General features: G+C 70.0%; 50 protein-coding genes and 1 pseudogene (1 of these 51 cut by a window edge). 30 read left to right on the forward strand and 21 right to left on the reverse strand.

The features are described 5' to 3' along the window. Window positions 1–130: 130 nt before the first annotated feature. Entirely contained in the window at window positions 131–658 is a 528-nt protein-coding gene (locus ACFVWD_RS02010; protein ID WP_389593364.1) for a hypothetical protein, read from the reverse strand. Window positions 659–718: 60 nt separating this feature from the next. After that, the gene (locus tag ACFVWD_RS02015) at window positions 719–2476 is read right to left on the reverse strand and encodes a S8 family peptidase (RefSeq protein ID WP_389593365.1); all 1758 of its coding nucleotides are present in this window, start codon (window positions 2474–2476) and stop codon (window positions 719–721) included. Window positions 2477–2761: 285 nt separating this feature from the next. Here ACFVWD_RS02015 and ACFVWD_RS02020 point away from each other — a divergent pair, with 285 nt between their 5' ends. Next, window positions 2762–3736: an SMP-30/gluconolactonase/LRE family protein gene (locus ACFVWD_RS02020; protein ID WP_389593366.1), complete on the forward strand. Its 975-nt coding sequence runs from the start codon at window positions 2762–2764 to the stop codon at window positions 3734–3736. A 139-nt stretch (window positions 3737–3875) separates the two neighbouring features. Here the strand turns inward: ACFVWD_RS02020 and ACFVWD_RS02025 are convergent, their stop codons facing one another. The 8 genes from ACFVWD_RS02025 to ACFVWD_RS02060 all read right to left on the reverse strand — a co-directional run bounded on the left by ACFVWD_RS02025 (window position 3876) and on the right by ACFVWD_RS02060 (window position 12322). After that, the gene (locus tag ACFVWD_RS02025) at window positions 3876–4868 is read right to left on the reverse strand and encodes a PAC2 family protein (RefSeq protein ID WP_384906303.1); all 993 of its coding nucleotides are present in this window, start codon (window positions 4866–4868) and stop codon (window positions 3876–3878) included. Window positions 4869–5038: 170 nt separating this feature from the next. Then, window positions 5039–5710, reverse strand: a complete 672-nt coding sequence (locus ACFVWD_RS02030) for a FadR/GntR family transcriptional regulator (protein ID WP_389593368.1) — start codon at window positions 5708–5710, stop codon at window positions 5039–5041. 100 nt (window positions 5711–5810) lie between these two features. After that, window positions 5811–7112, reverse strand: a complete 1302-nt coding sequence (locus ACFVWD_RS02035; RefSeq protein ID WP_389593542.1) for an amidohydrolase — start codon at window positions 7110–7112, stop codon at window positions 5811–5813. After that, window positions 7109–7867 (reverse strand): nucleoside phosphorylase, encoded by a 759-nt coding sequence (locus tag ACFVWD_RS02040; protein WP_389593369.1) that lies wholly within the window; start codon window positions 7865–7867, stop codon window positions 7109–7111. Before ACFVWD_RS02040 ends, ACFVWD_RS02035 begins: the two co-directional genes overlap by 4 nt. Next, window positions 7864–8730, reverse strand: coding sequence for an ABC transporter permease (locus ACFVWD_RS02045; RefSeq protein WP_389593371.1), 867 nt, complete (start codon window positions 8728–8730; stop codon window positions 7864–7866). Before ACFVWD_RS02045 ends, ACFVWD_RS02040 begins: the two co-directional genes overlap by 4 nt. Then, window positions 8730–9764, reverse strand: a complete 1035-nt coding sequence (locus ACFVWD_RS02050; RefSeq protein ID WP_389593373.1) for an ABC transporter permease — start codon at window positions 9762–9764, stop codon at window positions 8730–8732. The genes ACFVWD_RS02045 and ACFVWD_RS02050 overlap by 1 nt, the downstream gene beginning before the upstream one ends. A 1-nt stretch (window position 9765) precedes the next feature. Continuing rightward, the gene (locus ACFVWD_RS02055; RefSeq protein ID WP_389593375.1) at window positions 9766–11292 is read right to left on the reverse strand and encodes an ABC transporter ATP-binding protein; all 1527 of its coding nucleotides are present in this window, start codon (window positions 11290–11292) and stop codon (window positions 9766–9768) included. Continuing rightward, on the reverse strand, window positions 11273–12322 hold the full coding sequence (locus ACFVWD_RS02060; RefSeq protein WP_389593543.1) for a BMP family ABC transporter substrate-binding protein: 1050 nt from the start codon (window positions 12320–12322) through the stop codon (window positions 11273–11275). The genes ACFVWD_RS02055 and ACFVWD_RS02060 overlap by 20 nt, the downstream gene beginning before the upstream one ends. Before the next feature lie 328 nt (window positions 12323–12650). Here ACFVWD_RS02060 and mtnA point away from each other — a divergent pair, with 328 nt between their 5' ends. Further along, entirely contained in the window at window positions 12651–13682 is a 1032-nt protein-coding gene (mtnA, locus tag ACFVWD_RS02065) for an S-methyl-5-thioribose-1-phosphate isomerase (RefSeq protein WP_389593377.1), read from the forward strand. Window positions 13683–13766: 84 nt separating this feature from the next. Here the strand turns inward: mtnA and mtnB are convergent, their stop codons facing one another. From mtnB to ACFVWD_RS02080, 3 genes are read right to left on the reverse strand one after another with little or no spacing between them, the layout of a single operon-like run. After that, the gene (gene mtnB / locus ACFVWD_RS02070) at window positions 13767–14375 is read right to left on the reverse strand and encodes a methylthioribulose 1-phosphate dehydratase (RefSeq protein WP_075027707.1); all 609 of its coding nucleotides are present in this window, start codon (window positions 14373–14375) and stop codon (window positions 13767–13769) included. Further along, window positions 14372–15091, reverse strand: a complete 720-nt coding sequence (gene mtnC / locus ACFVWD_RS02075) for an acireductone synthase (RefSeq protein ID WP_389593379.1) — start codon at window positions 15089–15091, stop codon at window positions 14372–14374. The genes mtnB and mtnC overlap by 4 nt, the downstream gene beginning before the upstream one ends. Beyond that, complete coding sequence (locus ACFVWD_RS02080; protein WP_099923546.1) at window positions 15088–15687, reverse strand: cupin domain-containing protein; 600 nt, start codon at window positions 15685–15687, stop codon at window positions 15088–15090. Before ACFVWD_RS02080 ends, mtnC begins: the two co-directional genes overlap by 4 nt. Before the next feature lie 555 nt (window positions 15688–16242). Here ACFVWD_RS02080 and ACFVWD_RS02085 point away from each other — a divergent pair. Genes ACFVWD_RS02085 through mtnK form a run of 4 tightly spaced genes read left to right on the forward strand, consistent with a single transcriptional unit; the run spans window position 16243 to window position 21110 of the window. Beyond that, window positions 16243–17349 (forward strand): substrate-binding domain-containing protein, encoded by a 1107-nt coding sequence (locus ACFVWD_RS02085; RefSeq protein WP_389593381.1) that lies wholly within the window; start codon window positions 16243–16245, stop codon window positions 17347–17349. Then, window positions 17336–18868, forward strand: coding sequence for a sugar ABC transporter ATP-binding protein (locus tag ACFVWD_RS02090; protein WP_389593382.1), 1533 nt, complete (start codon window positions 17336–17338; stop codon window positions 18866–18868). The genes ACFVWD_RS02085 and ACFVWD_RS02090 overlap by 14 nt, the downstream gene beginning before the upstream one ends. A 25-nt stretch (window positions 18869–18893) precedes the next feature. Then, a complete protein-coding gene (locus tag ACFVWD_RS02095) occupies window positions 18894–19934 on the forward strand; it encodes an ABC transporter permease (protein ID WP_389593384.1) in 1041 nt (346 codons plus the stop codon). A 15-nt stretch (window positions 19935–19949) separates the two neighbouring features. Continuing rightward, on the forward strand, window positions 19950–21110 hold the full coding sequence (gene mtnK, locus ACFVWD_RS02100; protein WP_389593386.1) for an S-methyl-5-thioribose kinase: 1161 nt from the start codon (window positions 19950–19952) through the stop codon (window positions 21108–21110). Between the two features lie 92 nt (window positions 21111–21202). On the opposite strand, the gene ACFVWD_RS02105 is transcribed toward mtnK, so the two are convergent. The 4 genes from ACFVWD_RS02105 to ACFVWD_RS02120 form a co-directional block, all read right to left on the reverse strand. Continuing rightward, window positions 21203–22819 carry an FAD-dependent oxidoreductase gene (locus ACFVWD_RS02105; RefSeq protein WP_389593387.1) on the reverse strand — a complete coding sequence of 539 codons (1617 nt, stop codon included), beginning with the start codon at window positions 22817–22819 and terminating at the stop codon, window positions 21203–21205. 19 nt (window positions 22820–22838) lie between these two features. Beyond that, on the reverse strand, window positions 22839–24377 hold the full coding sequence (gene glpK, locus ACFVWD_RS02110) for a glycerol kinase GlpK (protein WP_389593389.1): 1539 nt from the start codon (window positions 24375–24377) through the stop codon (window positions 22839–22841). 132 nt (window positions 24378–24509) lie between these two features. After that, window positions 24510–25304 (reverse strand): MIP/aquaporin family protein, encoded by a 795-nt coding sequence (locus ACFVWD_RS02115; protein WP_389593391.1) that lies wholly within the window; start codon window positions 25302–25304, stop codon window positions 24510–24512. Window positions 25305–25643: 339 nt separating this feature from the next. Continuing rightward, window positions 25644–26408, reverse strand: coding sequence for an IclR family transcriptional regulator (locus tag ACFVWD_RS02120; RefSeq protein ID WP_067365314.1), 765 nt, complete (start codon window positions 26406–26408; stop codon window positions 25644–25646). Window positions 26409–26677: 269 nt separating this feature from the next. Here ACFVWD_RS02120 and metH point away from each other — a divergent pair, with 269 nt between their 5' ends. From metH to ACFVWD_RS02140, 4 genes are all read left to right on the forward strand, one after another. Continuing rightward, window positions 26678–30223, forward strand: a complete 3546-nt coding sequence (gene metH, locus ACFVWD_RS02125; RefSeq protein WP_389593393.1) for a methionine synthase — start codon at window positions 26678–26680, stop codon at window positions 30221–30223. A 137-nt stretch (window positions 30224–30360) separates the two neighbouring features. Continuing rightward, window positions 30361–31062, forward strand: a complete 702-nt coding sequence (locus tag ACFVWD_RS02130; RefSeq protein ID WP_067365320.1) for an HAD family phosphatase — start codon at window positions 30361–30363, stop codon at window positions 31060–31062. Between the two features lie 445 nt (window positions 31063–31507). Continuing rightward, window positions 31508–33115 carry an ABC transporter substrate-binding protein gene (locus ACFVWD_RS02135; protein ID WP_389593394.1) on the forward strand — a complete coding sequence of 536 codons (1608 nt, stop codon included), beginning with the start codon at window positions 31508–31510 and terminating at the stop codon, window positions 33113–33115. 107 nt (window positions 33116–33222) lie between these two features. Beyond that, window positions 33223–34806, forward strand: a complete 1584-nt coding sequence (locus ACFVWD_RS02140) for an ABC transporter substrate-binding protein (protein WP_389593395.1) — start codon at window positions 33223–33225, stop codon at window positions 34804–34806. Window positions 34807–34922: 116 nt separating this feature from the next. Here ACFVWD_RS02140 and ACFVWD_RS02145 read toward each other — a convergent pair whose 3' ends face one another. Then, window positions 34923–35597: a response regulator transcription factor gene (locus ACFVWD_RS02145; protein WP_075027695.1), complete on the reverse strand. Its 675-nt coding sequence runs from the start codon at window positions 35595–35597 to the stop codon at window positions 34923–34925. A gap of 63 nt (window positions 35598–35660) precedes the next feature. Then, window positions 35661–36668 (reverse strand): RecB family exonuclease, encoded by a 1008-nt coding sequence (locus ACFVWD_RS02150; protein WP_389593397.1) that lies wholly within the window; start codon window positions 36666–36668, stop codon window positions 35661–35663. A gap of 187 nt (window positions 36669–36855) precedes the next feature. Here ACFVWD_RS02150 and ACFVWD_RS02155 point away from each other — a divergent pair, with 187 nt between their 5' ends. The 3 genes from ACFVWD_RS02155 to ACFVWD_RS02165 all read left to right on the forward strand — a co-directional run bounded on the left by ACFVWD_RS02155 (window position 36856) and on the right by ACFVWD_RS02165 (window position 40269). Further along, window positions 36856–38460, forward strand: a complete 1605-nt coding sequence (locus ACFVWD_RS02155) for a site-2 protease family protein (protein WP_389593398.1) — start codon at window positions 36856–36858, stop codon at window positions 38458–38460. A 61-nt stretch (window positions 38461–38521) separates the two neighbouring features. Continuing rightward, the gene (locus ACFVWD_RS02160) at window positions 38522–39424 is read left to right on the forward strand and encodes a tRNA (adenine-N1)-methyltransferase (protein ID WP_101406100.1); all 903 of its coding nucleotides are present in this window, start codon (window positions 38522–38524) and stop codon (window positions 39422–39424) included. Between the two features lie 266 nt (window positions 39425–39690). Next, window positions 39691–40269, forward strand: coding sequence for a hypothetical protein (locus tag ACFVWD_RS02165; protein ID WP_389593400.1), 579 nt, complete (start codon window positions 39691–39693; stop codon window positions 40267–40269). A 48-nt stretch (window positions 40270–40317) separates the two neighbouring features. Here ACFVWD_RS02165 and ACFVWD_RS02170 read toward each other — a convergent pair whose 3' ends face one another. Then, complete coding sequence (locus ACFVWD_RS02170) at window positions 40318–40623, reverse strand: ferredoxin (protein WP_389593402.1); 306 nt, start codon at window positions 40621–40623, stop codon at window positions 40318–40320. A 253-nt stretch (window positions 40624–40876) separates the two neighbouring features. On the opposite strand from ACFVWD_RS02170, the gene arc reads away from it, so the two are divergent. From arc to prcA, 6 genes and pseudogenes are all read left to right on the forward strand, one after another. Then, window positions 40877–42643 carry a proteasome ATPase gene (arc, locus tag ACFVWD_RS02175; protein ID WP_099923559.1) on the forward strand — a complete coding sequence of 589 codons (1767 nt, stop codon included), beginning with the start codon at window positions 40877–40879 and terminating at the stop codon, window positions 42641–42643. 234 nt (window positions 42644–42877) lie between these two features. Continuing rightward, window positions 42878–44389 (forward strand): depupylase/deamidase Dop, encoded by a 1512-nt coding sequence (gene dop / locus ACFVWD_RS02180; RefSeq protein WP_343323942.1) that lies wholly within the window; start codon window positions 42878–42880, stop codon window positions 44387–44389. 166 nt (window positions 44390–44555) lie between these two features. Then, the gene (locus ACFVWD_RS02185; RefSeq protein WP_060902297.1) at window positions 44556–44774 is read left to right on the forward strand and encodes a ubiquitin-like protein Pup; all 219 of its coding nucleotides are present in this window, start codon (window positions 44556–44558) and stop codon (window positions 44772–44774) included. Window positions 44775–44989: 215 nt separating this feature from the next. Next, window positions 44990–45217, forward strand: a pseudogene (locus ACFVWD_RS02190) (endonuclease domain-containing protein); the annotation flags it as partial. Beyond that, window positions 45169–46014 carry a proteasome subunit beta gene (prcB, locus tag ACFVWD_RS02195; protein ID WP_389593404.1) on the forward strand — a complete coding sequence of 282 codons (846 nt, stop codon included), beginning with the start codon at window positions 45169–45171 and terminating at the stop codon, window positions 46012–46014. The pseudogene ACFVWD_RS02190 and the gene prcB, both read left to right, overlap by 49 nt. 58 nt (window positions 46015–46072) lie before the next feature. Further along, window positions 46073–46819: a proteasome subunit alpha gene (prcA, locus tag ACFVWD_RS02200; protein WP_168507546.1), complete on the forward strand. Its 747-nt coding sequence runs from the start codon at window positions 46073–46075 to the stop codon at window positions 46817–46819. A gap of 196 nt (window positions 46820–47015) precedes the next feature. Here the strand turns inward: prcA and ACFVWD_RS02205 are convergent, their stop codons facing one another. After that, on the reverse strand, window positions 47016–48032 hold the full coding sequence (locus ACFVWD_RS02205) for a LacI family DNA-binding transcriptional regulator (RefSeq protein ID WP_389593405.1): 1017 nt from the start codon (window positions 48030–48032) through the stop codon (window positions 47016–47018). A gap of 124 nt (window positions 48033–48156) precedes the next feature. Here ACFVWD_RS02205 and ACFVWD_RS02210 point away from each other — a divergent pair, with 124 nt between their 5' ends. From ACFVWD_RS02210 to ACFVWD_RS02260, 11 genes are all read left to right on the forward strand, one after another. Next, the gene (locus ACFVWD_RS02210; RefSeq protein WP_389593406.1) at window positions 48157–49416 is read left to right on the forward strand and encodes an MFS transporter; all 1260 of its coding nucleotides are present in this window, start codon (window positions 48157–48159) and stop codon (window positions 49414–49416) included. A gap of 9 nt (window positions 49417–49425) precedes the next feature. Beyond that, entirely contained in the window at window positions 49426–50787 is a 1362-nt protein-coding gene (gene pafA, locus ACFVWD_RS02215; RefSeq protein ID WP_168490171.1) for a Pup--protein ligase, read from the forward strand. A 129-nt stretch (window positions 50788–50916) separates the two neighbouring features. Next, on the forward strand, window positions 50917–51921 hold the full coding sequence (locus ACFVWD_RS02220; protein ID WP_385372394.1) for an FKBP-type peptidyl-prolyl cis-trans isomerase: 1005 nt from the start codon (window positions 50917–50919) through the stop codon (window positions 51919–51921). Between the two features lie 69 nt (window positions 51922–51990). After that, window positions 51991–52362 carry an FKBP-type peptidyl-prolyl cis-trans isomerase gene (locus ACFVWD_RS02225; protein ID WP_168490170.1) on the forward strand — a complete coding sequence of 124 codons (372 nt, stop codon included), beginning with the start codon at window positions 51991–51993 and terminating at the stop codon, window positions 52360–52362. Between the two features lie 196 nt (window positions 52363–52558). Continuing rightward, the gene (locus ACFVWD_RS02230; protein WP_168490169.1) at window positions 52559–53512 is read left to right on the forward strand and encodes a YafY family protein; all 954 of its coding nucleotides are present in this window, start codon (window positions 52559–52561) and stop codon (window positions 53510–53512) included. A 17-nt stretch (window positions 53513–53529) separates the two neighbouring features. Beyond that, complete coding sequence (locus tag ACFVWD_RS02235) at window positions 53530–54546, forward strand: helix-turn-helix transcriptional regulator (RefSeq protein WP_389593408.1); 1017 nt, start codon at window positions 53530–53532, stop codon at window positions 54544–54546. A gap of 113 nt (window positions 54547–54659) precedes the next feature. Continuing rightward, on the forward strand, window positions 54660–54920 hold the full coding sequence (locus tag ACFVWD_RS02240) for a hypothetical protein (RefSeq protein WP_067366398.1): 261 nt from the start codon (window positions 54660–54662) through the stop codon (window positions 54918–54920). A 10-nt stretch (window positions 54921–54930) separates the two neighbouring features. Further along, window positions 54931–55125, forward strand: coding sequence for a hypothetical protein (locus tag ACFVWD_RS02245; protein WP_101406110.1), 195 nt, complete (start codon window positions 54931–54933; stop codon window positions 55123–55125). Window positions 55126–55384: 259 nt separating this feature from the next. Further along, window positions 55385–55669 carry a Sec-independent protein translocase subunit TatA gene (gene tatA, locus ACFVWD_RS02250; protein WP_054231175.1) on the forward strand — a complete coding sequence of 95 codons (285 nt, stop codon included), beginning with the start codon at window positions 55385–55387 and terminating at the stop codon, window positions 55667–55669. Window positions 55670–55716: 47 nt separating this feature from the next. Continuing rightward, on the forward strand, window positions 55717–56667 hold the full coding sequence (gene tatC, locus ACFVWD_RS02255) for a twin-arginine translocase subunit TatC (protein ID WP_389593409.1): 951 nt from the start codon (window positions 55717–55719) through the stop codon (window positions 56665–56667). Between the two features lie 31 nt (window positions 56668–56698). After that, a protein-coding gene (locus ACFVWD_RS02260) for a diacylglycerol kinase (protein ID WP_389593411.1) crosses the window boundary here: on the forward strand, window positions 56699–57497 show its 5' portion. The gene runs 92 nt beyond the window's last position; 799 of the gene's 891 nt are visible here — the first part of the coding sequence; it begins with the start codon at window positions 56699–56701; its stop codon lies off the right edge, out of view.

Consider the following 57497-nt stretch of genomic DNA (forward strand, 5'->3'; position numbering starts at 1 on the left):
GGGGCCCCCCCGGCGTGGCCCGGGGCGGCGTGGACCCCCTCGGGGGCGTGCCCTTTTTTTCCCTCCTTTCGGTGGGGGGCGGGGGGGGGGCGACCCCCCCGGCGCCCCTTCGTTCTTCGTTCTCAGAGCGTCACTTGTTCACGATGACGGCCTGCACGGCGTTGCTGTTGGCGTCGTAGACGCCGATGACCTGCTGCCCGTAGGCGAAGGCCTGCTGGACCTCGTCGTGGGTGACCTGGTTGGGGTTCACCAGCGGGCGCCAGGCGTTGTCGATGAACAGGTAGAGGATCGACGGCTGGCCGGGGAGCGGGGTGACCACGTCCCAGAAGTGCTGGGCGATCCCGCTCGTCAGGACCTGCGCCTGCTGCTGTTGCTGCTGCCCGCCGAGCTGCTGGAGCAGCTGCTGGAACGGCTGCTGCTGCCCCATCTGCTGGAGCTGCTGCTGGAGGTGCTGCGGAATCTGCTGCAGCGGGATGTGCTGCTGCGGGTTGTGCAGCTGTCCGAACGGCTGCTGCATCTGCGGTCCGAACGCCATGGGCTGCTGCTGTCCGAACTGCTGGGGCGGCGCCGTGCTCGGTCCCTGCTGCCCCAGCTGGATGCCTTGCTGGATGCCCTGCTGGTGCCCTTGCTGCTGACTCGTCTGCGGGGTGGTGCTCATATGGGTGCCACCTTCCGTGAATCATCGAATCGTTGACTTGCGGCTACGCCCTCGGATACGTCAGCCCGTGACCACCAGGCCGACGATCTCGTCCTCCGAGAACCAGACGCGTACGTCGGGCCGTCCGCCCGCGAAGGCGGAGTGCACCGCCTGACGGATCTCGGGGGAGGGGTTGTTGAGGTTGCGCCAGTCACCGGCCACGAACAGCCGGAGCCTGGGCGGGAGTTCGCGCGGGTACGGCAGCAGCTCGTCCCAGTACCGTTCGGCCTGGCCCGAGCCGACCGCTTCCGGCAGCAGACGGGTGACCGCCGCCTTGATGTCCGGCCGGTTGCCGATCCGCTGGGAGGCGGGTCGGCCCGGCGCGTCCTGCTGCGGGGAGCCGGTGGCCCGCAGCACCGCGCGGGCACGCTCCGGGGACATCGGTTCCTGGGCCGCCGCCTTGAGCATGCCCTGCAGCGCGGCCAGGGCGCCGACCACCACCGGGGAGGCGGAGGAGGTCCCGGAGAACGTGTCCGTGTACCAGCCGGTCTCCTCGGCACCGCCCTGCAGATCGCCGGGCCGGTCCCAGAAGCCGCCGGTGGTCGTGACCTCGCGCCCCCAGCCCTGTGTGTCCACCCGCGCCCCGTAGTTGGAGAAGGCGAGGCGGGAGCGGTCCGGGCCGTGGTCGCGGCCGTGCGTGCCGGGCGGCGGTGCGCCCGCGCCGACCAGCACCGCGCCGGAGGACGGGTTGGCGGGGTTGAAGGGGTTGCGCCACCACGCGGGGAACTCGGCGGGGCGCCGCTCGTACACCGCGTCGTCGAGCGACTCGGCGCCGTTGCCCGCGGCCGCCACGACGAGCACCCCCTTGGCGGTCGCGTACCGGATGGCCGCGAAGTTGTCGGGCCACCACTCGATCGCGATGTACCCCTGCTGGTCGTCGCGCTCCTCGAAGTCGAACCGCGGCCCTGGGGCGTGCAGTTCGACCAGGATGATGTCACCGGGGCTCAGCCGTTCGGCCGCCGCGTGGATCGCGGCCGCCGTGCCCATGCCCTGGAAGGACGCGGCCGCGGTCACCGCGTCCGGCGCGATGCCGGTGATCCCGCGCTCGTCGCGGTCGCCGCCGATCACCCCGATGACGGCGGTGCCGTGGTTGCGCCAGGCGAGGTCCGTCAGCGGGGTGCCGACGACCACGCCCGCGAGCTTCGCGGCCAGGTCCTCGTGGCCCAGCTGCCACGCCCCCTCCACATCGATCACCGTCACGCCCTGGCCCGTACCGCCCGGCCGCTGCCAGGCCCAGTGGGCGTCGATGCCCTCGGGCGCCGGCCGCAGATAGCCCTGGCGGCTGGTGAAGTCCGGGGTGACCGGCGCCCCTTCCTTCGTCCGGCGGCCGTCGTCCGGGCCCGCCGAGTCCTGTGCGGTCCGCCCGGCCGACCCCACCGCGGCGGGGACGGCGCCGGGCTTCACGTACGCCGTGTCGATCTCCGGCAGCGCGGCGATCCGTGAACGCAGCTCCTGGGCGCGGCTCTCGACGCCGCGCACCCGGTAGAAGAGCGCGAGGTCGTTTCCGCCCCCGCCGTCCGCCGCCTCGGACTGCCGCAGTCGTTCCTCGCCGCCGAACAGCGGCTCCAGGGCGAGCTGTTCGTCACTGAGGAACATGTTGAGGGCCGACACGTCCGAGCCCGCCGCCGAGCGGACGCCCTCGGCGCCGGCGCGCAGCCGGGCCTCGGGGCGTGCGACGACGATCAGCTCCTGCTCGGCTCCCCGGTAGGTGAACCCCGCTCCGTCGGGTCCCGGCCCGGCCGTTCCCGGGCCCTGCGTCGGCTGTACCTGGTCGGTCATCGCGTACCGCTCCTCTCGGTTCGGTCCTGCGGGTGCTGCCATGTCCCGTCCCCGGGCCGTGCCTTCGAGGCACAACCTGGCACGCCCACGGCGACTCGTCCACCCCGGCTTCGCCAACTCGGTTTGAAATCAAGTTGAATGGGGAAACCTGTGCAATCCGTCCTGAAACAGATGTCACGCAGCAAACAGGCCAAAGGCTGCGGAGTCAGGTGTCATGTGGTGGGGTGGCAGGGACAGTTGATCGCTGGACCGGTCAACTCCCGGTCCCGCCCGGAAGGACGCACCGTGACATCCACGCACCGTTCGTTCGAAGACCGCCTCAGTCGCCGAAGACTGCTCACCGCCGGTGCCGCGACCGCCGGCGCCGCGCTCGCCGGGTCCTCGGCCGGCCCGGCCTGGGCAGCAGGGAAGTCGTTACCCACCGTCATACATCTGCCGAACGGCATCCGCCCGGAGGGCATCACCATAGGCGGCGGTCCGTACGCCTACCTCGGATCCATAGCCGACGGTTCGGTCTACCGCGCCGATCTGCGCACCGGACAGGGCCGGACCATCGCCCCGGGGCCGGGTACGGCGGCGGCCGGGCTCAAACTCGACGGCAGGGGGCGGCTGTTCATCGCCACGGTCGGTACGGGCGCCCGCGTGGTGGACGTCCGTACCGGCGCCGAACTCGCGTCGTACGTCCTCGCCACGGAGCCCGAGACCTTCGTCAACGACGTGGTCCTGACCCCCCGCGCGGTCTGGTTCACGGACTCCTACCAGCCCACGCTGTACGCGCTGCCGCTCGGCCCGGGCGGCGCCCTGCCGGACGCGGCCGACGTCGTACGGCTCCCCCTGGGCGGCGACTGGAGCCAGGTGCCCGGCGCCACGATCAACGCCAACGGGATCACGTGGACCCCGGACGGTGCCGCCCTGCTCGTCGTGCAGACCGGGGTCGGCGCCCTGCACCGGGTCGACCCGAGGACCGGAGTCACCCGGCTCGTCGACCTCGGCGACGCGGCGCCCCTCGTCAACGGCGACGGGCTGCTGCTCACCGGCCGGACGCTGTACGTGGTGCAGAACATGCAGAACGCGATCGACGTCTTCCGGCTCTCGCCCGACGGGCGCAGCGGCGTCTTCCAACACCGCCTCACCGACCCGGACCTCGACGTGCCGACCACCGTGGCTGCGTACGGGGACCGCCTGTACCTGCCCAACGCCCGGTTCACGACCACCCCGACGCCGGACACCCCGTACGACGTGATCGCCGTCGAACGCTGACGCGAGAAGGCCGCGGGGTACTGAACGCGGAGGGGCGGTGCGCCAGGTGCGCACCGCCCCTTCCGTCAGTCCGGCTTCCGTCTGCCCGGCCCGATCCATCCGATCTGGCCGATCTGTCCGATCTGTCCGATCGGGCGGATCAGTCCTCCGGGGAGTCCTCGTCCTCGGTGCCGGTCTCCGGCCGTGGGGACTTCGGAGGCTTCGGACGACCGCCGGGGTTGTCCCGCAGATACGAGGAGCTGTCGCTGCCGTCGGCCGTGGCGTGTCCGCCGGGGGCCGGGCCTGCCGGACCGCCGTCCCGCCGCCGCAGATAGCGCTCGAACTCGCGTGCGATCGCCTCGCCCGACGCCTCCGGCAGCTCCGCGGTGTCCCGGGCCTCCTCCAGCGTCTGCACGTACTCGGCGACCTCGCTGTCCTCGGCGGCCAGCTGGTCCACGCCCAGCTGCCAGGCCCGCGCGTCCTCGGGCAGCTCGCCCAGCGGGATCCGCAGGTCGATCAGGTCCTCCAGACGGTTGAGGAGGGCCAGCGTCGCCTTCGGGTTCGGCGGCTGCGACACATAGTGCGGTACGGCCGCCCACAGTGACACCGCCGGTACGCCCGCGTGCGTGCACGCCTCCTGGAGGATGCCGACAATGCCCGTGGGGCCCTCGTACTTGGTCTCCTCCAGGTCCATCGTGCGGGCCAGGTCCGGGTCGGAGGTGACCCCGCTGACCGGCACCGGACGTGTGTGCGGGGTGTCACCGAGCAGTGCGCCCAGGATCACCACCAGCTCCACACCCAGCTCGTGCGCGAAGCCGAGCAGCTCATTGCAGAACGAGCGCCACCGCATCGACGGCTCGATCCCGCGGACCAGCACGAGGTCGCGCGGCTTCTCGCCGCCGACCCGGACCACCGACAGGCGCGTGGTCGGCCAGGTGATCTTGCGGACCCCGCCGTCCAGCCACACCGTGGGGCGGTTCACCTGGAAGTCGTAGTAGTCCTCGGCGTCCAGCGCCGCGAACACCTCGCCCTTCCACTCCCTGTCGAGATGCGCGACCGCGGTGGAGGCGGCGTCGCCGGCGTCGTTCCAGCCCTCGAACGCGGCCACCATGACCGGGTCGATCAGCTCGGGAACCCCCTCGAGCTCGATCACCCAGCGCCTCCTTCCGACGTGCCCCTTACGTACGCCCCAACCTTACGGCGTGCCAAGGGGACCTCCGCAGCCCCCTTGCACGGGGGAGTGAACGGATCACTGCCCCACCGAGGGGCCGGAAACACTCGTGATCGCCGCCATGAACCGGCCCCGAGTCATCCGAGCTGTTTCTACAGGGTGCTGCGCAGCCACTGCTCCACGCTCGCGATGTGCACCGTCGCCCACGAGCGGGCCGCCTCCGCGTCGCGGTCCCGCAGGGCGGACAGGATCGCCCGGTGCTCGTGCAGGGTGCGGCTGACCGCGTCCTCCTGGGTGAGGCCGCGCCAGATCCGGGCCCGGGTGGTGGGTCCCGAGAGGCCGTCCAGCAGCGAGCACAGGACCGAGTTCCCGGAACTCTGCACGATGCCCCGGTGGAACTCCAGGTCGCAGGCGACGAGTTCCTCCACCGAGGGGGCGGCGCCCAGCGCGTCCAGCTGGGAGGTCAGGGCGTGCAGTTGCTGCTCGCTGATCCTCGTGGCTGCCATCGCCGTCGCGGCGGGCTCCAGGATCCGGCGCACGGCGAGGAACTCGAGCACCGTGTCGTCCCGGTGGAAGTCGACGACGAAGCTCAGCGCCTCCAGGAGGAGCTGGGGGTCCAGGCTGGTGACGTACGTGCCGTCGCCCTGCCGTACGTCCAGGATGCGGATCAGCGAGAGCGCGCGCACCGCCTCCCGCAGGGAGTTCCGGGACAGGCCGAGGTCGGCGGCGAGCTCGCTCTCCTTGGGAAGCCGGTCGCCGGGGCGCAGCGTGCCGGAGACGATCATGCCCTTGATCTTCTCGATCGCCTCATCGGTGACTGCCATGGCCGACCTCCCTGTCACTCCGGATGGCGCTGAGTCATCCGATGTCTTGGGCCATTATGTGGGGTCACCAGGCCGAACGGACACACAATCCACGGGCGGATCAGGCGAGAGCCTCCAGATCGGCGAGGGCGGCGGCCTCGTCGAGCGTCGTGAGCACACGGTCCCGCATCAGGATCCTGCCGTCGACGACGGTGTCCCGCACGTCCGCCGAGTGCGCGGCGTAGGCGAGCGTGGACCACGGGTTGTGCACCGGCCGCACATGGGGAGCGTTCAGGTCGAGCACGATCAGGTCGGCGCGCTTGCCCGGCTCCAGGGAGCCCAGGTGGTCGCCGAGGCCCAGCGCGCGGGCACCCTCGAGGGTCGCCATCCGGACCGCCTGTTCGGCGCCCACCGCCGTGGGATCGCCGGCCGCCTTGTGGACCAGGGCCGCCTGCCGCACCGCCCCCAGCATGTCCAGCGTGTTCGAGCTGACCGCTCCGTCCGTGCCGAGCCCGACCGTCACACCCGCGCTCAGCAGGCGTGGCACCGGAGCGATGCCGCAGCCGAGTTTCAGATTGGAGACCGGACAGTGCGCGACGGAGGTGCCGGTGCGGGCCAGGGCCGCGATCTCGGGACCCGTCAGATCCACGGCGTGCGCGATCAGCAGATCGGGTCCGAGCAGGCCGAGTGAGTCGAGCAGTTCCACGGGCCGACTGCCGTGGCGGACCTCGACGGTGGCGACCTCGGTCGCGTTCTCCGCCGCGTGGATGTGCAGCAGCGCGCCGAACTCCCGTGCCAGCGCGGCGATGCCGGTGAGCTGATCGGGCGAGAGCGCGTAGGTCGAGTGCGCGAAGAGGACGGGTCGGGTGCCGGGCCGAGCCGTCGTGCGATCGGCCAGGTCACGGCGGGCCCACGCCATCCGGTCCTCGTACGCGATGCCGTCCGCCGGGTCCGGTACGTCCATGAAGGTCGGCCCGGTGTGCAGCCGCCAGCCCGCCTCCCGGGCGACCCGCTCGGCCACCTCGTGGAACCAGTACATGTCGAGTGCCGAAGTGACCCCCGCCCGTACGCTCTCGGCGATCGCGGCCCGCACCCCAGCGGCGACGTTCTTCGGCGACAGCAACTCCGCTTCCCAGCGCAGCACCCGCTCCAGGAAGCCCTGGAGCGTGACGTCGTCGGCGCGGCCGCGCAGCAGCGTCATCGCCAGGTGCGTGTGGGTGTTGACGAGGCCGGGCAGGACGAGACAGCCCGTCGCGTCGAGGGTCTCGGCGGCCTCGTACCGCGTGCGCAGCTCCTCGGCGGCGCCGACTTCACGGATCTCGCCGTCGCGGACCGCGACCGCGCCGGAGCGTACGAAGGTGCCCGCCTCGTCGACGGTGAGGACGTCCCCGCCGTGGACCAGCAGATCGGCGTGCTCGCTCATGCGGCGCACGCCCGCTCTTCCGCCAGCAGACGCAGTGCTTCCAGCGCGACCACCGCACCGCGCTCCACGCCCGTCGCGACGACGTCGCGGTGCGGGTTGTAGCCGCCGGTGTTCTCCTCGTCGACCAGCTCGTCCGCGTTCGCGCCGTCGATCACGAGCACGCCGCCCGCGACGAGACCGCGCAGCGACGCGGTGACCAGCAGCGCGGACAGCTCCATCTCGATCGCCGCGAGGCCCGCGTTGTCGTAGGCGGTCAGCGGGATCAAGCCCGGCTGGAAGGCCGCCCGGGTCCACACGAGACCCCGGTGGTGCGGGGTGTCCGCGGCGCGGGCCGCGCGCTGGAGCGCGAACACCGCCTCGGGGGACGAGACCGCCGGGTACTCCGGCGGCAGAAGCTGCTGGGTCACCCCGTCGTCCCGTACGGCCGCCTCCGCGATGACGAGATCGCCGTCCCCGATGCCCGGGCGCATCGCCCCGGCCGTGCCGAACCGCAGGAAGGTCGTGACGCCCGCGTCGGCCAGCTCCTGGAAGAGCAGGATCGCGCCCGGCGCGCCGACTCCGTGTGAGGCGACGGTGACCGGCAGACCCTTCCAACTCCCGCTGAACACACGGTACTCACGGTGGTAGGAGACCTCCTCGACGCCGTCGAGCAGGGCGGCGACGGCCGCGGCGCGCGCCGGGTCGCCGACGACTACGGCGGACGGCGCCAGACCGGTGCGGGGTATCCGGGTGATGGGCAGCAGGTCCTGGGTCATGAGACGGCTCCAGCGGGGGTGGTACGGCGACGGCGGCGGGCCGTCGTGAGGAAGAGGGCGCCGAGCGTGACGACGTACGGCGCGGCATCGGTCGCCTGCTGGGGCAGGCCGAGGCCCTGCAGACGGAAGCCGGCGGCCTCGGCGAGGCCGAAGAGCAGCGCGGCGAGCAGGACGCCGAGAGGCAGGGCGCGGCCGAGCATGACCGCGACGACGGCGATCCACCCGCGCCCCGCCGTCATGTTCTCGGAGAACAACGTGACATTGCCGAGGGCGAGTTGGGCCCCCGCGAGCCCGCACAGGACACCCGAGACGAGTACGGCGGCGTACTGGTACTTGGCAGGACTGACACCGAGGGTCGCCGCGGCCTGGGGTGCCTCGCCGACCCCGCGCAGGCGCAGTCCCCACACGTGCCGCGAGAGCATCAGCGTGGCCACCGCGACCGCGGCCCAGGCCAGATAGGCGAGTGGCGAGAAGCCACCGACCAACGGCAGCCCGGCCAGTGACGGATCGTCAAAGGTGCCCTGCACACCGAAGACCGTACGCAGCAGGAAGCTGGTCAGGCCGACGGAGAGGAGGTTCATGGCGATGCCCACAACCACCGCGTCCCCGCGCAGGGTCACCGCGCCGACGGCGAGGATCAGGGAGTACGCGGCGGCGGCGAGCGCGGCCGCGAGGACGCCGAGCCAGGGGCTGCCGGTGAACCAGCTCGTGGTCACGGCCGTGAAGCAGCCCATCAGCATCATGCCTTCGAGGCCGATGTTGAAGACGCCCGCCCGTTCGCAGAGCGCGCCGCCGAGCGCGGCCAGCAGGATGGGGGTGAGCGCGCGCAACGCCGACATGAGGAGATCGGAGTCGAAGAACATCAGACAGCAGCCTTCTTCCGGAGCCGGCCGCGCGGGAAGCGCAGCCGGGCCGCCAGGAACACGATGACGATGGCCTGCAGCACCTGCGTCAGTTCACGCGGCACCTCGGTCGTGCGCTCCATCGAGAGCCCGCCGACCTGGAGCACGGCGAAGAAGAACGACGCCACCGCCGTGCCCAGCGGGGCCGCGCCCGCCAGCAGCGCGGCGGTCAGGCCCGTCCAGGTGTAGCCGGGGGCGGTGAGAGCCCCGTCGAGGAAGCGGTACGGGAAGCTCAGTACCCCGATCGCGCCGACCAGCCCGGCCAGCGCGCCCGAGGTGGCCATCAGCCGCAGCGTCAGCCCCCTGCGCTCGACGCCCGCGTACGCGGCGAAACGGGAGTTGAGCCCGGTCATCCGGATCTCGTAGCCGATCGCCGTGCGCCGGTCGGTGAACCAGTAGGCGGCCGCCGCCAGCGCGACCAGCAGCAGCCCGACCGTCACGGTCGACGAGCCGAAGGCCGGCAGCGCGACCCCGTCCGGCAGTTGCCGCGTCTGCGGGAGGCTGGAGCCGGGCTCCTTGAGCGGATAGCGGGCCAGGTAGGAGGCGAGCGACGATGCCGGATAGCTGAGCAGCAGGCTGCTCACCAGGAGCGGAACCCCGAAGTGGTTCTCGCACAGGGCGGCCAGGGCGGCGTACCCGCTGCCCGCCGCCATGCCCGCCAGGAGCGCGAGGACGACGGTGAGCGGTGCGGGCAGTGGCGCGTACAGCCCGGTGACGGCCGCGGCCATCCCGCCGAGCACCAGTTGGCCGTCCCCGCCGAGGTTGATGAGCCCGGCGCGCAGCGGGATCGCCAGCGCCAGGGCCAGGCCGAGGACGCTGGTGACGGTGGTCAGGGTCGATCCGATGCCGTCGGCGCCGAGAGAGCCGCTCAGGACGGCACCGTACGCGGTGAAGGGATCGGCGCCGGTGCCCACGAGGAAGAGGGCGCCGATGATCACGCCGGCGAGGACGGAGAAGGTGACGGGGGAGCGGAGTGCTCCCGTTATTCGGTTCATGTCAGTCTCCGACCTCCACCGGAGCCGCGCCGCCGGCCATCGCCAGCCCCAGCGTCCGTTCGTCCGCCTCGTCCTTCGGGTACGTCGCCGTCACGCGGCCCTCGTACATCACCAGCACCCGGTCCGCGAGCCCGCGGATCTCGCTGAGCTCGGCCGAGACCAGCAGGACGGCGTGGCCCGCGTCGCGGTAGGCGATCAGCTCGTCGTGGATGTTCTGGATGGCGCCGATGTCGACCCCGCGAGTCGGCTGCTCCACCAGCAACAGCGGTGCCTCGTGGGCGAGTTCGCGGCCGATCAGCAGCTTCTGGAGGTTGCCGCCGGACAGCGCGGAGGCGGGCACCTCGGGCGTGGCCGCCTTGATGCCGAAGCGCTCGACGAGCCGCCGCGCGTGGGCGCGTACGGCCGCGGGCGGCAACAGCCCGCGGGACGAGAGGGACGTACGGTGGTGGCCCATCGCGAGGTTGTCCGCGACGGACGCGGCGGGCGCCGTACCCACCGCGTGCCGGTCCTCGGGTGCGTAGGCGAGGCCTCGCGCCCGCCGTTCGGTCGCGGAGGCGTGCGTGATGTCCCGGCCCCGCAGGGTGACCCGGCCTGCTGTGACCCGCCGCAGTCCGGCCAGCGCCTCGATCAGCTCGCTCTGGCCGTTGCCCGCGACGCCCGCGATGCCGACGATCTCGCCCGCGCGGACGGTGAGCTTGACCTCGCGCACCGCGTCCGTGGTGACATCCTCCACGTCCAGCACCACGTCGCCCGGGGTGCCCGGGGCGTGCACGCGGTCCAGCTCGACCGCGCGGCCCGTCATCGCGGCGGCGATCTCGTCGGCGGTCGTCTCGGCGGTGCGCAGCCGGGCGACGACGCGTCCGTCGCGCAGCACCGTGACGTTGTCGCTGCCTTCGAGGACCTCACGCAGCTTGTGCGTGACAAGGATCACCGTGCGGCCCTGCGCGGTCAGCGACTTGAGCACCGCGAACAGGGCGTCGGCCTCCGCGGGGGTGAGCACCGCGGTCGGCTCGTCGAGGATGAGCGTACGGGCGCCGCGGTGCAACAGCTTCAGGATCTCCACGCGCTGGCGCAGCCCGACCGGCAGGTCGCCGACCCGGGCGTCCGGATCGACGGCGAGGCCGTGCTCCGCGGCGAGTTCGCGCACCCGGCGCCTGGCCGCCGCCCGGTCGACCAGACCGAAGCGGCGCGGCTCGGCCGCGAAGACGACGTTCTCGGCGACCGTCAGCGAGTCGAACAGCTTGAAGCTCTGGTGGACCATGCCGAGCCCGGCGGCCATGGCGGCACCGGGGTCCGCGAAGGTCACCGTACGACCGTCGATCCGTATCTCACCGGCATCCGGCCGCTCCATGCCGTACAGGACCGACATGAGCGTGGACTTGCCCGCGCCGTTCTCGCCCATCAGCGCGTGGATCTCACCGCGCCGGACGGTCAGGTCGACGGCGTCGTTGGCGAGCGTGCCGGGGAACCGCTTGGTGATTCCCCGGAGTTCGACGGCTGCCTCGACGTCAGCTCGCTGCGGGGTCATCGACCTTCAGCTCCCCGGCGACGATCTGGTCGCGCAGTGCCTTGACCTTCGTCAGGACGTCCTTGTGCTGGGCGATGACGCACTTGGAGGAGTCGACGCCGGCCTCAAGACCGGTCAGGCTGATGCCGCCCTCCTTCAGGCCGTACGACACGGTCGTGCCCGCCTTGCCGCCGAGGACCTGGTCGATGCCCTTCTCCACGGCGACGTCCGTGCGCTTGATCACGTTGTCGACGACCGTGCCGGGCGAGGAGACGCACTGGTTGACGTCGACGCCGTACGCGAACGCGCCCTTGGCCTTCGCGGCCTCGAAGACGCCGTAGTTGCCGGCCGCGGCTGCCGCCATGATCTGGTCGGTGCCCTTGGACAGGAGCGAGTTCGCCTGCTCCTTCGCGCGCGCCGAGTCGTCGAACGGGGACTGGCCGCCGACGAAGCGCGTCGAGGTGGACGTCTTGGCGGCCACCTTCTTGGCACCGGCCGCGAACGGGTCGCTGTAGCGCCGGAACTGGGGCGTGTCGAGGACGTCCACCGCGCCGACCTTGCCGCTCTTGCTGAGCAGTCCGGCCTCCGCGCCCGCGAGGTACACGCCCTCGTGCTCGCGGAAGACCGCGCAACCGACGTTCTTGAACGTCTTCGTCGTGCACGCGTCGATCATCAGGAACTGCTGGTCGGCGTGGGCCTTGGCCTGCTGCGCGACCAGGTCGGCGAACTCGAAGCCGACCAGCACGATGACGTCGGGCCTGGCTTCCACCGCGGCCTGCACGTTCTGTTGCTGCGAGGCGGTGTCGGAGGACTCGTAGACCTTCTGCGTCCCGTCGTGTGCCTTGGCCGCGGCCTTCACCCCGTCGACCGCGAGCTTCAGGAACTCGTTCTGCCCGACGGCGTCGGGAGTGACCAGGGTGAAGGACTTGCCGCCGCTCTTGGCGCCTTCGGAGGAACTGTCCTTGGCGGCGGCGTTGCAGGCGGTGGCGAGGAGCGCGGTGCCCGCCGCGAGGGCGGCGAACTGGAGGGGGCGGCGACTTCTGCGGGACACGGGGGACATGGGGATGACCTTCCAGTGGGTGCGGCGGGGCACGCGGGGGCGGCAGCGCGAAGAGGGTGGAGCGGTGAGGGGGGTGGAGCTCGGGGTGAACGGCGGGAGCTGAACTGCGGTCAGCTACGACAGCCGTCGGCGGCGCACCGGCCGAAGTCGAGGAAGCGGCGCATCGTGAGCAGCACACGTCCTCCTTCACGTCGGCCTGGGGGCTGCGGGTGCTGGAGAGTAACACCGGTTTCAGGACACGTGTCCGACTGTCTCGAACTGTGGTTCGCCATGGTCATGTACGGTGTCGCGCATCTTCGGAACATCAGGAGTGCCCGTTATGCCCCAGGAACTTCGCGCCGTCGAATGGACCGGAAACAGCCTCGCGCTCATCGACCAGACGGTGCTGCCGCACCGCACCGAGACCCGCGAGATCCGTGACGTGGACGGGCTGGTGGACGCGATCCAGCGGCTCGTCGTGCGCGGCGCGCCGGCGATCGGGGCGGCGGGGGCGTACGGGGTGGCGCTCGCGCTGTTGCAGGGCGAGCGCGAGGGCTGGTCGGCCGAGGAGACACGGGCGGCCGTGGCCCGCGTCCGTGCGGCGCGCCCGACCGCGGTCAACCTCATGGTGTGCGTCGACCGGGTGATGGCCCGCTTCGACGAGGGACTGGACGCGGTGCTCGCGGAGGCCGCGGCGGTCCAGCGCGAGGACGTCGAGGCGAACCGGGCGATGGGGGCGTACGGCGCGGACTGGCTGCTCAAGAAGGCCGGGGCGGACCGGCCGCTGCGGGTGCTCACGCACTGCAACACCGGTGCGCTCGCCACCGCCGGCTGGGGCACGGCGCTCGGCGTCATCCGTGAACTGCACGCGCGCGGCCTGGTCGAGGTCGTGTACGCCGACGAGACGCGTCCCCTCCTCCAGGGCTCCCGCCTCACCGCCTGGGAACTCGTCCAGGAGGGCATCCCGCACTACGTCCAGGCCGACGGTGCCGCCGCGGGAACGATTCTGAGGGGCGAGGTCGACGCGGCGATCGTCGGCGCCGACCGCATCGCCGCCAACGGCGACACGGCCAACAAGGTGGGCACCGTCGGGGTCGCCCTCGCCTGCGCGGACGCCGGAATCCCGTTCCTGGTGGCCGCCCCCACCACGACGGTCGACCTGTTCACGGCCACGGGTGCCGACATCCACATCGAACTCCGCGGCGAGGACGAGGTACTGGAGTGGTCGGGCATACGCACGGCGCCCATCGGGTCCCGAGGCCACAACCCGGCCTTCGATGTCACCCCGGGCCGCCTGGTGACGGGCCTGGTGACGGAGCGCGGGGTGCTGGAGATATCGGCAGGCGAACTCCCGGCCCACCACCTGCGCTAGCCGCAGGGGGTGGACTCACGCGGTGCTTTCGTCCCGGGTGGGTCCACCTCTTTCGTCCCGGGTGAGTCCACCCGAGGCGGTGGCTCAGCGGCCCGTCAGTTCCAACTCCAGCAGCCACTCCACCACTTCGGTGTGATGGCGGGCCCGGCGTGGGTCCGTGCCCCAGACGTACAGGCCGTGGCCCGCGACGACGACCGCCGGCATACGGGGGTCGCGAGCCGCTTCCAGGCGGTCGCCAAGGACCTTCATGTCCTGGCTGTTGGCGATGACGGGGAGGGTGACCTCGACGTCGTGGGCGGGCAGGCCGACGCCCTTGAGCATCTCCAGGTCCCGGAACACGATGCCCCCGGGCTCCCGGCGCCCCATGGCCACGGACGCGACCGTGTGGACGTGGACGACAGCCCCCGCACCCGTGAGCGCGGCCACGCGCGCGTGCAGCTCGGCCTCCGCCGACGGCTTCCCGCCGGCGACCGCCGCACCCGAACCGTCCACCAGCACCACGTCGTCGGGCGTGAGTTCACCCTTGTCGTGCCCGCTCGCGGTGACGGCGAGCCGCAGCGGGTCCCGGCTCAGGACGACGGACAGGTTGCCGGACGTGCCGCGCATCCAGCCGAAGGAGGCGAAGCGGGCCGACTCGGCGGCCAGGACCGCGCCCGCCTCCTTGAGGTCGAGGGCCGGCGTCTCGGCGGTCATGTGGTGCTCCTCGTGATGGTGATCTCGTCGAACGTCCCCGCCTGCGGGTGATCGCCGACGCCCTGCTCGTAGTACGGCTCCCCGGGGCGGCGTACCCCCACGGTCCGCCACCCGGCCGCCCGCGCCGCGTCCAGCTCGCCGGGCCGGTCGGAGAGGAAGAGCAGCCGGTCGGGCGCGCTGCCCAGCGCCGCCGCGATCGTCGCGTACGACGCCGGCTCCTGTTTGGGCCCCGCGTTCTCCGTGTCGTACAACCCCTCGACGAGCGGCAGCAGATCGCCCTCGGGACTGGACCGGAACCACGCCCGCTGCGCCGCCACGGACCCCGACGAGTACACGTGCAGCCGTACGCCCGCCGCGTGCCACGCGCGCAGCGCCGGGACGACGTCCTCGTAGAAGTGCGAGACGAGGTCGCCGCGTGCGAAGCCCTCGGACCAGATGATGCCCTGGAGGGTCTTGAGCGGGGTGGCCTTGCGATCCTCGTCGAGCCAGCCGTTCAGGGCCTTCTCGACGCGGGCGGCGTCCGCGTCGGGCTCCGCGATCAGCTCCCGCACCTGCGCGGTCGCCCGCGCCACCGCCGGATCACCGCTCCGCTCCGAGAGCAGTGCTCCGAATCGAGAGCGGGAGTACGGGTACAGCACGTCCACGACGAAACCCGTGGCGCTCGTGGTGCCCTCGATGTCGAGCACCACCGCGTCCACGTCGAACCGGAGCGTCACGCCGTGGCCCGGTCCCGCTGGTACCCCGCGTCGATCGTGTCGAAGTCCGGGAAGCGGTCCGCGATCCGGTCACCGGTGAAGTTCCCGACCCAGCCGTCCTCCTCGTGGAAGAACCGGATCGCGGTGAACGACGGCGACGTCCCCATGTCGAACCAGTGCGTCGTACCGCGCGGCACGCCCAGCAGGTCGCCCTTCTCGCACAGCACGGCGTGCACCTCGCCGCCGACGTGGAGGTAGAAGATCCCGGACCCCGAGACGAAGAAGCGCACCTCGTCATCGTCGTCGTGCGTGTGCTCCTGGAGGAACTTCGCGCGCGCCCCCTTCGCCTTGGCGGGGTACTCGGGGTCGTCGCTGGGGTGCAGCCCGAGGACGTCGACCGTCGTGAAGCCCTCCTCCGCGTTCAGCTTCTCGATCTCGGCACCGTACGCGGCGAACACCGTGTCGCTGTCCGCGTCCGCGGGCACGTCCTCGCGGACCGGCCACTGCTCGTAGCGCACACCGATCGGCGCGAGCGCGGCGGCGATCTCGGCCGGGTCGGAGGTGCGGCGCACCAGCGTCTCGGGTCCGGACTCGGGCCAGGTCGTCAGCAGGGTCATGAGAGAAACTCCAAGGGATGGATGGGATGTCCGGATACCGAGACTGGCATCGGTGCCCGGCCCAGAGACGAGGAAGGCGGCGTGCAGGAGGCGGGAGAGCCGGTGGTCAGCCGCGACACGCCGCGCCGGTGCAGCGGTGCATCGCTGTCGCGCATGGTGTCGTCATCGGAAGCCTCACTGTCCAACGTCGTCCGGCGATGGTAACTCCCGCCCGGTGATCGGCCGAGTGTGGCGAAGCGGGTGTTTCACATACTGAGAATCGAAGTCCAATACTTTGACGGCCGGCTGGAAACGTTCACATGATCTGCCTATGAAGACGCTGCTGCTCGTGCGGCGGCTGTACGTGGACTTGCTCCGGTCGACCACAGCCCGCTGTCGCTGACCTCCCCCCCGGAGCGCTCAACCACGCCCCGCCCTCGGCGCGTTCCCCGTGAACCCGAGGCGCCCGCCCGTGTACGAGACGTATGTCGCCCTGGCATGTTTCCTCCCCGGCGCTCCGGACCGGCACTCCCTCTTCGCCTCGCTCATTCTGCTTGCCCCAGCCCTGGAGCCCTCATGTCCCGTACCGCCCGCACCCGCGTCCCCCTCGCCGCGCTGTCGCTCGCTTCCGTCTCCGCGCTCTTCCTCGCGGGCTGCTCCCAGTCCTCCAACGCCTCGCAGAGCACCGGCGACCGGGCCGCCTCGGCCTCCGCCGCGACCGGCAAGAAGCCCGCCCCGTTCAGCAAGGGCGACGTGAAGGTGGCCCTGGTCCGGCAGAGCGGCGCCGGCGACTACTTCGAGCAGTGGGGCAACGGCGCCAAGGCACAGGCCAAGGCGCTCGGCATCGACCTGACCGTGTACGACGCCCAGGCCGACAACGCCAAGCAGGCCACCGACCTTTCCTCGGCCATCAACTCCGGCGCGCAGGCCATCATCGTCGACCACGGCTTCCCGGCCACGATCCAGCCCGAGATCGACCAGGCGGTGAAGAAGGGCATCAAGGTCGTCGTCTACGACGTCGAGACCACCAACAAGAGCGTCGTCAGCACCAAGCAGGACGACGCGAGCATGGCGCAGGCCGTGCTCGACGTCATGGCGAAGGACCTCGGCAAGAACGCCAAGGTCGGTTACGTCAACGTCGCCGGGTACGCCGCCCTCGACAAGCGCGACAGCGTCTGGAAGAAGACCGCCGACGCCCATGGCTGGAAGCAGGCGTTCAAGGTCGGCAAGGTCACCGACTCCACCGCCACCGACAACGTTCCCCTGGTGTCCGCCGCGCTCACCCAGAACTCCGACGTGACCGGTGTCTTCGCCCCCTACGACGAGCTCGCCAAGGGCACCGTACTCGCCGTCCAGAACAAGAAGCTCCGGGGCAAGGTGAAGGTCTTCGGCGCGGACGTCTCCAACGCCGACATCCAGAACATGACCGCCAAGGACAGCCCGTGGGTCGCCACGGCGGGCACCGACCCGTCCGCGGTCGGCGCCGCCGTCGTCCGTACGGCCGCCCTGGAACTGGCCGGTCAGCTGAACACCACCTCGGTCGAGTTCCCGGCCGTCGCCATCACCCAGGACTTCCTGAAGCAGAACAAGATCGAGAACATGGACCAGCTGCGCACGGCGCTGCCCGCGCTGAACCTCTCCAAGGTCAGCACCGCGGACTGGATCCCCAATGTCGCCCACTGACGCACCGGTGGAGAGCGCGGCGGTCGCCCTCCACGACGTCAGCATGGCCTTCGGGGGCAAGACGGTGCTCGTCTCCGTCTCCCTCGACATCGCGCCGGGCAGCGTCGTCGCGCTGCTCGGCGCGAACGGCGCCGGCAAGTCCACGCTCATCAAGATCCTGTCCGGCGTGCACACGGAGCACGGCGGACAGGTGAGCGTGAACGGCGTGGCCGCCGCGCTCCACTCCCCGCTCGCCGCCCGCCGGCTGGGCATCCAGACGGTGCACCAGCGCATCGGTGAGGGCATCGTGCCCGGCCTCTCGGTCGCGGAGAACCTGGTCTTCGAGGAGCTGGCCCAGACGCGCGGCAACCCGTTCCTGAACGGACGCCGGCTGCTGGCCCGCGCCCGCGAGATCCAGTCGGCCCTCGACCTCGGCTGGAGCGACGCCGTGCTCAGGCGGGACGTCACCGAACTCGGCGTCTCCGACCGCCAGTTGCTGATCCTGGCCCGGGCCCTGGCGACCCGGCCCCGCCTCCTCGTCCTCGACGAGCCGACCTCCGCGCTCTCCGCCGCCGAGGCGCGGCGCCTGTTCGCGCTCGTCGAACGGATGAGGTCGGAGGGCATCGCGGTGCTCTACGTCTCCCACCGCCTCGGCGAGATCGACGCGCTCGCCGACCGCCTGGTCGTCCTGCGGGACGGCCGTCTCAGCGAGGACCAGGTCAAGCCCTTCGACTGGGACAGCGCCCTGCGCGCCATGCTCGCCCAGGCTCAGGAGACGACCACCGCCCGGCCGCAGCACACGGGCGAACACGGGGAGGTCGTCCTCTCCCTGCGTGGCGTCCCGCTCCTGGCGGGCCACCCGCCCCAGGACCTCGACCTGCGCGCCGGCGAAGTCACCGGTGTCGTCGGGCTGCTGGGCGCGGGCAAGACCGAACTGGCCCGGGGCCTCTTCGGCGCCGAACCCTTCACCGGGGGGACCATCGAGCTGGACGGCAAGCCCTACGAGCCGCGCCGCCCGGCCGACGCCATCCGCGGCGGCATCCACCTGGTCCCGGAGGACCGGCACGCGGACGCGCTGGTCCCCGGCTGGTCGGTGGCCCAGAACATCTCCCTGCCGTTCCTCAGGTCGCTCTCCACGGGGGGACTCGTGAGCCGCGCCAAGGAGGACGCGCTCGGCCGCGCCACCATCGAGCAGCTCGGCGTCGTCGCCCGGGACGAACACAGCACCGTCGAGGAGCTGTCCGGCGGCAACCAGCAGAAGGTCGTCGTCGGCCGCTGGCTCGCCGAGAACCCCCGTGTCCTCATCCTGGACGAACCGTTCCGAGGCGTGGACATCGGCGCCCGCCGCGACATCGGCCGCCGCGCCCGTGCCCTGGCCGCCGAAGGAGCCGCCGTCCTCGTCCTGTCCGCCGACGTCGACGAGATCCTCGAGATCGCCGACCGGGTCGTCGTCCTGGCCGCGGGCGAGATCCGCCTCGACGCCTACGGGGAAGACGCGGAGCGCGACCGCGTGATCCAGACCATCTCGGCGTCCGTCTGATGCCCGGCACACCAGGAAGTACGCCATGACCACCACCCAGAGCACCCCCGCGCGGGCGGCGACCCCGTCCGCGCCCGCCGTCGGCCACCGGATCCAGAACGCCGTCATCACATACGGCTTCATCTTCGTCACCGTCACGCTCTTCGCGTACTTCGCGATCAGCGAGCCGTCCTTCCGCGACTCGGCGACGCTCCTCGACACCCTCCGGTACGTCTCCGTCGCCGCCATCCTCGGCCTCGGCGTCACGCTCACCATGGCCGTCGGCGGAATGGACATGTCCGTCGGCGCCGTCGCCGGGCTCGGCGTCACGGTCGCCGCGAAGACGATGGTCACCTACAACCAGGTCGGCACGGTCGCGATCCTCGCGGTCGTCGCGGCGGGCGCACTGGCCGGGTTGCTGAACGCCCTGCTGATCGTCGTCCTCAAGATCCCCGACATGCTGGCCACGCTCGGCACCATGTTCGTGATCCAGGGCACCAAACTCATCCTGGTCGACGGCCAGTCCATCACCCCCGGCATGACCCAGTCCGACGGCACCACCGCGCCCGGCAGGTTCACCGAGGGCTTCCTGCGCATCGACCGCGGCACCTTCCTCGGCGTACCCGTCTCGGTGCTGATCTTCGGCGCGCTGACCGTCGTCGCCTGGGTGTTCCTGGCCCGCACCCGCTGGGGGCGTGTGCTGTACGCGATCGGCGCCAACCCCGAGGCCTCGCGGCTGGCCGGCATCCGCGTCGGCGCGTACCGGGCACTCGCCTACGTCCTGTCCGGCGTCCTCGCCTCCGTCGGCGGCCTGATCCTGGCCTCCCGCATCGGCCAGGGCGATGTCTCCGCCGGCACCTCCCAGCTGCTCGAAGCCGTCGCCGTCGCCCTCGTCGGCACCTCCGTCCTCGGTCGGGGCCGCCCCAACGTCTGGGGCACGGCCCTGGGCGCCGTCCTGATCGGGATCATCACCACGGGTCTGACCATCAAGGGACTGCCGTACTACACGCAGGACGTCGTCGAGGGCGCGGTCCTCATCCTCGCCCTGGTCTTCAGCTTCACCCTGTCCAAGCGCCGCACCGCATAAGGGAGTTACGAGTCGATGGGCTACCGCATCCTGGAGACCGAGGACGTCGCCGGCTACCTGCGCGAGCGCGGCCACTGGGGCACCGACGAGCCGGAGGTCCGCGAGGTCTCCGACGGCAACATGAACCGCGTCTTCCTCGCCACCGCCACCGACGGCACCCGGAGCCTCGCCGTCAAGCAGGCCCTGCCCTGGGTGCGGGTCGCGGGCCCCTCCTGGCCGATGAGCCCCGAGCGCGCCGACGCCGAGGCCCGCGCCTACGAGCAGGTCGCCGAGGTCGCCCCGGACAAGATCCCGGCGATCCACGGCTACGACTCCGACAACTACGCCCTCGTCATGGAGGACATGTCCGACCTGGAGGTGCTGCGCACGATCCTCAACGAGGGCGGCACCTACGGCCCGGACACCTCCCGCCGCATCGGCGAGTTCGTCGCCCAGCTCTCCTTCGCCACCAGCGACTTCGGCATGCCCTCCGCCGAACGCAAGGCGCTGATCGCGGCCTCCGTCAGCCCCGAGCTGTGCAAGATCACCGAGGATGTCGTGCTCAGTGAGCCGTACCTCGAGCACGAGCACAACCACTGGCACCCCGGCCTCGACGATCTCGCCGCCGCCTTCCGCTCCGACCCGCGACTGCGCACCGAGGTCGCCGAACTGCGCCACCTCTTCATGACCGGCGCGCAGGCCCTGCTCCACGGCGACCTGCACACCGGCAGCGTCATGGTCGGCACGCGCGAGGGCGCCCCGGTGGTACGGGTCTTCGACCCCGAGTTCTCCTTCGTCGGGCCGATCGGCTTCGACCTCGGCCTGTACTGGGCGAACACGCTCGTCTCCGCGGCCCGCGCCGACGCGCTCGGCGTCGAGGGCGACCACGGCGACCAACTCCGGCTCTCCTGGGACGCGTTCAGGGGGGAGTTCCGCCGCCTGTGGCCGACCCGCGTCGACACCTTCTTCGACGACGCCTTCCTCGACCGCTTCCTGGACCGCGTCTGGACCGAATCCCTGGGTTTCGCCGGCGCGGAGATCGTCCGCCGCGTCATCGGCTTCGCCCACCTCACCGACCTCACCACCCTCCCGGACCCGGTACCCGCCTCCCGGCGCGCGCTCCTCCTCGGGCGCGAACTGATCGTCCGCCGCGCGGAGTTGACGTCACCTGAGGACGTCGAGGCACTCCTGCGCTGACGGGCGCCCGGCTGTGGCGGCGCACGCGGAGAGGCGGCTCCCCCCGTGGGAGCCGCCCCTCGAACCGATCGGATCACCCGCTCAGGGTGTGGTCACTTCTTGTCGAGCAGGTCCTGCACCTTGCCGCGGACCTCGTCCGTGGCGAGCCCGCGGATCGTCAGCGTCGTACGGCGGCGCAGCACGTCGTCCGTCGTCTCGGCCCACTCGTGGTCGCGGGCCCACACGACCTGCGCCCAGATCTCCGGGGCGTCCGGGTGGACGCGCTCGCCGAGCTCCGGGTTCTCGTTCGCCAGGCGCGCGATGTCGAAGGCCAGCGAACCGTAGTGCGTCGCCAGGTGCTTGGCGGTGTCGGCGCCCATACGGGGGCCGGGCGCCGGGCCGTCGACGAGCAGCCGGTGGGCGACCGCGCGCGGGTTGGCGACACCCGGCAGCGGCATCTTCTTCGGCAGCTCGGAGATCGGCTCGAAGTCCTCGCCCAGCGGGTGGCCCGGCAGCGACTCCAGCTTCTTCATGACCGTACGGCCGATGTGCCGGAAGGTGGTCCACTTGCCGCCCGCGACGGACAGCATCCCGCCACGGCCCTCCGTGACGACCGTCTCGCGCTTGGCCTTCGAGGTGTCGCCGGGGCCGCCGGGCAGCACCCGCAGACCGGCGAAGGAGTACGTGATCAGATCACGGGAGAGCTGCTGGTCGCGGATGGAGAACGCGGCCTCGTCCAGGATCTGGGATATGTCCTTCTCGGTGACCGAGACGTCCGCCGGGTCGCCCTCGTACTCCTCGTCGGTCGTGCCGAGCAGCAGCATGTCCTCCCAGGGGAGGGCGAAGGTGATGCGGTACTTGTCGATCGGGGTCGCGAGCGCGGCCTTCCAGGGAGAGGTGCGCTTGAGTACCAGGTGCGCGCCCTTGGACAGACGGATGGACGGCGCCGCGTTCGGGTCCTCCATCCTGCGCAGGTGGTCGACCCAGGGGCCGGTGGCGTTGAGGACGAGGTGCGCGTTGACCCCGAACTCCGCGCCGTTCGTACCGTCCTTGAGGTCCGCGCCCGTGACCCGGCCCTTGGTGAAGCGCAGGCCGGTCACCTCCGCGTGGTTGAGGACGACCGCGCCCGCCTCGACGGCCGCGCGGACCGTCATCAGCGCCATGCGCGCGTCGTTCATCTGGTCGTCGCCGTACACGGCCACGGCCTTGAGGTTCTCGGTGCGCAGCTCCGGCACGTCCTGCTGCGCCTTGGCCGGCGAGAGCAGGTGGCCGACGCCGTCGCCGAACGCCGACAGTGCGGAGTAGGCGAAGACGCCCGCCCCGAGCTTCGCCGCGCCGTGCGGCCCGCCCTTGTACACGGGGAGGTAGAACGTGAGCGGGTTCGCCAGGTGGGGGGCCACCTGACGGGAGACCGCACGGCGCTCGAAGTGGTTCTCCGCCACCAGCTTCACCGCGCCGGTCTGCAGGTAGCGCAGACCGCCGTGGAGAAGCTTGGAGGAGGCGGAGGAGGTGGCGCCGGCGAAGTCGCCGGCGTCGACCAGAGCCACCCGCAGACCGGACTGCGCGGCGTGCCAGGCGGTGGAGATGCCCAGGATGCCGCCGCCGATCACGAGAAGGTCGTACGTCGCCTTGGAGAGCTGCTCCCGGGTCTCGGCGCGGCTCGGGTTGGAGCCGGAGGCCGGGTGCGTACCGAGGGCAGGCACGGACTGCAGGGTGGACTGACTGGTCATTGCGGGTTGTTACTCCTTGTCAGTTCTCGTCTTCGATCCAGCCCATGGTCCGCTCCACGGCCTTGAGCCAGCTCTTGTACTCACGGTCGCGGATCTCCGCGTCCATGTTGGGGGTCCATTCCGCGGCCCGGCGCCAGTTGGCGCGCAGGTCCTCGGTGTTGGTCCAGAAGCCGACGGCGAGACCGGCGGCGTAGGCGGCGCCGAGGCAGGTGGTCTCGGCGACCATCGGGCGCACCACGGGGGCGTCCAGGACGTCGGCCAGGGTCTGCATCAGCAGGTTGTTGGAGGTCATGCCGCCGTCGACCTTGAGGGCCGTGAGTTCGACGCCGGAGTCCTTCGTCATGGCGTCGGTGATCTCACGGGTCTGCCAGGCGGTGGCCTCCAGGACGGCGCGCGCGATGTGCGCCTTGGTGACGTACCGGGTCAGACCGGCGATCACACCGCGGGCGTCGGAGCGCCAGTACGGGGCGAACAGACCGGAGAAGGCCGGCACGAAGTAGGCACCGCCGTTGTCCTCGACCGAGGACGCGAGGGTCTCGATCTCGGCGGCGGACTTGATCAGGCCCATCTGGTCGCGCATCCACTGCACCAGCGAACCGGTGACGGCGATCGAGCCCTCGAGGGCGTAGACCGGAGCCTGGTCGCCGATGCGGTAGCCGACCGTGGTGAGCAGGCCCGAGTACGAGTTGATGATCTTGTCACCGGTGTTCATCAGCATGAACGTGCCGGTGCCGTACGTGGACTTGGCCTCGCCCTCGGAGAAGCAGGTCTGGCCGAACAGGGCCGCCTGCTGGTCGCCGAGCGCGGAGGCGACCGGGATGCCGCCGAGCAGCTCGCCGAGCCGGCCGCCGGTCACCTCGCCGTACACCTCGGCGGAGGAGCGGATCTCCGGCAGCATGGCCAGCGGGACGCCGATGGACTCGGCGATCTTGTCGTCCCATGCCAGGGTGTGCAGGTTCATCAGCATGGTGCGGGAGGCGTTGGTGACGTCGGTGACATGGTGGCCACCGTTCGCACCGCCCGTCAGGTTCCAGATGACCCAGGTGTCCATGGTGCCGAAGAGAATGTCCCCGGCCTCGGCGCGCTCGAGCAGGCCGTCGACGTTGTCGAGCAGCCAGCGGGCCTTGGGGCCGGCGAAGTAGGACGCGAGCGGCAGGCCGGTCTCGCGGCGGAAGCGGTCCTGGCCCACGTTGCGGCCGAGCTCCTTGCAGAGCGCGTCGGTGCGGGTGTCCTGCCAGACGATGGCGTTGTGGACGGGCTCACCGGTGTTCTTGTCCCACAGCACGGTGGTCTCGCGCTGGTTGGTGATGCCGATGGCCTTGATGTCGTCGCGGGTGATGCCGGCCTTCTCGATGGCCCCGGCCACGACTTCCTGGACGTTGGTCCAGATCTCGGTGGCGTTGTGCTCGACCCAGCCCGGCTTCGGGAAGATCTGCTCGTGCTCCTTCTGGTCGACGGAGACGATGCGTCCGTCGCGGTCGAAGACGATGCAGCGGCTGGACGTGGTGCCCTGGTCGATCGCGGCGATGAAGGGGCCGGCGGTGTGTGCGTCGGTCACGGTGTGCTCCTGAAGGTTCCGTATGAAAGGGGCTGGCTCACGGCGTATTGCTCACAGCCTGACGGCGTATTGCTTGCGGCTCGGAAAACCTTGCGGTTCAAAGAGGGCCCGAGGCCCGAAGGCCTCGGGGCTTTAAGCAAAGGCGACGTTGTAGAGGCCTGCGGCGATCGCGCCGCCGATCAGCGGACCGACGACCGGAACCCAGGCGTAGCTCCAGTCGGAGCCGCCCTTGTTCGGCAGGGGGAGCAGCGCGTGCACGATGCGCGGGCCGAGGTCACGGGCCGGGTTGATCGCGTAACCGGTGGGTCCACCGAGGGAGAGGCCGATGGAGACAACCACCAGCGCGGTGATCAGTGCGCCCAGCGGGCCGAGGCCGTTGCCCTTGTCGTTGAGACCCTGCGTGAGAACCGCGAGCACCAGCACGACGGTGGCGATGATCTCCGTGACGAGGTTCTGCACCGCGTTGCGGATCTCGGGGCCGGTGGAGAAGATGCCGAGCACGGGGCCCGCGCCCTTCTCCTCCGCCTCGACGGCCTTGGCACCAGCGGCCTGCGCGTCCGCGGCCCCGACGATGTCGGGGTCGGTCAGGTGCGCGTGGAACTGTCCGTAGTACACGACCCAGACCAGCGTGGCGCCGATCATCGCGCCGAGCAGCTGGCCGCCCCAGTACACCGGCAGGTTGTTCCAGCCGCCGTCCTTGATGGTCAGCGCCAGCGTCACGGCCGGGTTCAGGTGTGCGCCGGACAGCGGCGCGGAGGTGTAGACCGCCGTGAGGACCGCGAAGCCCCACCCGAAGGCGATGGCGAGCCAGCCGGCGTTTCTGGCCTTGGAGGCCTTCAGCGTGACGGCGGCACAGACGCCACCGCCGAGCAGGATGAGTATGGCGGTACCTATGGTCTCGCCGATGAAGATGTCGGAGCTGGACACCCGCGACTCCTTTGTCCTTCGTCCAGGGGAAGGCGAACCCCGGGTCCCACCGGTGGTTCGCGCCCTCGGGGGTGAGGGCGATGCCGGCCCATGGCACTGTCACACTCTAACGCGTATTGCCGGTAGGTGTTCGACAATGCCGACCGATGGACGGGAGTCTTGCCCTGGGGTTACCAGCTCGTCAAGAGTTCCGTTATCGAAAACACGATCGTTATTGATCGCTGTGAGTTATCGATCTTGAGAGGCCTCGGCGGCTCGCGCGTACATGCCAAAAGGGGCCGGTACGTAGGACACGTACCGGCCTGTTGTCGTACGGGGTTCAGCTCGTCGTTCGGGGTGTCAGAACCGTCCGGCTCCCAGGTCCCGGGAGACCGCGCGGGCGCAGTCCCGCACCGCCGCGATCAGCTCGGGGCGCAGCTCGCCGTCCCGGCAGATCCGCTCCACGGCTCCCGTGATGCCCACCGCGCCCACCGGCATGCGCCGCCGGTTGTGGATGGGTGCCGCGACCGAGGCGACGCCCGTCCATGTCTCCTCGACGTCGTCGGCGTACCCGCGTGCGCGGGTCAGGTCGAGGACTCCCTCGAACTGCTCCGGTTCGACCGTCGTGCGGGCCGTGAACGTCTTCCGCTCGGCCTCCAGGACCTCGCTGTGCGCCACCGGATCGTAGGCCGACAGGACCTTGCCCAGGGCTGTGGAGTGCAGCGGCTGCATGGCCCCGACCTCCAGCACCTGACGGCTGTCGTCGGGCCGGAACACGTGGTGCACGATCAGCACGCCGTGTTGGTGCAGCACACCCAGGTAGACGCTCTCGCCGCTGGAGCGGGCCAGGTCGTCGGTCCACACCAGCGCCCGCGCGCGCAGCTCGTGCACGTCGAGATAGGTGGTACCGAGCCGCAGCAGCTCGGCGCCCAGCTGGTAACGCCCCGAGACGCTGTCCTGTTCGACGAAGCCCTCCTGCTGGAGGGTGCGCAGTATGCCGTGGGCCGTCCCCTTGGCCAGGCCCAGCGAGGAGGCGATGTCGGACAGACCGAGCTGCCGCTCGCCGCCCGCCAGGAGCCGCAGCATCGCCGCCGCCCGTTCGAGCGACTGGATGTTCCGTGCCATCGCCGTGCTGCCTCCGTCCCCTTTGACCGACAGCGTGCGCCTCCGCTACCGCCGTTCGGCAATGTCGAACACTACCGTTCGTTGCCGAGCTCCCGCTAATGGGTCGTCGCAACATGTTCGGTCTGTCTTAACACCCCGGACGCACACGCCGCGCCCGTCCGCCCCGTGGACGCCCCTGACCCCGTGACGGTGCTCGGGCTACCCTGACGGCGTGCGTCTTCCATGGGAAGCGCAAAGCCGACAGCCGTCGCACTTCAGGGAGCACCTTCATGGCTTCGTTGCCGAACCCGTCCCTTTCGTCCGAGCTTGCCGAGAACCGGACCCGCATCGCCGCGCTCCGCGAGGCGCTCGCCGAGCGTGTCGTGGTGGCCGACGGCGCGATGGGCACGATGCTGCAGGCGCAGGACCCGACGCTCGAGGACTTCGAGAACCTCGAGGGCTGCAACGAGATTCTGAACCTCACCCGCCCCGACATCGTCCGTTCCGTCCACGAGGCCTACTTCGAGGTGGGCGTGGACTGTGTGGAGACGAACACCTTCGGCGCCAACCACTCGGCCATGGCCGAGTACGAGATCTCCGACCGCGTGTACGAGCTGTCCGAGGCGGGCGCCCGCATCGCCCGCGAGGTGGCCGACGAGTTCGGTGGCCGCGACGGCCGCCAGCGGTGGGTGCTGGGCTCCATCGGCCCCGGTACGAAGCTGCCGACCCTCGGCCACATCGGCTTCCACGCACTGCGCGACGGCTTCCAGGCGAACGCCGAGGGCCTGATCGCCGGCGGCGCGGACGCCCTGATCGTCGAGACCACCCAGGACCTCCTCCAGACCAAGTCGTCCATCCTCGGCGCCCGCCGGGCCCTGGACGCGCTCGGGGTCGACCTGCCGCTGCTGGTCTCCCTCGCCTTCGAGACGACCGGCACGATGCTGCTGGGCTCGGAGATCGGCGCCGCGCTGACCGCGCTGGAGCCGCTGGGCATCGACATGATCGGCCTGAACTGCTCCACCGGCCCCGCCGAGATGAGCGAGCACCTGCGCTACCTCGCCCGCCACTCCCGCATCCCGCTGCTGTGCATGCCGAACGCCGGGCTGCCCATCCTCACCAAGGACGGGGCGTACTTCCCGCTGACCCCGCCCGAGATGGCGGACGCGCAGGAGACCTTCGTCCAGCAGTACGGCCTGTCCCTGGTCGGAGGCTGCTGCGGCAGCACCCCCGAGCACCTGCGCCAGGTCGTCGAGCGCGTGCGCGGGATGGCACCGACGCAGCGGCGCCCCCAGCCGGAGCCCGGCGCCGCTTCCCTCTACCAGACCGTCCCGTTCCGCCAGGACACCGCGTACATGGCGATCGGCGAGCGCACCAACGCCAACGGCTCGAAGAAGTTCCGCGAGGCCATGCTGGAGGGCCGCTGGGACGACTGTGTGGAGATGGCCCGCGACCAGATCCGCGAGGGCGCCCACATGCTCGACCTGTGCGTCGACTACGTCGGCCGGGACGGCGTCGCGGACATGCAGGAGCTCGCCGGACGCTTCGCCACCGCCTCCACGCTGCCCATCGTCCTGGACTCCACCGAGGTCGAGGTCCTGCGCGCCGGCCTGGAGAAGCTCGGCGGCCGGGCCGTCATCAACTCCGTCAACTACGAGGACGGCGACGGCCCCGAGTCCCGCTTCGCGAAGGTCACCCGGCTGGCGCAGGAGCACGGCGCGGCGCTGATCGCGCTGACCATCGACGAGGAGGGCCAGGCCCGTACCGTCGAGACCAAGGTCGCCATCGCCGAACGGCTCATCGAGGACCTGACGACGAACTGGGGCATCCACGAGTCGGACATCCTCATCGACGCCCTGACCTTCACCATCTGCACCGGCCAGGAGGAGTCCCGGAAGGACGGCATCGCCACCATCGAGGCGATCCGCGAGCTCAAGCGCCGCCGCCCCGACGTACAGACCACGCTGGGCCTGTCGAACATCTCCTTCGGTCTCAACCCGGCTGCCCGCATCCTGCTCAACTCGGTCTTCCTCGACGAGTGCGTCAAGGCGGGCCTGGACTCGGCGATCGTGCACGCGTCGAAGATCCTCCCCATCGCGCGCTTCGACGAGGAGCAGGTCACCACCGCCCTCGACCTGATCTACGACCGGCGCATCGCCCAGCAGGGCGACGAACCGGCCTACGACCCCCTCCAGAAGCTGATGGCGCTGTTCGAGGGCGCCACCACCAAGTCGCTGAGGGCGGGCAAGGCCGAGGAACTGGCCGCGCTGCCCCTGGACGAGCGACTCAAGCGGCGCATCATCGACGGCGAGAAGAACGGCCTCGAGGCCGACCTCGCCGAAGCCCTCCAGACCCGCCCCGCCCTCGACATCGTCAACGAGACGCTGCTCGACGGCATGAAGGTGGTCGGCGAGCTGTTCGGCTCCGGCCAGATGCAGCTGCCGTTCGTGCTCCAGTCCGCCGAGGTCATGAAGACCGCGGTCGCCTACCTCGAACCGCACATGGAGAAGTCGGACGCCGAGGGCAAGGGCACCATCGTGCTGGCGACCGTGCGCGGCGACGTGCACGACATCGGCAAGAACCTCGTCGACATCATCCTGTCCAACAACGGCTACAACGTCGTCAACCTCGGCATCAAGCAGCCGGTCTCCGCGATCCTGGACGCCGCAGAGGAACACCGGGCCGACGTCATCGGCATGTCGGGCCTGCTGGTCAAGTCCACGGTGATCATGAAGGAGAACCTGGAGGAGCTCAACCAGCGCGGTCTGTCCGCCGAGTACCCGGTCATCCTCGGCGGCGCCGCCCTGACGAGGGCGTACGTCGAGCAGGACCTGCACGAGATCTACGAGGGCGAAGTCCGCTACGCCCGGGACGCGTTCGAGGGCCTGCGCCTGATGGACGCGCTCATCGGGGTCAAGCGGGGCGTGCCGGGGGCCGTGCTGCCGGAGCTCAAGCAGCGCCGGGTGCGGGCCACCGCACCGACGGTCGTCGAGGAGCGCCCGGAGGAGGGCCACGTCCGCTCGGACGTCGCCGTCGACAACCCGGTGCCCACCCCGCCCTTCTGGGGCACCCGTGTCATCAAGGGCATCCAGCTCAAGGAGTACGCCTCCTGGCTGGACGAGGGCGCCCTGTTCAAGGGCCAGTGGGGCCTGAAGCAGGCCCGTGCGGGCGACGGACCGACGTACGAGGAACTCGTCGAGACCGAGGGCCGGCCCCGGCTGCGCGGACTGCTGGACAAGCTCCAGACCGACAACCTGCTCGAAGCGGCCGTCGTCTACGGCTACTTCCCCTGTGTGTCCAAGGACGACGACCTGATCCTCCTGGACGAACAGGGCAACGAGCGCACCCGCTTCACCTTCCCGCGCCAGCGCCGCGGACGGCGGCTGTGCCTGGCCGACTTCTTCCGGCCCGAGGAGTCCGGTGAGCGGGACGTCGTCGGCCTCCAGGTCGTCACGGTCGGCTCCCGCATCGGCGAGGAGACGGCCAAGCTCTTCGAGTCGAACTCCTACCGCGACTACCTCGAACTGCACGGCCTGTCCGTGCAGCTGGCCGAGGCCCTCGCCGAGTACTGGCACGCCCGAGTCCGCTCCGAGCTCGGCTTCGCCGGTGAGGACCCCTCGGCCATCGAGGACATGTTCGACCTCAAGTACCGCGGTGCCCGCTTCTCCCTCGGCTACGGCGCCTGCCCCGACCTGGAGGACCGCGCCAAGATCGCCGAACTCCTGGAGCCCGAGCGCATCGGCGTCCATCTCTCGGAGGAGTTCCAGCTGCACCCCGAGCAGTCCACGGACGCGATCGTGATCCACCACCCGGAGGCGAAGTACTTCAACGCCAGGTGACTCGGCGCGAGGCGAGTCAGTGGGCCGCGACAACCAACAGGCGCTTCACCTGACGCCGTCGTACACTGGACGGTCCACAGCAGGCCGGTTCCCCCTGAGGGAACCGGCCTTCTCGTCCCTCAAGGAGGTGCGCCAGGATGACCACTACGGTTCCCGCGCTCGGTACCCGTACGGCCGAAGGCTCAGCGCTGCAGGCCGTGCTCCTGGACATGGACGGCACCCTGGTGGACACCGAGGGGTTCTGGTGGGACGTCGAGGTCGAGATCTTCCGGACGCTCGGACACACGCTCGACGACTCCTGGCGCCATGTGGTGGTCGGCGGCCCCATGACCCGCAGCGCGGGCTTCCTGATCGAGGCCACCGGGGCCGACATCACGCTCGGCGAGCTCACGGTGCTGCTCAACGACGGTTTCGAGGACCGTATCGACCGGGCGCTGCCGCTGATGCCGGGGGCGGCCAGACTCCTCGCGGAGCTCGCCGCGCACGAGATCCCCACCGCCCTCGTCTCCGCCTCGCACCGGCGCATCATCGACCGTGTTCTGGCCTCCCTGGGCCCCCAGTACTTCGCGCTGACCGTCGCGGGTGACGAGGTGGAGCGGACCAAGCCCTTCCCCGACCCCTATCTGCTGGCGGCGTCCGGACTCGGCGCCGAACCGGCCCGGTGTGCCGTCATCGAGGACACCGCCACGGGCGTCGCCGCCGCGGAGGCCGCGGGCTGCCACGTGGTCGCCGTCCCCTCCGTCGCCCCGATCGCCCCCGCCGTCCGGCGCACGGTCGTGACCTCCCTCGAAGAGGTCGACCTGCCTTTTCTCCGTGGCCTGATGACGGAAATGCGCTAGGCGTTCACCCAGCGTGCAGAACCGAATGTGCCGCTATCCCCTGCGTATCCGCCGGTAAGGGCCCCGGACCTGCCACAGGAAATTCAATCCAGGGCCGGATGGCTGAATTCCGGTACTCTCTCACCGAGTTGGCAGTGTGAGGTTCATCACCTGACAGGGGGTCGACATTCGGCCTGCCGTGTGCAGTCACCCCCCCTTCGGGGGTGCCCGACGTGCCCTTGTGTCCCGATTGGTGGAACGCTGCACTAATCCTTCCGCTGTCGGGTTATCGGTGCGTCCACGCCCGGTTTCGCAGCGTGATGGGAACTCAACTCCGGTCTCTGCGGGCCGTCCTGGTGGTGCGGACTAATGTCGTCGCGAGAACCTCGCCATAACCCCGGTGACTCGCCCGCACCACCCCTGCATGGCGGGTACACGGACACGACAGCTCTGGAGAAACTCGAGCATGAACCGCAAGACTTTGGTGCTGCCGGCCGTTGTCGGCTTGCTCGCCCCGGTGCTCGCCGCGTGTGGCGGTTCCAACAGCGGGGGGAGCGGCGGCGGCACGATCGTCGTGGGCACCACGGACCGGTTCACCGCATCGAAGGATGCCCCGGCTCCTCTCGACCCGGCGTACGCGTACGACGTCGGCACCTGGAACATCCTGCGCCAGACCGTGCAGACGCTGATGGTCCAGCCCCGCGGTGACGGCGACCCCCAGCCCGAGGCTGCCGAGAGCTGCGGTTTCACCGACTCCGGCAACGAGCGCTACGCCTGCACGCTGCGCGACGGACTGAAGTTCGCGAGCGGTGACCCGATCACTGCCAAGGACGTGAAGTTCTCGATCGACCGCGCGATGTCGCTCAAGGCCGACAGCGGTGTGTTCGCGCTGCTGTCCACCGTCGACACCGTGGAGACGCAGGGCGACCGTCAGGTGATCTTCCACCTGAAGACCGCGGACGCCACCTTCCCGTTCAAGCTGTCGACCCCGGTGGCCGGCATCGTGAACCCGAAGGACTACGAGAAGGGCAAGCTGCGCGACGGCTTCTCCGTCGACGGCTCCGGCCCGTACACCCTCCAGGCCGACGTCAAGAACGACGAGGCCGACAAGATCACCTTCACCAAGAACCCGAACTACGAGGGTCTGTTGAAGCCGAAGAACGACAAGGTCGAGATGCGCTCCTTCGAGAGCGCCGACGCCATGGGCGCCGCGCTCAACAAGGGCGACATCGACCTCATGACCCGCGCGATGACGCCGGCGCAGATCACCAAGCTCGGTGCCGCCGGTGCGACCGGCAAGATCGACCTGGTCGAGATGCCCGGCCTCGAGATCCGCTACCTCGGCTTCAACACCGACGACCCGACGGTGAAGAGCAAGGCCGTCCGCCAGGCCATGGCCGAGGTGATCAACCGCGGCGAGCTCGTCTCCAAGGTGTACGGCTCCCAGGCCGAGCCGCTGTTCTCGATGGTCCCGGCCACCATCACGGGTCACTCCAACTCGTTCTTCAACAAGTACGGCGACCCGAGCGTCTCCAGGGCCACCACGACGCTGAACAAGGCCGGCATCACCACCCCGGTGAAGCTCACCCTGCACTACACGACCGACCACTACGGCTCGGCCACCGCGCAGGAGTTCGAGGTGCTGAAGAAGCAGCTCAACGCCAGCGGCCTGTTCAGTGTCGAGATCAAGGGCGAGCCCTGGACGACGTTCCGTCCGGCCGAGAAGAAGAACGAGTACCAGGTCTACGGCATGGGCTGGTTCCCTGACTTCCCGGACGCCGACAACTACCTGGCGCCGTTCCTCGACAAGGACAACACCCTCGGCTCGCCGTACGTGAACTCCACGATCCGCGGCACGCTGATCCCGGAGTCCCGCCGCGAGGCCGACCGCCTCACCGCGTCGAAGAGCCTCACCGAAATCCAGGACAAGGTGGCCGACGACGTACCGCTCCTGCCGCTGTGGCAGGGCAAGCAGTACATCGCCGCGCGGGACGACATCACCGGCACCGAGTGGGCGCTCAACTCGTCCTCCACGCTCCAGTTGTGGGAGCTCGGCCGCGGTGTGAGCGGCTGAACCGGCCCTTCACAGGGCGCCGTGTCCCGTGGACCCGGCGCCCGACCGCACGACCCGGCGCCCGCTCCACGTGGCGTTCCAGAGAAACAATGACAAGGCACCTCCTCGTGAACATGCGCAACCAGTGGCCAGTCCTGTCCGTCGCGACGGGGCTGGCCGCCGGCCTGCTCGCCGGATGCGGCTCGCAGACGAGCGACCCCGGCAGCACCGGCTCCTCCCTGGTGATGGGGATGTCCGACGACGTCCTGGCCACCGACCCGGCATCCGGCTACGACCCGGGGTCCTGGCTGCTGTTCAACAACGTCTTCCAGTCGTTGCTGAGCTTCCCCGACGGCGGTACGGAGCCGGTTCCCGAGGCGGCCAAGGAGTGCGCGTTCTCGGACGCCACGACCAAGGTCTACAAGTGCACGCTCCAGGACGGCCTGAAGTTCAGCAACGGTGACGCCCTCACCTCCGAGGACGTCAAATTCTCCTTCGACCGCATGCTGAAGATCGACGACGCCTCCGGTCCGGCCGTCATGTTCCCCATGCTCGACACGGTCCAGACCCCGGACGCGAAGACCGTCGTCTTCAGGCTGAAGTACGCCGACGCCACCTTCCCCAGCAAGATCGCCTCCGGCGCCGGCTCGATCGTGGACCACCGGCAGTACGCGGACAACGGGCTGCGCAAGGACGACCAGGCGGTCGGCTCGGGCCCGTACAAGCTGGACTCCTTCGGCAAGGACCAGGCCGTCTTCTCGGTCAACGACAGCTACAAGGGCACCGCCAAGGTGAAGAACTCCGGCATCACGCTGAAGTTCTTCCACGGCGACCAGACCGCCCTGAAGAAGGCGCTGCTGAACCACCAGGTCGACATCGCCTACCGAGGTCTCGCCGCCGACGACATCGCGGACATCAGCAACGACACCTCCACCGGCAGGGGCGTCAACGTCGTCGAGGGCACCAGCGCCGAAGTCCAGCACATGGTCTTCAACATGGACGACCCGGTCGCCGGCAAGCTCGGCGTGCGCAAGGCCATCGCCTATCTGCTCGACCGCGAGGCCCTGCTCAACAAGGTCTACGAGGACACCGCGACGCCGCTGTACTCGATCGTCCCGGCCGGTGTCACCGGCCACAACACGGCCTTCTTCGACCGCTACGGCGCCCGCCCCTCGAAGACGAAGGCCGCCGCCGCGCTCCGGGCCGAGGGCATCACCGGCAAGGTCAAGCTCACGCTCTGGTCGACCCCCTCGCGCTACGGCCCCGCCACCGACCAGGAGTTCAGGGCGATCGCCCAGCAGCTCAACGCCAGCGGGCTGTTCGACGCGACCGTGAAGTCCGTCGCGTACGACCAGTACGAGAAGGACATCGCCAAGGGCAAGTACGGCGTGTACGTGAAGGGCTGGGTGCCCGACTACCCGGACCCCGACAACTTCACGGCCCCCTTCTTCGGCAAGGGCAACGTGCTGAGCAACCACTACACGAACAGCACGATCACCGGTCGGCTCATCCCGAAGACGGCCGCCCAGAGCGACCGCTCCTCGACCGACACCGAGTACGGCAAGATCCAGGACATCGTGGCCGAGGAGCTCCCGGTCATCCCGATCTGGCAGGCCAAGCAGTACGCGATCGTGCGGGACAACGTCTACGGCCTGGAGTACTGCCTCGACGCCTCGACGGTGTTCCGCTTCTGGGACATCAGCAAGGACTGACTCCAGCACCGCCGGTACGAACGCCGAGGGCGCCCTCTTCGTGGAAGGGGGCGCCCTCGGTCGTGCTCCTGGGACCCTCGGTCGAGCACCTGGGGGAGTGGACGGCGTATCGGGGGTTACTGCTGTGCGCCCGGGCGCACCAACCCGCTCTCGTACGCGTACACCGCGGCCTGCACCCGGTCGCGCAGCCCCAACTTGGTGAGCACATGGCCCACATGCGTCTTGACGGTGGTCTCGCTGACGAACAGGTCGGCGGCGATCTCCGCGTTCGACAGGCCGCGCGCCACCAGCTTCAGCACCTCGACCTCCCGCTCGGTCAGGGTGTGCAGCGTGTCGGGCACCGGCTCGTCGCCGGACGGCAGATGACCCGCGTACTTGTCGAGAAGCCGACGGGTGATGCTCGGCGCGAGCATCGCCTCGCCCGCGGCGACCACCCGGATCGCCTGCACCAGCTCATTGGCCGGCGCGTCCTTGAGGAGGAAGCCGCTGGCCCCGGCGCGCAGCGCCTCCACCACGTACTCGTCGAGGTCGAAGGTCGTCAGGACGAGCACCTTGGCCGGTCCGTCCCGCCCCGGCCCGGTGATCTGCCGGGTCGCCTCCACCCCGTCCATCCTCGGCATACGGATGTCCATCAGAACCACATCGGGCTGCAGCGCACGTACCTGATCGAGTGCCTGGAGACCGTCACCGGCCTCGCCGACGACCGCGATGTCCTGCTCCGCCTCCAGAATCATCCGGAAGCCGGTACGCAGCAGCGGCTGGTCGTCGACCAGTAGGACGCGGATGGCCACGTAAGTCTCCTTGAGGTCTGTCCGGCGGACCAGGCCGGAGCTGAGCAACGCGCCGGACAGGCCCTAATCCCGCCCCATTCTGCCCTGCTCGCTGACGCCTGACTCCGGCGCCCTGACCGGCAGCGGGTAGGGCGGTGGAGTACCGCCGAATTCCGGACATACCGCTTGATGGTCGCACCAGCCGCAGAGCTTGGTGGGCCTCGGTCGCCAGTCGCCCGTCTCGGTGGCCTGCCGGATCGCCTCCCACAGGGCGAGCAGCTTGCGCTCGACCCGCTCCAGGTCCTCGATCATCGGGTCGTACGTCACCACGTCGCCGCTGCCGAGGTAGACGAGCTGGAGCCGGCGCGGGACCACCTGCTTCAGCCGCCACACCACCAGGGCGTAGAACTTCATCTGGAACAGCGCACCCTCGGCGTATTCCGGCCGCGGCGCCTTGCCCGTCTTGTAGTCGACGATCCGGACCTCGCCCGTCGGGGCCACGTCGACGCGGTCGATGATGCCGCGCAGCTTCAGCCCGGAGTCGAGCCGGGCCTCGACGGCCAGCTCCCGCTCGGCGGGCTCCAGCCGCGTCGGGTCCTCAAGACTGAACCAGCGCTCCACCAGCTGCTCGGCCTCGCCCAGCCAGCGCGTCAACCGCTCGCCCTCGGGATCGTCGGCGAACAGCTCCACGACCTCCGGCCGCGTCTCGCGCAGCCGGTCCCACTGTCCCGGAATGAGCGACTTGGCGCGCGGAGCCGTCCGCTCCGCCGCCGGGGCGTCGAAGAGGCGCTCCAGCACCGCGTGGACCAGCGTGCCGCGGGTGGCCGCCTCGCTCGGCTTCTCGGGGAGTCTGTCGATCACCCGGAACCGGTAGAGCAACGGGCACTGCATGAAGTCGCCGGCCCGTGAGGGCGACAGCGAGCTCGGAGGCAGGGCCGGTCGAGCCGCGGGAACCGCCGACACGTCCGTCGCCTCGGCCGTGACGGCTTCGGCCACGGCAGCCTCGGCCACGGCAGCCTCGGCCGTGACGGCTTCGGCCGCGTCGGCTTCGGTCGGCTCGGGCGGCACGGCGCCCCCGTTGCTGGTTTCCATGTCCACAGACCTTACGGCCCGCCACTGACAGTGAGTGCGCAGTAGGGGCTTGTGCGCGCTTGTGCGACGGAGCGGAAAACAGAGGGGGTGCCGGGGCGGAACGCGTCGCGACGGACGCATACCATCGACCCAGACCCTCCTGCTTCGCATGATCGGGAGCGGGAGACGCTTCGAACGAGGGGACATCGTGGACGAGAGCGGCGGGAGCGGGCAGCCGCGGTCCGGCACCGACGAAGCGACCGAGCGCCACGGGGAGCAGCGGGACCCCTCGGCCCCGGCCGCGGATGCCACGCGTCCCGGACCGGAGCGCTCCGAGCACCCCACCCGGCCGACACCACCCACGACCCCGGGCACCCCCGAGGCAGCCCCGTCCCCCCACGACTCCGCCCGCGAGGCCGCGACGCACGGCGACTCCTCGAGCGGGGCCGAGGACGGGGCCGAGGTGCCCGGCGATTCCTCGGACCGGGCCGAGGCACCCGCCGGTTCCGGTTCCCCTTCCGATTCCTCGGACGAGGCCGACGCGCGCCACGGCTCCTCCGCCGGAAGCCACCCGCACCCCGAGCCCGAACACCCCCGAACCCTGGCCCACTCCGCGACCGGCACCGGTACCGGCAAGGCGCAGCCCCCGCGACGCGGCCGGGAACCCGGTGGCGGGCTGCTGATGGGGCGGCCGTTCGGTGTGCCCGTGTACGTGGCGCCCAGCTGGTTCCTCGTGGCCGCGCTGATCACCTGGGTGTTCGGCGGCCAGCTCGACCGCGTGCTCCCCGAACTCGGCGCCCTGCGCTACCTCGTGTCCCTCTTCTTCGCGGTCGCCTTCTACGCCTCCGTCCTCGTCCACGAGCTGGCCCACACGGTCGCCGCCCTGCGCTTCAAACTGCCGGTGCGCCGGATCCAGCTGCAGTTCTTCGGCGGCGTCTCGGAGATCGAGAAGGAGGCCGAGACCCCGGGCCGGGAGTTCGTACTGTCCTTCGTCGGACCACTGCTCTCCCTCGTCCTCTCGGGCCTCTTCTACCTCGCCATGCTGGCCGTCGAGCCCGGCACGGTCCCCGGCGTGCTGCTGGCCGGCCTGATGATCTCCAACCTGATCGTGGCCGCCTTCAACCTGCTCCCCGGCCTGCCCCTGGACGGCGGCCGCATGCTCCGCGCGGTCGTCTGGAAGATCACCGGCAAGCCGATGAGCGGCACGATCGCCGCCGCCTGGGTCGGCCGCGCCCTCGCCGTCTCCGTACTGATCGGCCTGCCCCTGCTCACCCAGTCCGGAGCGCTCGGCGCCACCCAGGACAACATCGGCGGCATGGACACCGTCACCGACGCCCTGCTCGCCGCGATCCTCGCCGCGATCATCTGGACCGGCGCCGGCAACAGCCTCCGCATGGCCCGTCTGCGCGAACACCTGCCCGAGCTGCGCGCCCGCTCACTCACCCGGCGCGCGGTCCCGGTCGAGACCAGCACCCCGCTCTCGGAGGCGCTGCGCCGCGCCAACGACGCGGGCGCCCGCGCCCTGGTCGTCGTCGACGCCAACGGCGAACCGCTCTCCCTCGTCCGCGAGGCCGCCATCGTCGGCGTACCGGAGCACCGCCGCCCCTGGGTCGCCGTCAGCGGCCTCGCCCAGGACCTCACCGACGGCATGCGCGTCTCCGCGGAACTCGCCGGCGAGGCCCTCCTGGACACTCTTCGTGCCACCCCGGCGACCGAGTACCTGGTGGTGGAGGACTCGGGCGAGATCTACGGAGTCCTGTCGGCGGCGGACGTCGAGCGAGCCTTCGTCAAGGCGATGGCCCGCCCGTCCTGAGTTGTACGCCCCCCGCCCGAACGTGGTCGGCGCCCCGCGCAGGGACCGGTAGGCTGGTCACATGTCCGAACCGACCGGTGCCGCCCGCAGGCGCGGGCCCTTCAAGGTCGGGGACCAGGTTCAGCTGACCGACCCCAAGGGCCGCCACTACACGTTCACGCTCGAGGCCGGGAAGAACTTCCACACCCACAAGGGTTCCTTCCCCCACGACGAGCTGATCGGCGCTCCCGAGGGCAGCGTTGTCCGCACCACGGGGAACGTCGCCTATCTCGCGCTGCGCCCCCTGCTCCCCGACTACGTCCTGTCCATGCCCCGCGGCGCCGCCGTGGTCTACCCCAAGGACGCGGGGCAGATCCTGGCCTTCGCCGACATCTTCCCCGGCGCGCGCGTCGTGGAAGCGGGCGTGGGCTCCGGCTCGCTCAGCAGCTTCCTGCTGCGCGCCATCGGCGACCAGGGCATGCTCCACTCCTACGAGCGTCGCGAGGACTTCGCGGAGATCGCCCAGCAGAACGTGGAGCGCTACTTCGGCGGCCCGCACCCCGCCTGGCAGCTCACCGTCGGCGACCTCCAGGACAATCTGTCCGACACCGACGTCGACCGTGTCATCCTCGACATGCTCGCCCCTTGGGAGTGCCTGGAGGCCGTCTCCAAGGCGCTGGTCCCCGGCGGCATCCTGTGCTGCTACGTCGCCACCACCACCCAGCTCGCGCGGACCGTCGAGTCCATCCGCGAGATCGGCTCCTTCAACGAGCCGTCCGCGTGGGAGTCGATGATCCGCAACTGGCACGTCGAGGGCCTGGCGGTCCGCCCGGACCACCGGATGATCGGACACACCGGCTTCCTGCTCACCGCCCGCCGTCTCGCGGACGGTGTCGAGCCGCCCATGCGTCGCCGCCGCCCGGCCAAGGGCGCGTACGGCGACGACTACACCGGTCCGAACGCCGACGGCGGCTCAGGCCGCTGACCCGACCGGCGCTCGCGCCGTCGACGTACTCAACGGACCACACCTGTGGCCGAGTTCCCGGAAGCACTCCGGAGCTCGGCCGCAGCGCGTTCCCGTACGTGGGCCGCGGGACAGGCGGACAACTCCGCCGCAAGCCCTTTCCGTTGGCCCGCCGCCATGACACGCCGCCAGAAGTCCGGACCCCGCCGTTCCACCCCACTGTGACGTGTGGCACCATGCTGGCCACCCCACCCCCACCGTCACGGCCCTCCCAGGAGACGCTCCTAGTGCAGCAATCCGTCGTCCCGGAACTGGCACACACCCACACCCGCCCCATCCACTGGCTCGCCACGGCCACCGCCCTGGCCGGAGTCGTCGCCCTCTCCTCGGTCCTCCAGCCCGGCTCCGCGACGGCGGCTCAGCCCGGCCCCGGGGCCAAGTCCGTCCCGGCCGCGACGGCGCCCCCGGACCCCGCGCGCGTCACGTTCCCGATCGACTGCGGGCCCGTCAAGGTCCTCGTGCAGAAGAAGGCGTCCGGAGACCTCGACGGCGACGGCAGCCCGGAGACGGTGGCCGTGGTCCGCTGCGACGCGGGCATCGGCACCCCGCCCAACGGCGTCTACGTCATCACCCAGGGCGGGTCGGGAGCCAAGAAGCCCCGCGTCGTGGCCACCCTGGTCGACCCGAAGGACCGCCTCAGCGTCACCGACTTCGCGGTGCGTGACGGCGCCGTCACGGCGACCCTGCTCGGCTACTCCTCTGCCGACGTGCCGAGTTGCTGCCCGGACGTGAAGGAGCAGGCCAAGTGGCAGTGGAAGAACGGCACGTTCATCCGCTCGACACCCTCCGGGGCCCGGAACGCATGAGAAGCGTGTGAGAAAAGAGACACGTGTTGACGCGGAGTGCCCTTGGGGTCACTCCGCGTCGGGGCCGTAGACCTCGACCCTGTCCGAAACTCGACGTACGTGGATGCAGTCGCCCGGGCACTCCTTCGCGGAGTCGGCGACATCCCGCAGAAGCGTCAGCGGTACGGGCGTTGTGGCGCCTGGGGCCTGCAGGAGCTCGTCGTCGGCGCTCTTCACATAGGCCAGGCCGTCGATGTCGAGCTCGAAGACCTCCGGCGCGTACTGGGCGCAGATGCCGTCTCCGGTGCAGAGATCCTGGTCGATCCAGACCTCGAGAGCCTCGCCGCCGCTTGGGGCCTCCTGCTGCACGGTCATTTCTCCTGCCGTTTCCTGCGTCGAGCGATCCGCAGACTGGGGAATCGGGCCAGCTCTGACGGGTGTTGAACACGTCGACCCTACCTCCGCCCGCTTCCCGACCGTGTTCGGTGGGTATTCCCCTGGCGTGAGGGAGAGCGCAAGGGTGAAGATCGGACACACCCCGACAGTCTTTGTGATCTAGGGGTTTCAATCGACACCCACCCAGGTAGGGTCTGGAAGCGTCCAGCTCCCCTTGGAGGAGGTGAGGACCGTGGCAGCCCACGACGACGACATGAACCGCGGCATCCGCCCGGGACGAGGGTCCGATGACCCTGCCGGGCAGGTTGCCTACCTTGAGCAGGAGATCGCCGTCCTGCGACGCAAGCTCGCCGACTCTCCGCGGCACACGAGGATTCTCGAAGAGCGGATCGTCGAGCTGCAGACCAACCTGGCCGGCGTGTCCGCACAGAACGAGCGGCTCGCCAACACGCTCCGTGAGGCCCGCGACCAGATCGTGGCCCTCAAGGAAGAGGTCGACCGGCTGGCACAGCCACCGGCCGGCTTCGGTGTCTTCCTCGTGGCGAACGAGGACGGCACGGCGGACATCTTCACCGGGGGCCGCAAGCTCCGGGTGAACGTCAGCCCCAGCGTGGAGCTCGAGGAGCTCAGGCGCGGCCAGGAAGTGATGCTCAACGAAGCCCTCAACGTGGTCGAGGCCATGGAGTACGAGAGCGTCGGCGACATCGTCACCCTCAAGGAGATCCTCGAGGACGGCGAACGCGCCCTCGTGGTGGGGCACACCGACGAGGAACGGGTGGTACGGCTCGCCGAGCCGCTGCTGGACGTCACCATCCGTCCCGGAGACGCCCTGCTTCTCGAACCCCGTTCCGGCTATGTCTACGAAGTTGTCCCCAAGAGCGAGGTCGAGGAGCTCGTCCTCGAAGAGGTCCCGGACATCGGCTACGAGCAGATCGGCGGCCTGGGAAACCAGATCGAACTGATCCGCGACGCGGTCGAGCTCCCTTACCTCTACCCCGACCTCTTCAAGGAGCACGAACTGCGGCCGCCCAAGGGTGTGCTGCTCTACGGGCCTCCTGGATGCGGCAAGACGCTCATCGCCAAGGCGGTCGCCAACTCGCTCGCCAAGAAGGTCGCCGAGGTCACCGGCCAGGCCACCGGCAAGAGCTTCTTCCTGAACATCAAGGGCCCCGAGCTCCTGAACAAGTACGTCGGCGAGACCGAGCGGCAGATCCGCCTCGTCTTCCAGCGTGCTCGTGAGAAGGCCAGTGAGGGCACCCCCGTCATCGTCTTCTTCGACGAGATGGAGTCCCTCTTCCGCACCCGTGGATCGGGCGTCAGCTCGGACGTGGAGAACACCATCGTCCCCCAGCTGCTCGCCGAGATCGACGGCGTGGAAGGCCTGGAGAACGTGGTCGTGATCGGCGCCTCGAACCGCGAGGACATGATCGACCCCGCGATCCTGCGCCCCGGACGACTCGATGTGAAGATCAAGATCGAGCGCCCGGACGCCGAGGCCGCCAAGGACATCTTCGCCAAGTACCTCACACAACGCCTCCCGCTGCACTCCGACGACCTCGGTGAGCACGGCGGGGACCGGGCGGCCACCGTCCACGGCATGATCCAGACCGCCGTGGAGCAGATGTACGCCGAATCCGAGGAGAACCGCTTCCTCGAGGTCACCTACGCCAACGGCGACAAGGAAGTCCTGTACTTCAAGGACTTCAATTCCGGCGCCATGATCGAGAACATCGTCGGCCGCGCCAAGAAGGCAGCGATCAAGGCCTTCCTCGAGCAGAACCAGAAGGGCCTTCGGGTCTCCCACCTCCTCCAGGCGTGCGTGGACGAGTTCAAGGAGAACGAGGACCTGCCGAACACCACCAACCCGGACGACTGGGCCCGAATCTCCGGAAAGAAGGGCGAACGGATCGTGTACATCCGTACGCTCGTCACTGGAAAGCAGGGCGCGGACACCGGACGCTCCATCGACACGGTGGCGAACACCGGGCAGTACCTGTAAAAGCCAGGGCGGCTGCGGGTGCCCTCCACGGGTACCCGCAGCCGACTGCTTTCCGGGGCACGGCTGGAGCAGAGCAATGACGCAAATGATCTCCCCACCAGCGCAGAGGCGTTCTAGGCTCTTTCGTACCGCCGAGTCGCGCGTTGCGGGGACGGGCACCGCACACGCACCGGAGCACCAGCGGTACTTGAGCAGCGCCTCCGACCGAGGGCGCTGCCGGGCAAGGAGGGCCGCATGACCGTACGGCGAGTAATGGGCATCGAGACGGAGTACGGGATCTCCGTCCCCGGCCACCCCAACGCCAATGCCATGCTCACCTCGTCCCAGATCGTCAACGCGTACGCGGCGGCGATGCACCGGGCGCGCCGCGCCCGCTGGGATTTCGAGGAGGAGAACCCGCTGCGGGACGCGCGAGGCTTCGACCTCGCCCGCGAGGCCGCCGACTCCAGCCAGCTCACCGACGAGGACATCGGCCTGGCCAATGTCATCCTCACCAATGGCGCACGGCTGTACGTGGACCACGCGCACCCGGAGTACAGCGCTCCCGAGGTCACCAACCCGTGGGACGCCGTCCTGTGGGACAAGGCCGGCGAGCGCATCATGGCGGAGGCCGCGGAGCGCGCGGCCCAGCTCCCCGGCGCCCAGCCGATCCACCTCTACAAGAACAACACCGACAACAAGGGCGCCTCGTACGGCACGCACGAGAACTACCTGATGAAGCGGGAGACCCCCTTCTCGGACATCGTGCGCCACCTCACGCCGTTCTTCGTCTCACGCCAGGTCGTCACCGGAGCGGGCCGCGTCGGTATCGGCCAGGACGGGCACGAGCACGGCTTCCAGCTCAGTCAGCGCGCGGACTACTTCGAGGTCGAGGTGGGCCTCGAGACCACGCTCAAGCGCCCCATCATCAACACCCGCGACGAGCCGCACGCGGACGCCGAGAAGTACCGCAGGCTGCACGTGATCATCGGTGACGCGAACCTGTCGGAGATCTCGACCTATCTCAAGCTCGGCACGACCGCCCTGGTCCTGTCCATGATCGAGGACGGCTTCATCGCCGTCGACCTCGCCGTCGACCAGCCGGTGCGCACGCTGCACCAGGTCTCGCACGACCCCACGCTGAAGCGGCTCGTCACGCTGCGCAGCGGACGCACGCTGACCGCGGTGCAGCTCCAGATGGAGTACTTCGAGCTGTCGCGCAAATACGTGGAGGAACGGTTCGGGGCGGACGCCGACGACCAGACCAAGGACGTCCTGGCCCGCTGGGAGGACACGCTCAACCGCCTGGAGAACGACCCGATGAGCCTCTCGGGGGAGCTCGACTGGGTGGCCAAGCGGGAGCTCATGGAGGGCTACCGGCGCCGTGACGGCCTCGACTGGGACGCGGCACGGCTGCACCTGGTCGACCTCCAGTACGCCGACGTACGGGCCGAGAAGGGCCTGTACAACCGTCTGGCGGCGCGCGGCAAGATGAAGCGGCTCCTGGACGAGCGGGACGTCGAGCGGGCCCGTACGAAGCCTCCGGAGGACACCCGTGCGTACTTCCGCGGGCGCTGTCTGGAGCAGTACGCGGACGATGTGGCGGCGGCCTCCTGGGACTCGGTGATCTTCGATCTGCCGGGCCGGGACTCGCTCCAGCGCGTCCCAACCCTGGAGCCGCTTCGCGGAACGCGTAATCACGTCAAGGAGCTCCTCGACCGCTGTCGCACGGCGGAAGACCTGGTCAGGGTCCTGTCAGGCGGCTGACCGGGCCGCCAGGGGCGCCGGAGCCCGGGCGGCACAACGGGGTGGAAAGACGCGACGTCCGGGAATCATCGAGGTGGCTCCCGCACGTTGTAGCAACTGCGGGGCCGATGTCGGACCCTGCTTGTAGGGTCTGATCAAGAACGTCGAACCGAGCGGGGTGAGGGTTATGGCGACCAAGGACACCGGCGGCGGACAGCAGAAGGCGACGCGTTCCACCGAGGAGGTCGAGGAGCAGGCGCAGGACGCGCAGGTATCGGACGACCTCAAGGAACGCCAGGAAAAGCTGAGCGACGACGTCGACTCGGTTCTGGACGAGATCGACGATGTCCTCGAGGAGAACGCCGAGGACTTCGTGCGTTCCTTCGTTCAGAAGGGTGGCCAGTAGGCCGCTTTTCCCTTCGATTCGAAGGTCTTACTCGGAGGCGACTGAGCGCCGGAAGGGCTGGGCGTGAAGTGCTGCTCGCGGTGACGGGAAACCGGGCCGCGGGCAGCCTTCGTCGGCGGTGCCCGGCGCTCGTAGGGGTGCCGCCTTTTCATGGGGCTGTGCGTGATCAAAGGGCTCCGTGAGAGCAAAGGGCTCCGTGAGATCAAAGCGGCTCCGCGTCATCAAGGGGGCCCTGCGGGATCGGTTTGAAAGGTCCCGCAGTTCATGTGGATCACCGCCATTGGACGGGTAGGGTCCGTGGCGTACCGTGCTTCAACTGCAATTCGGCCATCGGCAAGTTGGGAGATGATCCCGACGCTGTTCGTCGGGCTGCCGCCTACTTGGAAGGATCCCCGTGGAAGCCAACACTCGTAGCACCGGGCGTCTACCGGCTGCCTTCCTGACGCCCGGGTCGTCGTCCTTCATGGACTTCCTGTCCGAGCACCAGCCGGAGATGCTGCCGGGCAAGCGGCAGCTGCCGCCCGTCCAGGGCGTGATCGAGGCCCCGCACGGCACGACCATCGTCGCCGTCACGTTCCCCGGCGGAGTGGTCCTCGCCGGCGACCGCCGGGCCACCATGGGCAACATGATCGCTCAGCGCGACATCGAGAAGGTCTTCCCGGCCGACGAGTACTCGGCGGTGGGCATCGCCGGTACGGCCGGTCTGGCCGTCGAGATGGTCAAGCTGTTCCAGCTGGAGCTGGAGCACTTCGAGAAGGTGGAGGGCACCACGCTCTCCCTGGAGGGCAAGGCGAACCGGCTCTCCACCATGATCCGTTCCAACCTCGGCATGGCCATGCAGGGCCTCGCCGTGGTCCCTCTCTTCGCGGGTTACGACGTGGACCGCGACAAGGGCCGCATCTTCTCCTACGACGTCACCGGCGGCCGCTCCGAGGAGCAGGGCTACGCCTCCACCGGCTCCGGCTCGATCTTCGCGCGCGGTGCCATGAAGAAGCTCTACCGCGACGACCTGACCGAAGAGCAGGCCACGACCCTCGTCATCCAGGCGCTGTACGACGCGGCCGACGACGACTCGGCGACCGGTGGTCCCGACGTCGCCCGCCGGATCTACCCGATCGTCACCGTGATCACCGAGGACGGCTTCCGCAGGCTCACCGACGACGAGTCCTCCGAGATCGCCCGCGCGATCCTGGAGCGGCGTCTGGAGCAGCCGGACGGTCCGCGGGCCCCGCTCCTCTGAGCCCGGCTCTTTTTGCCAAGGTGACCCAGTGACTTCGACAGAAAGGGACGGATAACCGGTGTCGACGCCGTTCTATGTCTCACCCCAGCAGGCCATGGCCGACCGGGCGGAGTACGCCCGTAAGGGCATCGCCCGCGGTCGCAGCCTCGTTGTGCTGCAGTACGCCGACGGCATTGTGTTCGTCGGCGAGAACCCGTCCCGTGCGCTGCACAAGTTCAGCGAGATCTACGACCGGATCGGCTTCGCGGCCGCCGGCAAGTACAACGAATACGAGAATCTGCGGATCGGTGGTGTGCGCTATGCCGATCTGCGGGGTTACACCTATGACCGTGACGACGTGACCGCTCGGGGTCTGGCGAATGTGTACGCGCAGACGCTGGGCACGATCTTCTCCTCGGCCGCCGAGAAGCCTTACGAGGTGGAGCTCGTTGTCGCCGAGGTGGGGGAGACCCCCGAAGGCGACCAGATCTATCGGCTGCCGCACGACGGGTCCATCGTGGACGAACACGGGTCCGTCGCGGTGGGTGGCAATGCCGAGCAGATCAGCAGCTATCTGGACCAGCGCCACCAGGACGGGATGTCGCTGGCGGAGGCGCTGAAGCTGGCCGTGCAGTCGCTGTCGCGGGAGCCGAACGGGGGCGAGCGGGAGATCCCCGCGGAGCGCCTGGAGGTCGCGGTCCTGGACCGTACGCGTCCGCAGCAGCGCAAGTTCAAGCGGATCGTCGGGCGTCAGCTGGGCCGACTGCTGGAGGAGGGTGGCGCGGAGACCGCCACGGAGGCCGAGGACGCCGAAGACGAGGAGTGACCGTTGGTCTTCGCCCTGCCTGCCGGGTGCCGGTGGGTGGGGCGGGGCCGTGCCGGTACATCCAGCCCGTCGCCGCCGGATCAGACGTTGCCCCATGGGGAGCCGTTTCCAGATCCGGACGTAAGCGACGGGCTTTGGATGTACCGGCACGGCCCCTTTCGTGCGTCGGCGGCTGCGGGTGCACGGGGCGAGCGGTCTACGGGGAGCTTGGTGGGGCTGTGGAGCCTCGTACGACCAGGTGTACCGGGATGTCGCCCACGGGGGGTGTTCGGCCGTCCAGGACGGCCAGGAGGGCTTCCATGCCGCGTTCGCCGAAGCGTTCCGCGTCCAGGCGGACGGTGGTGAGCTCCGGGTCGATGGCCTGGGCCAGTGCCAGGTCGTCCAGGCCTGTGATGGAGAGGTCCTCGGGGATGCGCAGGCCCAGGCGGCGGGCCGCCTTGTAGGCGCCTGCCGCCAGTTTGTCGTCGTCGCAGACCAGGGCGGTGGGGCGGGGGCCGGGGGCGGCGAGCGCCGTCTCCGCGACGGACAGGGCGTCCTCGAAGGAGATCGGGGCCCGGGCGGTGTCCAGGTGTGTGCCGGGGACCTTGTCCAGCTGTGCGGTGAGTTCCCGGGCGCGTACCTCGAAGGTCCAGGACGGGATGTCCGCCGCCAGATGGAGGAAACGGCGGTGGCCCAGGGACAGGAGGTGCTCGGCCACCTGTCGTACGCCGTCCTTGATGTCGAGGTTGACGGTCGCCGCGCCGAGGCTGCCCTCCGGGTCGCTGTCGAGCATCACCAGGGGGAGCTGGTCGCCCCGGATGGCGGTCAGGGCGTCCGCGGCCATGGAGGAGGCGATGACACCGTCCAGGGCGGCCGCCGCGGAGCCGAACGGGTCACGGGCGGGGCCGATGCCCTCGGGGGAGGGGTACAGGACCACGCCGAAACCGTGGTCCGCCGCGACGCGGGCCGCGCCGGTGTAGACGCCCGCGAAGAACTCGGTGGTCAGTGCGGGGACCACCAGGAGGACCGTACGGGTGCGGCCCAGGCGGAGGTTGCGGGCGGCCAGGTTCGGGCGGTAGCCGAGCTCCTGGGCGGCCTCGCGGACGCGTTCCGCGGTCGCCTCGGAGACCCGGCCGCGCCACTTGTCGCCCAGCACCAGGGAGACCGCGGCCTGGGACACCCCGGCGGCCTGGGCGACGTCACGGCTCGTCGGGCGGGTGCTACCTCGTGCCACCGGCGACCTGCTCTTTCGTCTGGACTCGCGGACTGGGCACATGGTACGTATGACACAGGGCGTTATACGTAAAACCTCGTGTGCATGACCAGTCGGACGTCACGCGTTACCGGAAGGGCATGACATGGCCGCGGGATACCTGGAGATCCTCAGGGCGAGGCACGCCGCACGGCTGCTCGCCGGCACGCTGACCGGGCGGCTGCCGAACGCCATCGCCGCCATCGCCGTCGTGCTCTTCGTCCGTGCGGAGGGCGGGACGTACAGCCTGGCCGGTGCGCTCGCCGCCGTGTACGGGGTGGGCAACGCCGTGGGGCAGCCGCTGCTCGGGCGGCTCGTGGATCTGTACGGGCAGCCCCGCGTCCAGCTGCCGGCCGCGCTCGTCTCGGCCCTCGGGATGGGCGTCTTCGCCTTCTCGGGCACCGACCCGCTGCCGGTGGCGTATGTCTCGATGGTCGTCGCCGGGCTCTTCACGCCGCCCCTGGAGGGCGGTCTGCGGGCGTTGTGGCCCTCCGTGCTGCGCCGGGAGGAGCAGGTGCACACCGCGTACGCGATGGACGCCGTGGCGCAGGAAGTCATGTTCACCGTCGGACCCTTGCTCCTGACCCTGTGCGCTTCGCTCTGGTCCGCCCGGGCGGCGCTGCTGATCCTGAACGTCGTCGGGGTGCTGGGCGCCCTCTCCGTGGTCCTCTCGCCGCCCTCGCGCGCGTGGCGTTCGGCGCCGCGCGAGGCGCACTGGCTCGGCGCGTTGCGCTCACCCGGGCTGCTGGCGCTGCTCGGCGCGTTCCTGTTCGTGGGGATCGCGCTCGGCTCGATCACCGTCGCCGCGGTGTCGTACGCCGACGACCATGGCGGCGACGCGGTGTACGGCTGGCTGATGGCGGCCGTGGGGCTCGGGGCCCTCGTCGGTGGGACGGCTTACGGGGCGCGGCGGTGGAGCGGCGCGCCCGAGCGGCGACTGCGGGGGCTGGTCGCCCTTCTGGCGGTGTGTTACCTGCCACTCGTGCTGATGCCGGGCGCGGTCGCGATGACGGCCCTCGCGGCGCTCGCCGGGGTCTTCCTGGCGCCCTGCATCGCCTGCGCTTTCATCATCGTCGACCGGCACGCGCCGAGGGGCACCGTCACCGAGGCGTTCTCCTGGCTTGTGACGACGTTCACCGTGGGAGCGTCGGTCGGAACGGGCCTGGCGGGCCCGGTCGTCGAGTGGGGCGGGGCGGTGTGGGGCTTCGCCCTGCCGGGCGCCGCGGGTGCCGCCGCGCTGGTGGTTCTGCTGGCCACGGGGCGGGTCCTCGCAGCTACCGGGGACGGTGCGGTCGTTGCGGTCTCATCGGAAAATGATCCAAACCGTGCCGTCGAACCCCGTTTCAGCTCGGGGGATCGGGCGTAATGTTCAGTCATGGACCGCCGCATTTTCGGGCTGGAGAACGAGTACGGCGTCACGTGTACGTTCAGGGGACAGCGCCGCCTGTCTCCCGACGAGGTGGCGCGGTACCTCTTCCGCCGTGTCGTGTCATGGGGCCGCAGCAGCAATGTCTTTCTGCGGAACGGTGCCCGCCTCTATCTCGACGTGGGATCACATCCGGAATACGCGACACCCGAATGTGACAACGTGACGGAACTCGTCACTCACGACAAGGCCGGCGAGCGCATTCTCGAAGGACTCCTGGTCGACGCCGAACGACGCCTGCACGAGGAAGGAATCGCGGGCGACGTCTACCTGTTCAAGAACAACACCGACTCGGCGGGCAACTCCTACGGGTGCCACGAGAACTATCTGGTGGCCCGGCACGGGGAGTTCTCCCGGCTCGCGGACATTCTCATTCCCTTCCTGGTCACCCGGCAGCTGCTGTGCGGCGCCGGCAAAGTGCTGCAGACTCCGCGCGGCGCCGTGTACTGCGTGAGCCAGCGCGCCGAGCACATCTGGGAGGGCGTCAGCTCCGCGACGACCCGCTCCCGGCCGATCATCAACACCCGCGACGAACCGCACGCCGACGCCGAGCGCTACCGGCGGCTGCACGTCATCGTCGGTGACTCGAACATGTCCGAGACGACGATGCTCCTCAAGGTCGGCGCCACCGACCTGGTACTGCGCATGATCGAGGCCGGCACGGTCATGCGCGACCTCACCCTGGAGAACCCCATTCGGGCGATCCGCGAGGTCAGTCACGACATCACGGGCCGGCGCAAGGTGCGTCTGGCCAGCGGCCGGGAGGCCTCCGCGCTGGAAGTGCAGCGGGAGTACTTCGAGAAGGCCGTGGACTTCTGCGAGCGCCGCGGCATCCGCACCGGCACGGTCGAGCAGGTGCTCGAACTGTGGGGCCGCACGCTCGACTCGATCGAGGCCGAAGACCTCGACCGGATCGGTACCGAAATCGACTGGGTGATGAAGTACAAGCTCATCGAGCGGTACCGGGCCAAGCACAACATGACGATGTCGCATCCCCGGGTCGCGCAGATAGACCTCGCATATCACGACATCCACCGGCGTCGTGGTCTGTACTACCTGTTGGAGAGGAAGGGGCAAGCCACCCGGATCTGCAACGATTTGAAGATCTTCGAGGGCAAGTCCGTGCCGCCGCAGACCACTCGGGCCCGGCTGCGCGGCGACTTCATCCGGCGGGCTCAGGAGCAGCGCCGCGATTTCACCGTCGACTGGGTCCATCTCAAGCTCAACGACCAGGCGCAACGCACGGTGTTGTGCAAGGACCCGTTCCGTTCGGTCGACGATCGGGTGGAGAAGCTGATCGCGGGAATGTGAGCGTCGAGTTCCGCGTGTGATGGCGGAACGCAACGCGGGGCGCCGTACGTTTTCCGTACGGCGCCCTTCTCACGTCGTAGAGTTGCGCGCACGCCATCAACCAAGATCGATCGATACGAGGCCCTCACCGTGCGCCGACGCTCCCTCCTCATTGCCGTACCCGCCGGACTGGTCACGCTCGCCGGATGCGGTGACGACAAGTCGGACAAGGCCAAGTCCAGCAGCAGCCCGTCCCCGTCGGCCCCCGCGTCCGCCTCGGCGGCGCCGCCGCCGAAGATCGTCGACGGTCCGCTGCCGGCGATCACGGCCGGGACGAAGTTCGGTGAGAAGCCGACCGTGGCCAAGGGCACCGGCTCCCCGTCGAAGGATCTGGCGGTCAAGACGGTCATCGCGGGCGGCGGCAAGACGGTCGCGGAGAACGACTACATCCAGGCCAACTACCTCGGCCAGATCTGGGACACCGCCAAGGTCTTCGACAACTCCTACGACCGTAAGACGCCGCTGGTCATCCAGCTCGCGCAGGGCGGCATCATCGACGGCTGGCGCTATGGCCTGGTGGGCAAGAAGGTCGGCAGCCGCGTCCAGATGTCCGTGCCGCCGACCTGGGGCTACGGCAAGCAGGGCAACACGCAGGGCGGCATCAAGGGCACCGACACGCTGGTGTTCGTCGTCGACATCGAGAACACCTTCAACGCGACGAGTTCCGCCCAGGGCAAAAACGTCGCGCAGAGCGACGCCGCCCTCCCGAAGGTCGGCACCAACACCGACGGCAAGGCCCCCTCCATCGACGTGCCGAAGGCGACGGCCCCGACGAAGCTCGTGTCGGACTACGTCATCGAGGGCGACGGCGACGAGGTCAAGGCGGACAGCAGCGTCCTGGTCCAGTACAAGGGCGTGCTCTGGGACACCGGCAAGGAGTTCGACTCGACGTACAGCAGCGGCCGGCTGGCGTCGTTCTCGCTGCAGCAGGTCGTCAAGGGCTGGGCGCAGGGCCTGACCGGCAAGAAGGTGGGCAGCCGCGTCCTCATCGTCATTCCGCCGGCGCTGGGTTACGGCAACAACCCGCCGAGCGGCAGTGGCATCAAGAAGGACTCCACCCTGGTGTTCTCGGTGGACATCCTGGCCAAGATGTAACGCGTTGCGGGATGTGAGACTGTCGGTGTTGCTTTAAGGCCTTTACGCGAACAAGCAGGAGCTAGAGACGTGAGCATCGAGAAGCCCGAGATCGACTTCCCTGGCGGCGAGCCCCCGGCGGACCTCGAGATCAAGGACATCTGGGAAGGCGAGGGCCAGGTCGCCAAGGCCGGCGACTTCGTCAAGGTCCACTACGTGGGCGTGGCCTTCTCCACCGGCGAGGAGTTCGACGCCTCCTGGAACCGCGGCACCCCGCTGGAGTTCCAGCTCGGTGTCGGTCAGGTCATCAGCGGCTGGGACCAGGGTGTGCAGGGCATGAAGGTCGGCGGCCGCCGCCAGCTGGTCATCCCGGCGCACCTCGCGTACGGCGACCGTGGCGCCGGGGGCCGGATCGCCCCCGGTGAGACGCTGATCTTCGTCTGCGACCTGGTCGCGGTCTGATCCACCGGCCGGATCGGATCTTGGTCCGATCCTCATGAAGGTCGTGTCCGCCCGATCTTCGTGCGCGCTGTGATCGGGATTCGTCCGAAGCCGATCACCTGGGGCCCATGCCTGTCCGGGCATGGGCCCTCGGCTTTTGCCGGGGCGCTCCGGAGCGGTACGGTCATCGGTCGGAAGCACCATAGGAAGGGCGTCGATGGCCATTGCCAAGGCCGAGCGGCTGATGAACCTCGCGCTGTGTCTGCTCGGGACGCGGCGGCCGCTCAGCAAGCGCGAACTCCGCGAGTCCATCGAGGCCTATCTGGAAGCCGGGTCGGACGACTCCTTCAACCGGATGTTCGAGCGCGACAAGGACGATCTGCGCGAGCTGGGCCTGGTCATCGAGACGGTGGAGAACCTCGACGGCGAGGTCGGCTATCTCGCCCGCCGCGACAGCAACCGCCTGCCGCCCATCACCCTCGACGCCGAGGAGGCCGCCGCCCTCGGCCTCGCCGCCAAGGTCTGGCAGCAGGCCCGGCTGGCCGGCGCGGCGAGTGGTGCGTTGCAGAAGCTGCGCGCCGCCGGGCTGCCCGAGGACGTGGACCCCTACGAGGCGCATGGCGCCCTCGAACCGCACATTCCCGTGCACGAGGCGGCCTTCGAGCCGCTGATGCTGGCCTGCCGCGACCGCCGCCCGGTCGTCTTCGACTACCGCAAGGCAACCGCCGCACACCCCGAGACCCGGCAGGTCGAGCCGTGGGCGCTGGAGTGCTGGCGCGGCCACTGGTACCTGGCGGGCTGGGACCGCGACCGCGGCGCCGAGCGCGTCTTCAGGCTCTCCCGTATCACCGGCAGGGTCCGCTCCCGCGCCGGGCGTTATACCGCCGAGGTGCCCGACGTCGTCACCGTGCGGGAGACCGTCGCGAGCTGGGCGGGCGAGATCGCCGACCGCTCCGCGCTGATCCGGCTGCGCACCGGCTCCGGCTACCCGCTGCGGGCCAAGGCCGTCTCCGTACGGGAACTGGGCGACGGCTGGGACGAGTTGGAGATTCCGTACGGGCACGGCCTGGACGCCTGGCTCGTCGAGTTCGGGCCCGACGTGGTGGTCCTGGAGCCCGCCGAGCTGCGGGCCGATGTAGTGGACCGGCTGCGCGCCGTGGCCAAGGGCTGAGGGGGAACGTAGAGAACGTGGCATCAAAACCGGCCAGGCCCACGAACGCGATCGACCAGACCCGGCGGATGCTCTCCCTGGTGACCTATCTGCGCGAGCGCCCCGGCGCGCACGTCGGTGATGTCGCCAGGGCATTCGGGATCACCGAGGACGAGCTGATCTCCGACCTCGACGTGCTGCCGCTGTGCGGGACCAGCTTCCGCGGCGGTGACCTCCTCGACATCGACACCGACGGCGACCGCATCTGGTGGCACAACCCCGACGACGTCGCCGAACCCCTCCGTATCGCCGCCGACGAGGCGACCGCGCTGCTGGTGGCCGCCCGCGCGGTGTCCACGCTGCCCGGACTGCGCGAGGGCGACCGGCAGGCGCTGCTGCGCGCCACCGCCAAGGTGGAGGCCGCCTCGGGCGAGGCGGCGGGCGCCAGCTCCCGCCTCTCGGTGACCTTCGAGTCCGAGGGCGGCGTCTTCGCGGACGTCGACCGGGCGATCTCCGAGCGGCGCCGGCTGTGGATCCGCTACTACTCGCCCTCGCGCGACGAGCTCACCGAGCGCGAGATCGACCCGATCCGCCTGGTCAGCGTCGGGCACACGTACGTGGAGGCCTGGTGCCGCCGCTCCGAGGCGCGCCGCACCTTCCGGCTCGACCGGGTCGCCGAGATCCGCATCCTCGACGAGCCGTCCGCGCCGCCCGAGGTCGAGCTGCGGGACCTCTCCGAGGGGCTGGTGCAGCCCGCGGCCGAGGACCCCGAGGTGGTCGTCGAGGTCGGGCCGGGCGGGCGCTGGGTCGCGGAGTACTACCCGCACGACAGTGCGGATGAGCTGCCGGACGGCGGGCTGCGTATCACCTTGCGGACCCCCGACCCCACGTCGCTGCGACGGCTGGCGCTGCGCTTGGGCCGGGACGGCCGGATCGTGTCGCCGCCGGAACTGGCGGACAGCGCCCGCGAGGCGGCTCGGGAGGCACTCGCGGCCTACGACGGGCTCGAGGGCGATGAGGACGGACCGTACGACAGGCAGGAGCAGGGGCTTTGACCACGTCGGCGATGTCGGGCGCGTCGGGGAGGGCCGGTACCTCGCAGAGGGCCGGCGGGCCGGTGAAGGCGGGCGGCGCGGAGCGGGCCGGCGCATCCGGGGGCGCGGCGGAGATGACGGTCGTCACCGCGTTCGCGGGTATGCGGAGAGTCGCCGACGTGCTGTTCAAGGCGGGCTGCCCCGACTGCCGGGCCGCTCTGGAGCTCAGGGCGAACGCCCTGATGCTGGCCATCGGCGCCACCAGCCGCACCACGTTCTACTCCTTCACCTGCACCGAGTGCGGCTCGGCCGTCCGCAAGCCCGCGGGCGAGCGCATCGTCGAACTCCTCACCGGCGGCGGGGTGCGCACACTCCGCCTGCACTCCACGACTTAGGCTCGACCTCATGTTCTGGCCGATGTTCGCGATTGTCGTGGGTTTTCTTGGAATCGCCGTTCTCGGCGTGCTCGCTGTCCGTGTCTTCGTGGAAGCGGAACGTCTGGGGCGGCAGGTGACGGACTCCGCGCGCCGGATCAACCAGGCGGCCGACGACCTGGAGCGGGCGGCCGTCGGGGTCGCGCGTTCTGTGGATGCCGTATGACCTTCCAGGGATCCCGGTATGAGTCCGTCCAGGTATACGCAATGGGCCGTTCGAACCTGTCAACTTGCCGGTGAGGGCGGGTACGCTTCTGATCGCGGTCCGGAGAACGAGGCGCCGGCCGCGAACTGGGAGTACGCACAGGGATTGCCCCGCGTTCACCCCTGAGCGTTACGATCGCTGTCATCACGACGTTCGGGCACATGTCCGACCGATCGGACAGCACCCCGACCCAGCCGCCTCGGTGAGAAGGTAAAGACTTATGTTCGGAAGGCTCGGCGCTCCCGAGATCATTCTCATCCTCGTCGTCATCATCCTGCTGTTCGGCGCGAAGAAGCTTCCGGACATGGCGCGCTCTCTCGGAAAGTCCGCGCGCATCCTGAAGAGCGAGGCGAAGGCGATGAAGGACGAGGGCAGCACCCCCGCCCCGGCCGGTCCGCCCAGCACCGACGAGCAGACCCCGGCTCAGCGCACGATCCAGGCCGCGCCCGGCGATGTGACCAGCTCCCGCCCGGTCACCGAGCCGACGGACACGACCAAGCGCTGACGCAGGACCGGACGCCTCCGGCCCGCCGCACGAGATGAGGACGTGGGTTGCTCAACTCTGCCCGCAAGAAGGAGAAGGATCCCGAGGGACGGATGCCCCTTGCGGACCACCTTCGTGAGCTCCGCAACCGGCTCGCGAAGGCGATGCTGGCCATCGTCATCGTCACGGTCGTGGCCGCCTTCTACTACAACGACATCATCAACTTCTTCACCAAGCCGGTGCTGGACTCGGTCGGGTGTCCTTCGAGCTTCGCCGAGCTGGCGAAAACGCCCAAGGGCCACCAGCAGTGCGCGCAGATCACGATCAACGGTCTGCTCGCCCCGTTCACCCTGGCGTTGAAGGTCTCGTTGATGGCCGGTGTCGCGCTCGCCTCGCCGGTGTGGCTCTACCAGCTGTGGGCGTTCGTCGCGCCCGGTCTGCACCAGAACGAGAAGAAGTACGCGTACGCGTTCGTCGGGACGGGCGTTCCGCTCTTCTTCGCCGGTGGCTTCTTCGCCTACAAGGTGCTGCCCACCACCGCGAAGGTGCTGATCGACTTCACGCCGGACGGCGTGAACAACCTGCTGCCGCTGGACGATCTGCTCGACCTCGTCACGCGCATGGTGGTCGTCTTCGGCCTCTCCTTCGAGCTGCCGCTGCTGCTGGTCATGCTCAACCTCACCGGCATCCTGACCGGCAAGCGCATGCTCGGCTGGTGGCGCGCCATGATCATGGGCATCACGGTCTTCGCGGCCGTCGCCACGCCGAGCACCGACCCGCTGACGATGCTGGCGCTCGCGGTACCGATCTGGGTCCTGTACTTCGGCGCCGTCGTCTTCTCGCTGATGAACGACCGGCGCAAGCAGCGCCGGGACGCCGAGGGTCCGGCGGACGACGAGGCCTCCGACCTGGACCTCACGCCCGACGACATCGGCGAGGTCGAGAGCGTGTCGGCGCACCGCGCGCTGCCCGAGCAGTCGGGCACGGACCGGGTCAACGGTTATGACGACGTGACCTGACGAAGCCCGGAGATCTCGTAGGGTCAGGGCCGTGACCAGCGAGATCACCCTCTTCGTCAACCCCACCGCAGGACGCGGCCGGGGCGCCCACGCGGCGCAGCCGGCCGCTTTCGCATTGCGAGCGGCGGGATTCTCCGTCCGTACGGTCCTCGGGGAGAACGCCGAGGACGCCCTCACGCGCGCGCGTGAGGCCGTCGAGGGCGGCACCGGCGCCCTGATAGCCGTCGGGGGCGACGGCATGGCGAACCTCGCCCTCCAGGCCGTCGCCGGCACCCGCACCCCGCTCGGCCTGGTCGCCGCCGGCACCGGCAACGACTTCGCCCGCGCCCTCGGGCTTCCGGTGCGCGACCCGGCGGCCGCGGGACGGCTGATCGCCGAGTCCCTCAAGGGGGCGCGGCTGCGCGACATCGACCTGGGCCGGGCGAACGGCACCTGGTTCGCCACCGTCCTCGCCTCCGGCTTCGACTCCCGGGTCAACGATCGCGGCAATCGCATGCGGTGGCCGGTCGGCCGCTTCAAGTACGACCTCGCCATGCTCGCCGAACTGGCCGCCCTCAGGCCCCTCCCGTACCGGATCACCCTGGACGACGGCGAGGTCCGGGAGATCCGGGCGACGCTCGTCGCGGTCGGCAACGGGTCGTCGTATGGCGGCGGAATGAGGATCTGCGCGGGCGCCGATCTGGAGGACGGGCTGTTCGACGTCACGGTCGTCGGGGAGTGCAGCCGTACGACCCTGCTCAAGGTGTTCCCCAAGGTCTACCGGGGCACCCACCTCGACCACCCCGTCGTCACCGCGCACCGGGCCACCAAGGTCGAGCTCGTCGCCGAGG

The sequence above is a fragment of the Streptomyces sp. NPDC058086 genome, from assembly GCF_042885015.1.
GTDB lineage: Bacteria > Actinomycetota > Actinomycetes > Streptomycetales > Streptomycetaceae > Streptomyces.

Bases quoted from the DNA above. Each gene is read 5' to 3' on its own strand.
- ACFVWD_RS02240 (WP_067366398.1), top strand. From the start codon at position 54,660: ATGACGGTCGTCACCGCGTTCGCGGGTATGCGGAGAGTCGCCGACGTG.
- ACFVWD_RS02095 (WP_389593384.1), top strand. From the start codon at position 18,894: ATGACCACCACCCAGAGCACCCCCGCGCGGGCGGCGACCCCGTCCGCG.
- dop (WP_343323942.1), top strand. From the start codon at position 42,878: ATGACCGTACGGCGAGTAATGGGCATCGAGACGGAGTACGGGATCTCC.
- ACFVWD_RS02040 (WP_389593369.1), bottom strand. From the start codon at position 7,867: ATGACCCAGGACCTGCTGCCCATCACCCGGATACCCCGCACCGGTCTG.
- ACFVWD_RS02030 (WP_389593368.1), bottom strand. From the start codon at position 5,710: ATGGCAGTCACCGATGAGGCGATCGAGAAGATCAAGGGCATGATCGTC.
- ACFVWD_RS02185 (WP_060902297.1), top strand. From the start codon at position 44,556: ATGGCGACCAAGGACACCGGCGGCGGACAGCAGAAGGCGACGCGTTCC.
- ACFVWD_RS02050 (WP_389593373.1), bottom strand. From the start codon at position 9,764: ATGAACCGAATAACGGGAGCACTCCGCTCCCCCGTCACCTTCTCCGTC.
- ACFVWD_RS02010 (WP_389593364.1), bottom strand. From the start codon at position 658: ATGAGCACCACCCCGCAGACGAGTCAGCAGCAAGGGCACCAGCAGGGC.
- ACFVWD_RS02045 (WP_389593371.1), bottom strand. From the start codon at position 8,730: ATGTTCTTCGACTCCGATCTCCTCATGTCGGCGTTGCGCGCGCTCACC.
- ACFVWD_RS02160 (WP_101406100.1), top strand. From the start codon at position 38,522: ATGTCCGAACCGACCGGTGCCGCCCGCAGGCGCGGGCCCTTCAAGGTC.
- mtnA (WP_389593377.1), top strand. From the start codon at position 12,651: ATGCCCCAGGAACTTCGCGCCGTCGAATGGACCGGAAACAGCCTCGCG.
- pafA (WP_168490171.1), top strand. From the start codon at position 49,426: ATGGACCGCCGCATTTTCGGGCTGGAGAACGAGTACGGCGTCACGTGT.
- mtnK (WP_389593386.1), top strand. From the start codon at position 19,950: ATGGGCTACCGCATCCTGGAGACCGAGGACGTCGCCGGCTACCTGCGC.
- tatA (WP_054231175.1), top strand. From the start codon at position 55,385: ATGTTCGGAAGGCTCGGCGCTCCCGAGATCATTCTCATCCTCGTCGTC.
- ACFVWD_RS02245 (WP_101406110.1), top strand. From the start codon at position 54,931: ATGTTCTGGCCGATGTTCGCGATTGTCGTGGGTTTTCTTGGAATCGCC.
- ACFVWD_RS02120 (WP_067365314.1), bottom strand. From the start codon at position 26,408: ATGGCACGGAACATCCAGTCGCTCGAACGGGCGGCGGCGATGCTGCGG.
- ACFVWD_RS02170 (WP_389593402.1), bottom strand. From the start codon at position 40,623: ATGACCGTGCAGCAGGAGGCCCCAAGCGGCGGCGAGGCTCTCGAGGTC.
- ACFVWD_RS02130 (WP_067365320.1), top strand. From the start codon at position 30,361: ATGACCACTACGGTTCCCGCGCTCGGTACCCGTACGGCCGAAGGCTCA.
- ACFVWD_RS02135 (WP_389593394.1), top strand. From the start codon at position 31,508: ATGAACCGCAAGACTTTGGTGCTGCCGGCCGTTGTCGGCTTGCTCGCC.
- ACFVWD_RS02035 (WP_389593542.1), bottom strand. From the start codon at position 7,112: ATGAGCGAGCACGCCGATCTGCTGGTCCACGGCGGGGACGTCCTCACC.
- ACFVWD_RS02085 (WP_389593381.1), top strand. From the start codon at position 16,243: ATGTCCCGTACCGCCCGCACCCGCGTCCCCCTCGCCGCGCTGTCGCTC.
- metH (WP_389593393.1), top strand. From the start codon at position 26,678: ATGGCTTCGTTGCCGAACCCGTCCCTTTCGTCCGAGCTTGCCGAGAAC.
- ACFVWD_RS02150 (WP_389593397.1), bottom strand. From the start codon at position 36,668: ATGGAAACCAGCAACGGGGGCGCCGTGCCGCCCGAGCCGACCGAAGCC.
- ACFVWD_RS02210 (WP_389593406.1), top strand. From the start codon at position 48,157: ATGGCCGCGGGATACCTGGAGATCCTCAGGGCGAGGCACGCCGCACGG.
- ACFVWD_RS02230 (WP_168490169.1), top strand. From the start codon at position 52,559: ATGGCCATTGCCAAGGCCGAGCGGCTGATGAACCTCGCGCTGTGTCTG.
- ACFVWD_RS02090 (WP_389593382.1), top strand. From the start codon at position 17,336: ATGTCGCCCACTGACGCACCGGTGGAGAGCGCGGCGGTCGCCCTCCAC.
- ACFVWD_RS02105 (WP_389593387.1), bottom strand. From the start codon at position 22,819: ATGACCAGTCAGTCCACCCTGCAGTCCGTGCCTGCCCTCGGTACGCAC.
- ACFVWD_RS02080 (WP_099923546.1), bottom strand. From the start codon at position 15,687: ATGACCCTGCTGACGACCTGGCCCGAGTCCGGACCCGAGACGCTGGTG.
- ACFVWD_RS02015 (WP_389593365.1), bottom strand. From the start codon at position 2,476: ATGACCGACCAGGTACAGCCGACGCAGGGCCCGGGAACGGCCGGGCCG.
- mtnB (WP_075027707.1), bottom strand. From the start codon at position 14,375: ATGACCGCCGAGACGCCGGCCCTCGACCTCAAGGAGGCGGGCGCGGTC.
- ACFVWD_RS02055 (WP_389593375.1), bottom strand. From the start codon at position 11,292: ATGACCCCGCAGCGAGCTGACGTCGAGGCAGCCGTCGAACTCCGGGGA.